This is a genomic window from Paenibacillus sp. SAF-068 (assembly GCF_051967555.1).
In the GTDB taxonomy this organism is placed as follows: Bacteria; Bacillota; Bacilli; order Paenibacillales; family Paenibacillaceae; genus Paenibacillus.
In genome coordinates, this window is sequence record NZ_JBQCJX010000001.1 from 115344 (window position 1) to 173014 (window position 57671).

Genomic DNA, 57671 nt, shown 5'->3' on the forward strand with positions numbered 1-57671 from the left:
CGGATCAACATGGAATGCCGAAGAGTGCGATGGAAATGAAGCGTTCACTTGAGGCGGAGAATGTACATCCATTGAATGGGAATACGGGTCGTCTAGAGACGGCTTATGCCAGAGATTTTGCTCAAAAGGTAGATAACAGTGTGGGCAACCTGACGTTGTATATCGAACAAGCAGCCGGTCTCGATATCCATGATTATCGCACATCGGAACAGTCACTGTTATATGGCCATCCGTTCCATCCATTTCCGAAGAACTCCAAAGGTTTCAGTGAGCAGGATGTTCAGAAGTACAGTCCGGAGCTACGCACATCGTTTCAACTCTGTTATATCGCGGTGAGACAGGACGTCTACGTGCAGGAATGGGTGGATGACGAGGCGGTAATGGATTTGCATGATCTTCTGCGGAGCCATGTGGAGCCAATGTTAAAAGAAAAAAGTGAAATGTATGGGCTGCTGCCCGTCCATCCATGGCAATACACGTACATATCACAGTTGACCGAGATACAGCACTATATTCGAGATGGAAAATTAATTCTGCTCGGCAGTGCGGGGCCAACCGTTTATCCAACATCTTCAGTCCGTACGGTGTATGTTCCCGCATGGAACTGCAATATCAAGTTGTCACTGAACATGCAGATTACCAACATGATTCGAACCAATAGTGCAGAGCAGATGCGCAGAACACTGGATGCCTCCGCATACGTCAGGCAACATGATTGCTTCGGTGCTGAACTGAATACTCATATTGCATATGAGACTGGTGTAGCGACCTGTGCTTTTGATGATGAAGAGTTGACGAGCCTGTTGACGATAGCTTATCGGCCCATTGAGTTTGATATCGAGAATACGTATGTTTTGTCCAGTTTGGTTGAGGCCCCCCTTCCAGGGATGCAGTCGCGACTGATGACGATGCTCGGTGGTGGACGTGACATCGCCGAGCGTTGGATGGATCGTTATCTGGCATGTTCACTGTTGCCGATTGTACGGGCGGCGGGTGAGAAAGGCATTCATTTTGAAGCTCATCTGCAGAATACCCTTGTGACCTTGAAGGATGGGTTGCCTGTGGATTTTATCGTCCGCGATCTGGAAGGGGTTAGTGTGGATGAGGAACTTATCCGTGAGAAGGATCGCGGTGCGTCGGATTTGTTATTTTATTCGCGAGAAAAAGCCTGGGCGCGGACATCGTACTATTTTATCGTCAATCATCTGGGGTCTCTGATTCATGTCCTGGCGCGTGATGTGAACGTTCCGGAGGCGCATTTCTGGAAGCGGGTGCGTGAGGTACTTGTGGAGGAACTGGGACGAACGGGCAATGAATATGTACAGCATCTGCTGACAACGGAAGCATTCCTGGCCAAGCAAAATCTGGTGAGTTGTCTAAGGGGTATCAGCCAGACTCCGGCTTATGTGCCGGTGAGTAATCCAATGAAACGAATAGGGAGTGAAGTGCGTGGGAGTCGTGGGATACAGGGCTGAAGCAGGCGGTAGGACAGAAGCAGTCTACGTGGATGTACAGGAACGGATCATGCGGCAGACGTTGGAGGCGATGTGGTTCGAAGGTATCTTGGACAGTGATGTACGTGGGAGTGAATGGCGAACCAGTGGCCTTACATCCTCAGGCGATTCTGTGGCGTACACGTGTGAAGCGGAGCGGAAGTTTTCATTTGGCCGGGTGAAGGTGAAGAAGGGTTCGATTCAAAGGGAAGGGGTTCGCTGCACCGATCTGGATCTGTTTTTGGAGGAGATCGTGCTGAATTCATTGAAGGGTGCGAATGTGACGGCTTTTATCCAGGAACTGCTCGAAACGATGGCCAAGGACAGTCAGTGCCGGACAATATTGCCCCCGAACATTCCAAGTGAAGATCGGCATTATGACGCGCTCGAAAGTCACATGACCGACGGTCATCTGTACCACCCGAGTTACAAGTCGAGACTGGGATTTTCTCTGAAAGACAATCTCGCTTACGGCCCTGAGTTTAACTCAGAAGTTGCATTAGTCTGGGTGGCTGTGAAAAAAGAATTCGCTCAGACCGCTGTATCCGCGGGCTATAGTTCTGAAGAATTGGTGGGGCAGCATCTCACCGTGGAGGACATGAAGCAATTTCATCAGATTCTGCAACAACAAGGTCGAAGGGACGTTGGTGAGACCGCCAACGCATATGCGGCGAGTGCAGATCAGCTTGGGAGCAGTGCCGAGGTTGGTGAAATAACAGCTGTTCAAGATAGCTTAATAGGCTCTAGCGTTGGCAGCAAAGGCAGCAAGGTGGATGGGGAATTAGCTTCTGGCCCTAATGAATCATATGTGTTCATTCCGGTTCATCCATGGCAGTGGGAGCATCAGTTGGAATCGGTATATGCCCGTCAATTGATGGATGGAGATATTGTGTATCTCGGTCCATCGTCTTCGCCCTATCGTGCGCAGCAGTCCATCCGTTCACTATCAAACCGGGTGAATTCGGAAGCACCCTACATTAAGCTGGCCCTCAGCATTACCAATACGTCAAGCACACGTATTCTGGCACAGCATACGACCCAGAACGCACCGCTAATCAGCGACTGGCTGGATGAACTGGTTCGTCAAGATGAGCTGTTGCAGCAGGTGCAGTTTGGCATTTTGAAAGAAATCATGGGACTGTCATTCCGTTATGAGCAGTTGCCTGCAACGCAATATGGACGGGCCTACGGCACATTTGGTGCGATCTGGCGGGAGAATGTATCGGTTCATCTGAAGCAAGGCGAGACGGCGTGGCCGCTGAATGCACTGATGTTGGTACAACCGGATGGCGTTTCATTTATTCAGGACGCTGTAGAACGACATGGTGTGGAAAAGTGGAGCGAGGCCCTGATTCGCACGGTTACACTGCCGATTATTCATCTGCTCTATGCACACGGGATTGCGCTGGAATCTCATGCTCAGAATATCATTTTGGTACTGGAAGACGATCTGCCGAAACGAATGTTGATTAAGGATCTGCATGATGGTGTTCGCTATGTACCGGATCAACTGTTACACCCGGAACAGGCACCGAAGCTGAACCCCGAGCCCGAAACTCATCGCAAGTTCAATCGGTATTCCTTCATCTATGCGGGAGATGTGTCGGAAGTTCGTGACTATACGTATGATGCGTTCTTTTTTATCTGCATGACAGATATTGCGTTGACTTTGGAGAAATTCGGGTTGTCGGAGGAAGCCTTCTGGCAGCTGTGTGCAGGTGTAACTGTGGATTATCAGCGTGAGCACCCGGAGTACGAGGAGCGGTTCGTTGCATTTGACCTTTTTGCCGAAGATGCACTGATCGAAGAGATGACCAAGCGCCGTCTGTATGGGGATGGAGAGTTATATTTCCGCAAGGCGATTAATCCGCTTAAAGTATCGAAGGATGCACTTGAATCCAAAGGATCGCTTGAATCAAAGGGTATCGTGGAATGAGAATCAACACGCTGAAGGAAAAAATCGCACGTAAAGAGCCAGTCTATGGTCTTTTTGTATCCATACCACACCCGGTGATCATCGAGATGATCGGGCATGCGGAATATGATTTTGTCATCATTGATCTGGAACATGCCGCAACATCGATGGAGTCGGTAGAAGAGTTGATCCGGGCGGCGGAACTGGCAGGGTTAACCCCGCTGGTTCGGATTTCGAAAGTGGAGCGAGCGGAGATTCTGAAAGTGCTGGATTGTGGGGCACAAGGCATCGTCATTCCACATGTGGAGCGACTGGAGCAGGTGGAGGAAGCAGTTCGTCATGCCTACTATCATCCGGTCGGCATGCGGAGCTTGAACAGCGGCCGTCCTGGTGTATTCGGGAAATATCCGCTCACGGGATACATTGGGGAAGCGAACGAACAAGTGATGATTGTCCCCATGATTGAAAGTGCAGAGGGCGTCCGGCAAAGTGCAGAGATTTTGTCTCATCCTCAGGTGAGTTTTGTATTGGAAGGGGCGGCGGATCTGTCGCAATCCCTCGGCGTGCCATGGCAGACCGAGCACCCGGATGTGAGACAGGCGCTGGATGAGTTGTACATTACTGCGAAGCAGTGTGAAGTACCTTATGCAACGGTCGCTAGAGGTGTAGAAGACATGACGCTTTGGGCTGAGCGGGGAGTACATATATACGTGCTGGGTGATGATCGAAATACGGCTTTTCGGGCATATATCCAAAAACGGAATGACTACAGGAATGCGGGTGGGCAGATATGAAACCAAGTGTATGGCAGGCGATCAATGAACTTCAACGAGGGATGGAAGACCCGGTATGTGCGTATGTCTATGATCTGGCTGGCATGCAGGAACAGGTACGTCAGATGTTGGGCAGCATGCCTGGAAACACACAGTTGTTCTATGCGATCAAGGCGAATCCTGATCCGCGAATCATTGAGGCGTTGCTTCCTTTTGTGAAGGGCTTTGAAGTGGCTTCCATTGGAGAGTTGCTCAAGGTAAGGGCTGTAAGTCGGGAGGTTCCGATTCTGTTCGGCGGTCCGGGGAAAAAGGAGAGCGAGCTGAAACTGGCAATTGAGCAAGGCGTGAGTTATATCCATGTGGAGAGTCTGCTGGAGCTGCGGCGCATCATTGCAATTGCGAAGGAGCGAGCGATGGATCAAGAGCAAGAGCATGTGCAGGAGAGCACGCAGAAGCAAGAATGGGAGCAGGCTTACGAGGGCAAGCACATGCGAGGGCAGGAGCAGGTACATGAGGACAAGCATGAGCATAACCATGAGCATTACGACGGTCAAGCTCAGGAGGTTCGCATTCTGCTCCGAATTAATCTGCGAAGCAGTACGTTACCCCGGACGAAGATTGTCATGGGCGGCGGACCAAGTCCTTTTGGAATCGACGAAGAGGCAGTGGAAGAAGCGATCGAACTTATTCGTGTGGAAGGCGCGGGTGTGGTTCGGTTGAGCGGGTTCCATTTTCACTCTTTGTCCAACAATATGGACGCCAGACTGCACGCCGAGATGATTGAGCTGTATTTGCAAAAGGTAGAGCAGTGGCAGCACCAGTATGATCTTCCTGTGGAAGTGGTGAATGCAGGAGGAGGATTCGGGGTGACGTATGATGGAAGTCCCGGATTCGATTGGTCGCTGTTTACTTCCCTGCTTGAACAAAGTGAAGCCAGACAACGCCTTGTCACAAGTGGAGGCGAGTTGTATTTTGAATCGGGCCGACTGCTTGTGGCAGACCATGGGTATTATGCCGCAGAGGTTACGGATCTCAAAACTTCTCATGATCAGCATTTTGCCGTGTTAAGAGGAGGTACGCACCACAATCGTTTACCTGCTTCATGGGGTCATAACCACCCGTTTCAGATTATGGCGACGGAGCGTTGGAAGCATTCATTTGCGAGGCCAGAGGTAAGGGATCATCGAGTCCATATCGTAGGGGAGTTATGCACACCCAAGGATCGCATGCATTCCGATGCGGCGATAACACTATTGCGCGTTGGAGACATCGTTTTGTTTGAAAAGTCTGGAGCTTATTGCTGGACCATCTCGCATCATGATTTTCTGGGGCATCCGCACCCGGCATTCCATTATCTAACGGAGGACAATGATCATGTCAACATTGATGAAGCGTTCCAGTCTGCAAGCCGCTGAACGCCGGATTATGGCGGATCTGATGAATTCATTCTTGTCGGAGCAATTGCTTCCACTGAAGAGTCATCCATTCATTGAATTTGCCACGGCACCTGCACCGTTCCGGCGAATGTATAAGGAATATGATAGCGTAGAGCATGATCAGAAGGGTGCTTCTCAGTTTAGATTGCATACGCAAGCCGTACTGTGTCTGGTTGAAGCAGGAGTAAGGCAGGGGATTCAGTGGGTTCAGGGTTCACCCATCTACGAGGAGAAGGCAGATGGAAGCTGGGTTCTTCTTGATTCTCCGGCAGAGGTTGCACGTGCGGTGTTACAGAAGGCTTTGTCGGATGAAGCCTATGCACAGCCCGGAGTGGCAGAATTCCGGTCTAGTCTGGATATTGCTGTCGAGCAGTTGGCTCTGGGCTGGGAACAAGTCCAGTATCTGTCCGCCAACGTTCCGGCATCTGCCTATGAGTGGTTTATCAAAGGTGAACGTGTTGCTGCATTGCGGGATCGTCCATTCCACCCATCGTCCAAAGCCAAGGTGGGATTCAATGCAGAGGATGTAACACAGTATGCAGCGGAATTCGGGAAGGCGATTGCGCTGTGCTGGGTCGCTATCCGTCTGGATGTCGTGCAGCAAGGGTGTGAAGATGGGTTGTCCATTTTGGACGTGTTAGACCATGTTCAGCGCGGGATGGTGGAAGCCGAGTTTGCCCGAAAAGGAATCACGTTAAACGAATACCTGCCGATGCCTGTTCATCCGTGGCAATTACAGCATGTGATACTGCCCCGTTTCAATGAAGAGATCGAAGCAGGCAGCATTATCGTATTGGATATAGAAGTGGGCGACGTACAGGCCACATCCTCTCTACGCTCGATGGCTCCATCAACCGAATCTGCCCTCATGCTCAAGCTACCCGTTAGTGTGCTGTCACTGGGGGCTGCTCGCTATCTTCCAGTAGTCAAATTGCTAAATGGTCTTGTGGGAGAACGGATGTTAAGACAGGCCGTTGCCTGTGACGAGACATTGAAGGACAAGGTGTATATGTGCGAAGAGCAGAACTGGTGGGGCTTCATGCAAGAATCCATGGGACTGTTCGATGATCATCCCCGGCATCTGGCTGCACAGATTCGTGTGTATCCTCCTGAATTGTTGGATGAATCCTACAAAGTCATCCCCATGGCAGCACTCGGTGTGAATCTGGATGGACATCATCTATTAACGGAGATTCTGGGAGATGACCTTAGCAGTACGGACGTGGTGGAATTCTATACGAGTATAGCTACGACGTTCTATGATATCGTGATGCGTCTGTTCAAGGTGGGTGTTGTACCTGAGATTCATGGTCAGAACTGCTGTCTGGTGTTACGGGATAATCAGGTAAAAGGTCTATTGTTCCGCGATCATGATTCCGTGCGTCTGCATCAGCCTTATCTGGACAAACATGGCATTGCAGACCCTGCCTATCATATTCGACCTGGCTACTCGAACAGTCTGTATAACGAGACGATCCAGAAGCTGATCTTTTATGTTCAGTCGCTCGGGACGCAGGTGAATCTGGCTGCGATCATGGAGGCACTTAGCGAGGTGTATCACATCCCGGAAACGAAGTTATGGGAGATCACGGAGCAGGCCTGGAAGGAAGCGCTGGCACAGGTGCAGCTTCCTGAATTCGACCGGGCCGCGCTCGCTCATGCGATATTCGAGAGCAAGGAGTGGCCCGTGAAGTTAGTTGTCCGTCCGCTGCTTGAAGCGGATGGGGTGCCTGGCGCGATGCCATCGGGCAAAGGCATAGGGTGGAACCCTTTTTACAAGGGATAGAGGTTGATTAGTTAGTATAGGAGTGTAGAGAGAAGCGTGGCGGGATAAGGGATAGATCTGGAACAGAGAGGGTGACCCGTTTGACGGGTTGCCTTTTTGGCTTGTTGTCATTGAGAGTTGAAATGCTGGAGGGGTAAAACGTTCATCAATCTGGCTAAAAAAACTTATGAAATGGGGGTACAGGAAAGAGACTGATGGTATAATCGGGTTATGTGTTATAGTCATAGTTGTGTAGTTCCGAAAAGGTTTTCGTAAAAATCGATAGTTATTGTTGTAACCGTAATCATAATTTACTTCAAGAAAGTGAGAATCTACGATGAATCAGAAGAGGCTTTTTAATGATGGATGGCAATTTGCAAAAAGTAAGCTGGATGTCACGGAATCTGCGGGACTGTTGTTCGAACCGGTTGAACTCCCCCACGATTGGCTGATCTACAACACGTTGGAACTGTACGAGGATAGCATTGGATGGTACCGCAAGACGTTCCATTATGAGAAGGATGAGCAGCAACTTGTGCTCTGTTTTGATGGCGTATACATGGATTCGTCCGTGTATGTGAATGGGCAGCTTGTTGGGGAGTGGAAGTATGGATATTCAGCTTTTGAGCATGAGATCACGAATGCACTGGTGGAAGGCGACAATGAGATTGTGGTCAAAGTGGTGCATCAGAGCCCGAACAGCAGATGGTATTCCGGGGCCGGAATCTATCGCAACGTGTGGCTGAAGACAAGAGACCGCAACCATATTGTGACGGATGGAACGTATGTATCTATCAAGCAGCAGCCGGATGGCTGGCAGGTGGAAGTGGATACGGAGCTGAGCCTGGAGCAGAATCAGCAGGCAGAGTTGGTGCATACGATCCGGTATGGAGGTCAGGTGGTGGCATCCAGCCAAGCGCATGTTACAGCTTCGGTGGGTGAGAATGCGGTGGTATCGGCAGATAGCCAACAGATCATTGTTGTGAATCCAAACCTGTGGAGCCCGGATGCACCACATCTGTATGAGCTGGTCACCGAACTGAAACTGATCTCGGAAGATCAGAGCGAGAAGATCATTGAGACGGTATCCCAACGTATTGGATTCAAGGACGTTAAGCTGGATCCGAGTGAAGGTTTCTATCTGAACGGGGTCCATACGAAGATGAATGGCGTGTGTGAACACCATGATCTCGGGGCATTGGGAGCGGCATTTAACCTGACGGCACTGCGCAGAAGATTCGTTTTGCTCAAAGAAATGGGCGTTAACGCCATCCGCACCGCGCATAATATGCCAGCCAAAGAGTTCATGGAACTTGCAGACGAGATGGGTATGCTCGTGGTATCTGAAGCCTTCGATATGTGGGAACGTGCCAAAACGCCATATGACTATGCGAGATTCTTCCCGGAGTGGGCGCATACGGACGTGAAGAGCTGGGTGAAACGAGACCGTAATCACGTCAGTCTGATCATGTGGAGTATCGGGAACGAAATCTATGATACCCATGCAGATGAGCGTGGACAGGAAGTAACCCGGATGCTGATGGATTATGTACTGGAATTTGATCCAAAAGGCAATGCGGGCGTGACCATCGGTTCGAACTACATGCCATGGGAAAATGCACAGAAATGTGCGGATATCGTGAAGCTGGCAGGCTACAACTACGCGGAAAAATATTATGATCAGCATCATGCAGAACATCCGGACTGGATTATCTATGGCAGTGAGACTTCATCAGTGGTGCAAAGTCGTGGCATCTATCACTTCCCGTTCGAACAGCCGATTCTGGCCGATGATGACGAGCAGTGCTCGGCGCTTGGGAACAGCACGACAAGCTGGGGCGCGAAGTCGGCTGAATATTGCATTTTGGCTGAGCGGGATCGTCCGTATTCACTGGGCCAATTCCTGTGGACCGGATTCGACTATATTGGGGAACCGACACCGTATCATACGAAGAATTCGTATTTTGGACAGCTGGACACGGCAACGTTCCCGAAAGACGCTTATTATATCTACCAGGCGGCATGGACGGATTATAAGAAAAATCCGATGGTTCACCTGTTCCCTTATTGGGATTTCAACCCGGGTCAGATCATTGATGTACGCGTGTGCAGCAATGCGCCGAAGATTGAACTGCAACTTAACGGTAAGACGATTGGCACCTACGATATCGATCACGCCCATGGAACACAGCTATCCGGCTGGTGGAAAGTCCCTTATGAAGAGGGTGAGCTGAAGGCGATCGCTTATGATGAGAACGGTGTTGTGATTGCAACCGATGTACAACGATCCTTTACGGATGCGAAGAAGATTCGTCTGCAGGCGGATCGGGAGCAGCTACAGGCGAGTGGTACTGATCTCATTTTCGTGGAAATTACGGTGGAAGACGAAGCGGGTAATCCGGTGCACAATGCCAACAACCGCGTCCAGGTTCAGGTGTCCGGCGCAGGGCGATTACTGGGTCTGGATAATGGAGACAGCACGGACTACGATCCATACAAAGGGCTCAGCAGAAGGTTGTTTAGCGGCAAACTGATGGCCATTATCGGGGCAACGGATGAGGCTGGAACGGTACGGATCGAAGTATCTTCGGAAGGGTTGGAAGGTGCCGCAGCTGAGTATGAAGTGCAGGTTGTGGGTGCGACGGATGTCGATAGTGATATAAAAGAAGTGCATTCCGTCTTCATGGTTAATGAAGAACGTCCGGTGCTGACGGGTAACGCTCAGGAGATTCCTTTGCGGAAAATCGAGATCATCAGCGAATCAGGACAGTTGCTTGATCCGGCCAACCCGGAGCTGGTCGTAACCGTCAAGCTGTATCCGGAGAACACGTCCTATCGGGACATTGAGTGGGCTGCTGTGAATGATGGTGGCATCGAATCCAACATTGCCAAGGTGGAAGTCCTTCCTGCGGGAACGGATGGCAATGGAGAGAATCAACATACGGTGAAAGTATCAGCGATTGGTGACGGGGCGTTCCGACTTCGCGCTACCAGTACAAATGGTACGGACAAAACAAAACTCATCTCCCAGTTGGAATTCAAAGCAGATGGTCTTGGCACTGCCTACAAAGATCCATATGGCTTCATCACAGGCGGATTATATGATTACACCAAAGGCGAGGTTGGCAACGGGAATGAACGCGGGGTAGCCACAAGTCGGGACGGGGAGACACATGTTGGCTTCCGCAATATCGACTTTGGACCCTATGGTTCCGATACGATCACCATTCCGATCTTTGCCTTGTCGAGTGAAGAGTACTTCATTCAGATTTGGGAAGGCATGCCGGATGAAGAAGGCAGCACGATGATTGCGGATGTGGTGTATGACAAGGAATCCAAGTGGAATGTGTACCAGGAAGAGACGTATAAGCTGTCCAAACGCTTGAGCGGGATTACGTCGATCTGCTTTGTATTGAAGCAGAAGATTCATATTAAAGGGTTCTCTTTTGAACGCCAGAGTCGTGCTTTTGAACAGAATGCGGCGGCATCCTGTGACCATCTCTATGGAGATACGTTCAACATTGAAGCTGATCGAGTAGAAGGCATCGGGAACAATGTGTCGCTGGAGTTTGAAAATATGGACTTTACGGCAGAAGGCACCTCGAAGCTCGTCATTCATGGCCATTCACCGATTGATATCAATACGATTCATATCCGCTTCGCAAGTGCGGACGGACAGAGCAACCAACTGGTTGAGTTCACACAATCCGAAGGATATGAAGAGCGGGTGTTTGAGCTTGAGCGGGTGACAGGTGTGCAGAAGGTAATCTTTATCTTCTTGCCGGGAAGTCAGTTTGACTTCGACTGGTTCCGGTTCGAGAAGTAGAGTAGCCGATTAATCCTCTTCAAGTAACCGATGTTCAATCAGAACATGGAGTTACTTGAGGGGGTTTTTTTTATAGTCATAACGAGTGAGCGAGAATGAAGAAGGCTGACACTCATGCTATTTTAGAGACAGAATATAAAGAGAGAACATAACCAATACAGTGTTTTTAACGTTGTACATATGAGGTGATCCAATGAGAAAGTGCATACTCACTCTATGTATATGGATTGGGTTGTTAACAGGTTGTAATCCAATTCATCAGCAGACCATTGATTCCGGAGGAGTCATGACTTCTTTTCCTGTCATTATCGAACCACATAACCCTGAACAAGCAGAGCAGAGCGGAGATGTGGTTGTACTCATGAACGGCATGCGAAACGGCGACAAGTGGAGGACATTCCTGAAGAACGTGAGTAAAGAGCAACCGAGTCAAGTCCGGGTAACCCAGTACACGATTGAAGGTGGGCCCGTGATCCACGAACTGGTATATGACGGCAAGGTGATTCAAATCACATATGATGATTCAAGAGATATGTATGGCTCAGGGCAGGGTGAAACTACGAATACGTGTAAAGGCATCGGTACGATCAAAAGTGAACAGGGGCGTACGTTCCATGTGTTAACCGATTGCGAAAAGGAAAATATCTTCTCTATTCCGAAGTAATCTTCGATTCTTTCCTCATATAAATAGGTTTATAGAAAGTAGATTGAATCGTCATACTATGGAAGGAGATCAATGAGGTGAATTACGTGTTATCGACATCCATCGCTTCAACAAACAATCAGGTACCAGCCCTCGCACAGGGACAAGCAGTAGTATTGCAGGATGATTGGATTCTTCGCATTATTGAGTCATTGATGTGGGTGCTGTTCGCCATGTTCATTCTGCAATGTCTAATCTGGATTCGGAATTACTTAAGCAAAGGTACATATTCGGACGAAGAAGTGGAGCAGGCGGACCCTCTGTTTCTGGCTTATTTACGTAGTAAGGGACGATTAAAGTTAAGGCATACTCAGGCGTCGCTGTTTCAGTTAACCCGTTCTCGGGTGTTATCCCTGCGCATCGTGCAAGCCAAAAAGAGATATCGGGACGACAAATATGGGCCAAATACCACACTGGAGTATCGAAGCGAGCAGCCTGATGCTGCGATAAATGCAGACGAACGCTTACTGTTGCAATGGATGCTGAAAGAGTATAGCTTCGGTCAACAGCGATTCAGGCTGGATGCGCTGGCAGGACCAAGCTCGCAGCAAAGTACACAGTCCGAAGAGATGCAGCATTATCGTCGTAAGGAAAAAGTAATAGGGCAGGGATTGGAGGCATGGAAGAATAGCGTTCTTGAGACACGGCAGGATTGGAACAGTCTGATCCGAACGCCGCTTCTGCTCCGACTGCTTGTGATGCTCGTATTTCCTGTTTTGTTTATCCTGACCTGCGCATTGTGCTTCACCAATGGGGCTGGGATTCAGGAGGGTATCGCTCTTGCTATTACGTTGGTGCTCTGGTTGGTGGCTGTAAAACGAATTCGAGTGCGCTGGCCTTATCAGCTGGCTAGTGTAGGGTTGCTGGTCACAATAACACTGTCCGCTACGGGGGAATCAGCCGAGAACAGTACGTTCATTGGCGTAATTATCTTGTCGCTGTTACTGCGTCTAATCTTGCCTGTTCGCGTAGTGGGTTCCTCAGCACGGGACTGGGCTATCTCCATGCGCCGCTGGCGTAGACGCTATAAGAAAGGAATTCCGGTAGATCGTCTGCATGAATCCGCGGAGAGCATGGAACGCATTCTACAGACGGCACTGGTGCTCGGGATTGGATCACGTTGTGCACGTAAGACCGATTGGAGTCCGCTCCAGAATCATGTCGATCCCGAAATCAGACGTTTGGTGCAACTGAAAGCGGAGCAAGTAGATAGTGTGCCTGTGTCTTCCACGCTTACACACGCACCATTATTAGCGCTAGCATTGCATCTACGTGGAGTATTTCGTCCCATGTTAGCTGCGGAGTATCCTTACGAGCGTCTGAATTATGTGACCGGAACGTTGGAGACGGGGTCATCCGGTAGCAGCACGGTATATAGCGGCAGCTCAGCAGGGCATGACAGCGGGCATTCACATCATCACCATCACGACAGTTCTGGTGGACACCATCATGGATCGGATCATGGAGATTCTGGGGATTCTGGTGGAGGTGACTCAGGTGGCGGTGGGGATTAATCAATATAATTGGAATAAGAAATCGTGCACGAACACGCAAAATATCCGGCTAATGAATGTTTCCCGCCTACTGCGTCTTTAATGAGAAAATGAATCCTCCGTTTGATTCCAATCAAACTCTTCACTTGTTAAAATTTAGGTATAACTACTACAGTCAGGTTGGCGGTGAGGATAGCATGCAACGTATTCAGGTACACCCCGATGTGTTGGACGAGAAAGCTCGATTGGTCCAGCAGAAGAAATTGGAACTCGATAGAATCGTTAGAGAGTTGGAGAAGTCGATTTACCTGTTGCAATCCGATTGGTCTGGTGTGACTGGGGAACGTTTCTTCTGGGATTTTATGCAGGTGAAAGAAGTGTTCCCGAACACAATCGGGCTGTTGGATAAAATCCAGAATGAGTTTACGTTTATCGCGAGGAACTTCAGAACAACGGATGGCTCAGGCGAGGTTGCGCTGTACATTCCCGAAGAACTACAGCGAAATTTCGCTGTAGGGCTGCTTGATAAATCCATAGGAGATACAATAACGGGAATGGGCCAGACGGCAGAAGCATTCTTCGCTAACCCATTCAGTACATTAGGCAGTGTGGCATATGCGATGACAGTGGGGAAAGTTGTAGACGTTGGGCGTGGTATTCAGTTCGCATGGGATACCGCCTGGGGCACGGGAACGGCGAGGTCTGACATAGAGCAATTTGTAGAAGACCAGAAGAAACAGATTGATGAGAGTGGAGCAGGATATTACGGTGGCGCGATGACAGGACAGGCCCTGGCGTATGTTTTGTTTGGCAAAGCCTTTCGTAAGATGGATGATAAGCATACAGATCTGGGTGGATCTGGTGGAGGTAAGAAGGAGCCTCAAAAGGGAATGGACAGTCCCAGAGATCTAATAAAGCCAAGTGGATCACCTAATCCAGAAGCCTTACCAAGTGGAGCGAGAACAAAAATTCCGAATAATGCGGATAAGGCGACTAAACAGTCTTTAGAACTAGAAAATGATGCTGCTGATCAATTGGCGAGAAGTGGATATCGGATTGAACAGAACCCTAAAGTTTTAGATAGTGATGGAATTGATTCCAAAAGAGATCCTGATTTTAGAATTGAAGGACGTATATTTGACTGTTATGCACCAACCGAAAATAAAGGTATTAGAGGTATTTGGAGTGAGGTTCAAGAAAAGGTTGTTATTAAACAACAAACCAAGAATGTGGTGATTAATTTAACAAAGTGGTCTGGAGATGATTCTGCGTTGCTTAAGCAATTTAAAGAATGGGAAATCCAAGGTTTAGAAGAAGTTATCGCAATCAAAAAGGACGGTAAGATCATATCGGTATTCCCTTAAAGTAGAGGAGACAAGTTTATGGAATATTCACTGAAGTTGAATGGAAAACAAGATGCGTTATGGTTGAAAAAATTAATTGAAAGCATGGATTTTGAAGTGAATTATATGAACCGAAAACAGAATTCAATGTCCATTGATGAGTTTGATCTAAAAGGTGGATTGAAAATAACTGCTTATAATAATAATTTTCCGGCTGATCATCCAGCAGCATCTTATGAAACGATGTTCCAAGAAGAGGATTTTATTTATCAACAAACGATTTCTTATGAATTGGAGAATAACCAGCAATATGAATTATGGTATAAAACAATGTATGAAATTTCTTTCGCTATATTAAAATCACTTAGAGTAGAGGGCGTATTCTATCACACTTCTGGAGAGGAGATATTTCTCTTTAAAAACGGAAAGTATACGTTCAACGGAACATACCTTGAACTGCTCCAGACGCATTATGGAGAACTCCTTGAGAATATCGAGTATTCGGTTTTTATGAAACCTCACAACTGAATTACAGATAAATAATGTTAAATGCACTTCTACCGGACCAAAAGTAGAAGTGCATTTTTATGAAATAAGGATACTAGCTACGATGACAAGATTGATTACTAAATGTTGAGGTGAAATAGAATGTTATTGGAAAATGCAGTATCCAAACTAAATAATATAAATTGGGCCTTAGTAGGTACTGTTATCTCTGAGGAGGATACTAAACTCGGATATGAATTTCTCAGAAGAATGGCTCAATTTTATAAAGCGGAGCAGCTGAAGCCTATGCCACCTGCATTTACAAATGTGGCGAAACTGCTAGGAGATCAAGAAGAGGAATTAGATATTTCAGCTTATTGTATTTCGGAGGCTGTTGAATATTTGAATCAAAACTCATATGTGAAAATAATATTTGAATATTACCTACAGTTGGCGAAGTACGCAGAAAATACTCCGAGCATCAGCCATTATCTAGACATATATGAACCGTTAATTATACTTTTTGAACGGGGGGCTCTTTTACCATCAAACCACTCTTTCTAGAAATTATACAAGTCTCACATTTTCCATTAAACAATTGGTATGAAAAATTTGTTGAGAAAGATCCGATTGATATTTAATAATCTGTAGATCATTAGGTTAATATTTCGCAAAATCGCATTCATAGAAAAGCACTTCTACCAAACAAAAAGTTGAGGTGCTTTTTCCTATGAAATCAAACAACTAATGAAATCTTCCACAGATTGGTCGATAATATAGAAGAAACAATTTTTAGCTCATCATATACATAGAGAACGATCCACAACCATCCTACACCCACACGAGGTACATTCATGAAACAAGGTATATATGAACAGCTTATCAACACGATCACCAGACAGGAGATTTCGGCGCTCGACCCGGATGTGTATAACATTGGGACCGAGAAGTTGGATGCAGAGGAAGCACGCAAACTGCTGTCCACGTATTTGGCGGCGGTGACGCGGCGAGCACTCAAGATTGTGCGGGAACAGACGGAAGATAAGACAGCAGTGTTGGCGCAGATTCGAACGTGTAATGAGATTATTGCTACCCTCAAAGGCACACTAGGGGAAGAAGAGTACAACGAATTGCAACTCGATGAGCAGGGGGAAGTGTTGACCCATGTGTATTCCAAGCTGAACAGCATTCGTGCGGTCCGGGATACCAAAATTGTTCGTCCAGATACGCCCATCGCCCAAAGCTCTTTATTCACAGGTGCGAAGTCCGAGCCGAGTATGTTATTGGAGTTGCAAAAGGAGATCGTGACCGCCGATCGGATCGATTGGCTGGTGTCATTTATCAAATTCAGCGGACTTCGCCTGCTGCTGGAACAGCTTCAACAATTCACGGCGGGCGGTGGGAAGCTGCGGATCATCACGACCACCTATATGGAAGCAACCGACCTCAAAGCTATTACTGAACTTAGCAAATTACCTAACACAGAGATCCAGATTTCGTATGATACCAAAGTGACACGACTGCACGCCAAAACGTACATTTTCCACCGTGATACTGGATTCACCACCGCTTATGTCGGCTCTTCCAACCTGTCCAACCCGGCGCTGACCAGTGGTATGGAGTGGAACCTCAAGGTGACGGAGAAGGATTCACTCGACGTGCTGCGCAAGATCGAAGCGACCTTTGAGAGTTACTGGAATGACCGTGAATTCACGCGGTATGTAGCTGAGGATGAAGGACATGAGGCACAGTTGAAGGCGGCTCTGAATAGTAAAAAAGATCAATCTAACCACTTTTACCTCGATATCCAGCCTTACGATTATCAAAAGGAAGTGCTGGAACAGCTAGACGCTGAGCGTACGCTGTATGGACGAACCCGCAACCTAATCGTCGCCGCCACAGGCGTTGGCAAAACGGTCATTTCAGCCTTCGATTACAAACGATTCCAGGCAAGCCATGCAGGAGCCAAGCTTCTTTTTGTCGCCCATCGGGAAGAAATCTTGAAGCAAAGCCGGGACACGTTCCGGTACATCCTGAAGGATATGAACTTTGGTGAGCTGCATGTCGGGAATCACCGAGCGGAGGCGCTGGATCACCTGTTTGTTAGCATTCAGAGCCTTAACGCGATGAAGCTGACGGAGATCACCAGCCCAGACTATTACGATTACATCATTGTGGATGAATTCCATCATGCGGCTGCACCTTCATACCAGAAGCTGTTGTCCCATTACGAACCGAAGATTTTGTTGGGACTCACCGCGACGCCTGAACGGATGGATGGAAAAGACATTATCGCCTACTTCGATCATACGATTGCCGCCGAGATCCGTCTAACCGATGCCATTGACCGGAAGCTGCTGAGTCCTTTTCAATATTTTGGCGTCACCGATACTGTCGATCTATCCCAGGTGAAGTGGTCGCGTAAAGGCTACGATCTGAACGAACTGGAGAAGCTCTATACCCATAACAAAATCCGTGCCAACCAGATCATCCAAAGTCTGAACAAATACGTAACCGATCTGGATGATGTGAAGGGGCTTGGGTTCTGCGTAGGGGTGGATCATGCGATGTATATGGCAAAAATATTTAACGAAGCCGGCATTCCATCCATAGCCCTGCATGGCGGGTCGAGCGTACAGGAACGTCATTCTGCGAAAGGGCAGCTGGTGAACGGGGAACTGCGCATGATCTTCGTCGTGGACTTGTACAATGAGGGCGTGGATATTCCGGAAGTGAACACCATTCTGTTCCTGCGTCCTACCGAGAGTCTGACCGTATTCCTGCAACAGTTGGGACGTGGACTACGGATGGCCGATGGCAAAGAGTGCCTGACCGTGCTCGACTTCATCGGGCAAGCGCATCAGGAATACAGGTTCCAGGATAAATTCCGCGCCCTGATCGGCGCTACCAAACATTCCATCTCGTACTACCTCGAGAATGGCTTTTCAAATCTACCTCGCGGCACGTTCATTCAATTGGAAAAACAAGCGAAGGAATACGTCATGCGCAACCTCAAGCAGATGAGTCGTAATCGCAGAGCGTTGATCCAGAAACTTCAAACGTTCCAGCAAGACACCGGACTGCCGCTGACCTTGGCTCATTTTGTAGAGCATCACGGGATGACACTAGTTGAATTGTATGGTGGACGTACGGGGAAAAGGTATTTCCGAGGCATGTTGGCCGAAGCCGGACTGACAGAGCCAATCGAGAGTGAGCAGGATGAGTACATCCGCAGATTGCCATCTGTGCTGACGATCAACTCCCGAAACTGGCTGACGTTCCTGATCGACTTTATTGAAAAAGGCAAAGAACCGACCAACGCTGATGAACAGCGCATGTTGATAATGTTCTATTACACCTTCCATCGGGCTGCGCCTGAGAAACTAGGATTGAGTAGCATCGAAGAGGGTGTGCAGCGTGTGCTGTCTTGTGAAGCATTCAAAGCTGAGCTTGTGGATATTTTCAAATATAATCTGGCTCATCTGCGATTTGTGGATAAAAGTAATTCGTTCCCGTACACTTGTCCACTGGATATCCACTGTATGTACTCCATGGACCAAGTGCTTGCCGCCTTCGGTTATTGGAATGCCCAGCAATCACCAGCCTTCCGTGAAGGGGTGAAGTATTTTGCCGATGAACAGACAGATATCTTCTTCATTACATTGAACAAATCGGACAAAGATTTCTCACCATCTACACTGTATGAGGACTATGCGATCAACGAGCGTCTGTTCCACTGGCAGACTCAGAGCCGGGTGTCGGAGCATACGGCTACGGCGCAGCGATATATTCATCACCGGGAGACGGGCAACCGAATAGCCCTGTTCGTGCGGGAGTATAAGGAGGAGCATGGCTATACGTCTCCATTTGTGTTTCTGGGCGAAGCGGATTATGTGAGTCATGAGGGGAACAAACCGATGAGCTTTGTGTGGCGATTGCGGGAAGAAATGCCCGCGAAGATGGTGGCGGTGGCGAATAAGTGTATTGTTTGAAAACTAGCGGTATTAGAATATGTATGGAGGCAAGGTCATGTGGGATAGAATTTTGGATGGACAATTTTTATCTAAATTAGGCGGATTGGGCGGGATTGTTGCTATTCTTAGCTTTATGTGGACTTTTTTTAAGAAAAATCAGGTAATAACTTCGTTAACTTCATCCAAGATCGAAAGGTTAATTTCATCAAAAGAAAAGAGGACTTTAATAAAAATATCCAATTACATCTTTTATGTTATGATAGGCTCTGTTTTTTCTGTTTTTCTGACAGTGTTATATTACAATCTTGGTGTTAATGAATATTTTACATTTTGTATTTCAATTATTGGAACAATTTTTTATTTTACTATCTTATATGTTAGCCTTACACAAAAAAGTATTTTCGATAAAAGGTTATCAAGGTCAAAGAATCTTACATTCACATTAATCGTACTTACGTTACAAACATTATGTTTTTTCTCCGTGCTCCCAAGTTTCTTAGCCAGTAATATAGCAGAAGGTAGTTTAGTGTTAACTATGGACAAACCAGAAGTGTTATTAATTAATTTAACACTGAGTTTAATTACGTTGTGTTTCTCAAGTTCCATGTTTGTACTATTAATAATAATGACATTCACACAACTCAGAGAAAAGTTTACTAGGTATGCTTATGAGTGTTTTTATGTTCTAGATCAGGAAGATCAGGAAATAAGATGGTTTATTTATCATCTCCTTGATAAGGATCATTTTTTACTTGGAAATTGTGAGTATATACATGATGCTACAATTTTCCGTACCGAAGAGCGTTCAAAATTACTCTCCGAGAAAATCCATTTACTGAAATTATTGAAAAATAAGGAGGGGGAAATAGAATACTATATATAGAAAAAAACTGATATATAGGTGATGGCAAATGTTCCATTAAAGCAGTGATGCATTAGCTTCTTGTAAATCATGTCACTTAAAAAGTAAAAACTTAAAATGTATTATAGATTTTGCGTATTGAAGAAACCCTATCATTCCAATAATGGAGAGATAGGGTTGTTGTTTTTTACATCAATATTCCTTTTATAACATTTTTGGCGGTTCGTACATGTTCTGAATTAGAGTCTCTTAGTAGTTGTACAATTTCCTTGATTTGCTTCTCATCTTCAGTTACTTCAAACTCTTCCTCTACATACGAAAATAATTGAATTAAGTTCACTTCCAGTGACTCAGCGATCTTAGCCAGATTCACCAAAGAAACATTCTTTTCTCCGCGTTCGATCTGTCCTATGTATGAAAAATGAAATCCACCTTTTTCTCCGAGGGATTCCTGTGAATACCCTCTTTCTTTCCGTAGTGCGCGAATTCTGGCTCCGACCAGCTTCAAAACTTCTCTGTTCTCGTTCACGGTATTCACCTCTCTATGTTCAAAAGTGTAGACAAGTTTCCTCAAGGTAAACACCAAACGAAGAATACAAATAATTTATTTAATTACTATAGGTATCATTTTATTGTATAATACTGGTATTAACTCTTTGGAGGGATGACAATGGCAAGAAATTGGTCCATAACCGAAGCACATTGTAATCACCAAGTAGATTTTACCCCACGTTTGCAAGACCATGATAACTTCATACCATCCAAGTCCAAACATACTCCGGCTTACCACATGCTACATACTACAATAATGGACTATCACCAACATGCTAAGTATCATCTCAAACTTGCCGTAATCATGCGTAATCACAATCAGTTTAAAGCCTGCCTGATTTTATGTGATTGGGCTTTAGCCTCTATGATTAAGGCGCTTTATATCCATAAGTATCATTTAGTTCATCCACCCAAGGAACTCACCATGAACGTAATCTTGCCTTTAGTGCATATGGACATTGAACCCGGATTGGATATCGCCTTGTTCATCGGTACGATGCAACATATGTCATCCCTAGCAGATTACCCACATGACCAGCCACTAGAACTGAACAACATCGAAAAGCTTCTTCAACGAACAGAAGAGATATTGGACGAGTTAGCCACTCGATTGGAGGATGATTCATCAGAGTAAGATGTTTTTTAATTGATCATTTGGGTTAAATGTTTGATTTATCTATGTTACGCTTACAAGATGACATCATCCAAATAAAGGATATATAATGCAGAGAATACAAAGGATGCTCTTTGCTTTGCGTCTGGAAAGTAGGTGTACATTTTGAAAAGAGTGATTGCTATCGCGTTTTTTATATTATCTATATTGGAATTGGTTACTTTAATCCTAATCGGCAAAAGCATGATGCATGGGTATATGGAACCGAGTACGTTTAAAGGGATAATTTCATTTCCACTAGGCTCTACGTACCTCTCGATCTGGATGTTCTTTTCACGGCAAGAGTTTACCGGAGGACGAGTCGCGGCACAGATCAGTTTTACAGCGGCATTGTTGACGACGTGCCCGTTGGTGTGTTTGTTGATCATTTTCTATTAAATAAAGAGATTAAGAAAATTTCCTTTGAATTAGGACATATGAAGTACGTTGTTGGAAATATTGTTATGGTGAGAAAGGAAAAATCAGGATGTTAGAAGGATGTATATACACCAAGCTTCTGCTAACATGGTAAAATCCTAATTTTAACGGCGGAGAATGATATGAGTACAATTAAAGTAACACCAGAGCGGCTGCTGCATGTATCCAGACAGATCGAGCAGGGTAGGCAGCAGTTGGAAGGATAATAACGTTAGAGTAGGCGTAATCAAGAACGATGGACAGATCGGAACGATTACTCCAGATAACTCAAGACAACCGTGAGGAGAGCAAACCATGGTAGACTACAGTGAAAAAGTGATCTCATTAGTAAAGAAGAGAAAAGATCTACACCCCGACGATCCTGCTATTCAAACGATATGGAATGAGATGGTAGACATTCTAAAAGAGAATGAAAAGAGTGCCATATCATTTCTAAATCAATGTGGAGAAAAAGATTTATATTGGCTGAGTGAGATATTTGAAGATCTATCTTCTGAATTTCAAAGTCGTGCATTTATAGATTGTCTTCTTCAATTACAAAAGAAGTATCCTGATCTGGATATGGAGCAGGATATAGAATATGCGATTCAATCCATTGAGGAATAATAAAAAAATAAGCCTATTTCAACTCCTATACGGAGTAGTCATGGGCTATTTTTCCGATCCCCTCAGTTGAAAGTATCCAAGCTCAAGAAGCTTAGGGCAGACGAAGATAATTTGTTTTGGATCATAGATATAGATGGTGACTTAACATAATTGGAGTGAGATGATGAGAGTTCAGCTTAAAGATACATTAGCATTACATACTAATTTATCATCTGATCAAAAATATATCGTATTTGAAATAGGGTCTGCTCCTTCAGGAGATACGTATTACAGGATTGAAAATGATGCTAATCGGCTTGTTCCTTATGATTCGTCACTATTTAATGTAGTTTCGGATAAGCTAAATGGTGACTGGACTATCTTAGATAAGCCTAATCATTCATCAGCCAGATTGCCAACAGAGATTGCTTACATGACATTTTGGGAAGAGTTTTACAATGATGAACCCAAGGCTCTACGGGCGTTTACTCAAGCTAAGGCTAGATTATATCTTGAAGAGTTAGAGGATACCGAAATCAAAGATATTCTGGAGAGTAACAACGAGGAAGCGATTTACTTTGTCTTAAATACGTTAATCAGGACGCGGTGTGACACGTTTACGAACGAAACGATCCAGTTTGCTAAAAAGAGACTGGAAGAAAATCGTTATCCAGAGGGAAATATATTATTGGCTACATTCCAATATTTGAGTTTGTTTCAAGAAGAACATATTAATGAATTCTTTGTATACTACTTGACCAACATCGAACTTGGAAATGATGAATTAACAGAGATTGTGAGTAATTACTTTGCATCATAACAGATATGGTGAGTGGATATGGGGTTCGGACTCTCAGGTGGGTGGCAATGGTGTCAAAAAGTATTTATATGAAGAACAAAGAAGAGGTGTTTGTACCGGAACTTATGGCGTATACCTTGGCCAAATTAGGTTCGTATGAATGGAATAGAACAGAGATGTATAATCCGAATCGGATATATGAGAAACCTGCGGGTTTTTATTTTAGATTCCATAACGCTGATCAGTTTTACGAGGAATTAAAGCATTGTATTCAGCACTTTAAGGGCAACCTTGAATGGACGATCTATGTAAGTCCTTTAACCAAAAATCAAAATTATGTCATTGAGCCAGCGGATGTGCATCATGCTAAACAAACTGAGGTATATCAGGTGAATTTGGAACTGGAGGAAGTGCTTCAAGATTCATATAAAGAAATCTGTGAACAAGCGATTCAAGATATCCCATTGTTATGTAACCATATTGAGCAATGGTTTGGGTTGGAACATAAGCAACTACATCCGCCTACAATACCGAATTAATGTGATATGAAGAATTACCTGATCTAAAAGGGGTTGTGCTGTGGAAAGTTTAGAAATCATTTTAATTGATTTTAACAAAAATAATCTGAATCAATTCATTAAGAATGAATTGAACATTCAGGTGGATCAGATCAAAAGTTCTCACTTTTATGATAACTATAGTGAAAACGATATTAAATTTCAGCAAATAAAGAGCTTCAAAGAGGTTCTTTCCCCTAAGGGAACGGGGAATATATTATTGTCTCAGCTTAACCTGGGTCATACCTTTGACGACGTGATGATTGTATTTTCATTTGATGAGGAATCTGGAGATATCGTTATGAATTTTCCTGAAAAGGAATTGTTCAGCGGAGAAAATCCAGAGACGATGTTAAAAGCTCAGAAATTAATAGAGTATATTCTTAATATTAAGAACAAGTATGCAATTGAGAAGGTTAGAATCGGTTATGAACCAGCTATGGATGATGATACTTGCTTGGTCGAGATTGATAAAGAAATGATGGATACAAATGTTATTGTCTCAAAACTGTTGGCTTAGATTCCCTCTGAACCAGAGTTTGATGCAGAACAATTAGACATTACGATTTATCGAACGCCCATTTCAACTCGAATACGAGTAGTCATGGGTTATTTTTATCTCCTCATTCCATCCCAACCACTTTACAAAATCAGCCCATCGCTCTCCATGGCAAATGGTATAATGGCAAAAAGGGAGATTCTGGCGCGAGGCTTGAAGGCTCTCACAGCAGAAAGGATGTTATACCACATGCCTACATACAACAAATTGGTGCGGGACAAGATTCCGCATATTATCACATCCAGTGGGAAGGAATGCCGCACACGCATTCTGGACCCGGAGGAATATAAGCAAGAACTAAGAACAAAGCTGCAAGAAGAATCGGAAGAATACATGAGTGCGGGAAGCGATCAGGAAGCGCTAGAAGAACTGGCCGACATGCTCGAAGTGATCCGGGCGCTGGCGGAGGTGCATGGAGCGAATGCTGCGCAACTGGATAAGCTTCGGGCAGACAAAGCCGAGGCGCGCGGTGGATTTCAGGAGAGAGTGTATCTGATCGATGTCGACGAAGCTTAACGTTAAACTCATTACAGATAACTTGGCAGACGAACTGATTGCCCGGATGCAGCATGCATCCGGGATTTATATTATGACGTCCTTTATTATGCAGTCCGGGGTGAAGCTACTGGCCCCGCATTTAAAACGGGCAGCAGAACGTGGAGCCGAGGTGCGAATGCTCGCGGGAGACTATCTGTATATCACGCAGCCGGAAGGACTTCGGGCGCTCTGTGAGGTCGATCCACGAATTGAAGCTCGGTTGTGGAGAAGTATGGGGACTTCTTTTCACCCGAAAGCGTATCTGTTCGATCATGACAATGGTGAAGGACTACTAATTGTCGGCTCTTCGAACTTTTCCTTCACGGCGCTGAAGACGGGATATGAATGGAATCTCGCAATGAATGCGGAGGCGGAGCCGTATACGTTCCAGATGGCTTTGGACAAGTTCATGCAGAGCTTCTACCACGAGACAACCCTGCCGGTTAACCCGGATTCGATTGAACTGTATGAGGAAGAGTACCGCAAATATCACCAGAAGAACCCAGAGATGATCCAGCGCATCACGGAGATGGAAGAAGCGGAATTTGGCACAGGTCTGCCAGAGGACAAAGAGGAAGAGACCGCCGAGCTGTCGCTGGTGCCGATTCAACCGCGCTTTGCACAGTTAGATGCCCTTGAAGCACTTCAAGGCACGATGGAGGAGCAGTACGACAAGGCGATGGTCGTCATGGCGACCGGTCTTGGCAAAACGGTTCTGGCGGGTTTCTTCGCGCAGCGGTTCCAGCGGGTGTTGTTTGTGGCGCATCGTGAAGAGATTCTGTTCCAGGCGAAGAAGTCTTTTCAACAGATCATGCCGGAGCGCAGTCATGGAATCTATAACGGAGAGTACAAGGATGGGGCTGCGGATTGTGTGTATGCTTCGATCTTTACGCTGAGTATGCAGAAGCACCGGGATGTGTTTGCCGTCGATGCATTTGATCTGATCGTGGTGGACGAATTCCATCATGCGGCGGCGAAGACGTATATGTTGGTGATTGAACATTTTCAGCCAAGGTTCCTGTTGGGCATCACGGCGACCCCGGATCGACTGGATGGCAAAGATGTGTATGCGCTCTGTGATGGGAATGTGGCGTACCAGATGCATTTTATTGAAGCGATCCGGCGAGGTTGGCTGGCGCCATTTCAATATTACGGAGTATTCGACGACACGGATTATTCGCAGATTCGCTGGATCGGGACAAAGTATGATGCAGACCAGCTCATGGCCGTTCAATTGCAAGAGGAGCATGTAGAGACGATCTATGCAGCCTGGGTCCGGCACAAACAGACGAGAACGATTGGCTTTTGCTCGTCGATCCGGCAGGCGGACTTTTTAGCTGCGTATTTCCGAAGTCAGGGCGTGAAGGTACTTAGTCTGCATTCGCGTACATCGGAGATGTCGCGGGAGGAAGCCATTCGGCAGCTTGATGCGGGTGAGCTGGAGGTTGTGCTGACGGTGGATCTGTTCAACGAAGGTACGGATATTCCACGTGTGGATACGCTATTGTTCGTGCGTCCAACCGAGTCGCTCACGGTGTTCACCCAGCAGGTGGGTCGTGGTCTTCGGCTGGCGGAGGGCAAATCGCATTGTGTCATTATCGACCTGATCGGAAACTACCGGAATGCGGATGTGAAGCTGAGCCTTCTGGATGTGCGCGGAGACGAGGAACGAAGCGGAAAAGTGATGGATTCGGCAGTGCCTGAGGTTCCGGCTAACTGTGGGATTCATCTGGAGACCCGGGTGATGAACCTACTTCAGGAGCTAAGCCGCAAACGGCTACCGCGCCGCGAGAAGCTGCATCAGGATTTTCTGGATGTGAAGCGAGAGCTGGGGCGTATTCCGACGTATCTGGAGCTGCACCTGATGGGGCGTTCGAAGAGTATCGGGTATCGGAGCGAATTCGGTTCCTATGTTGGATTTCTGTATTGGGCGGAGTTGCTGTCCCCGACCGAGGGAGAGATGTACGTTCGGCATGAGGCGTGGCTGCGCGATGTAGAGAAGACGATCATGAACAAAAGCTACAAGATGATCGTGTTACTGTACATGCTGGAGCGAGGCGAAGCCCACTGGATGGACCCGATCACGCCGGGGGAGATGGTAAGCTTTTTCCATACGTACCTCACGGAGAAGGAATACCGGAAACGGAAAGACTTTTCGGATAAGGACAAGCTAGCGCTCTGGGAATGGAACGAGAGGACGGCAACACGGATTGAGAAACTGATCATTGATATGCCGATGTCGATGTGGAGTGGGGCAAAGGGGAGTATGACGCGATTCGAGGACGGCGTGTTTTCGCTGAATGTGCAAGTGGAGGGTACGGAGGAACAGGCGCTGCTGTATCGCTGGACGAAGGAGATTTGTCTGTATCGGTTGCATGCGTATTTTGAACGGGGGAACCCTAGTTAAATGAAAAACCAGACTACACACCGTTGTATGGTATGTAGTCTGGTTTCTATTTTCCATTTCTTGTTTTCCATAACGTATAGATACACAGGGCAACAAGTAAAAACGTAGGGATAATAACGGGTTGAACTGAATTTCCTATCGGCATGGAGCTAGCAAGTGAAACCACGTAACTAATTAGTGCAATCCCAATGAATAATGCTGCATTGAAGATGAGAAAATGTTTTAAAGGTTTTTTCTGAAATTGATACATTACAAAAATGAATGCAATCACGAATAGAATGAGGAACGCAGATTCTGAGATGGTTGTCCATCTTCCGGTTTGGCTTATGGAATTAACATCATCTTGGGTTAAGATACCTTCAGATAGCCATTGTTGAGAGTGACTTAATCGGGTATTCTCTAAAAATAGATAGATACTGTAACTTACGAGCATTGGGACAGCGTATATAAGTAAAAAGAGTGTTGGTAGCTTTTCACTTTTTGTTTTCATGTATGATCACCTCTTTACTTAATAAACTGACATTTCTATCTAAGGCTGTAATACGGAAGGATATGCGTTCATAGTATCCGTATGAGTTCCAATCGAGATTGACTCCTAATGGAAGATCTCCTGAACTGGTACGAAAGGACGTTGCGAAATACGGCAGGGGAGACACTTACTGTGGAGTCTACTTTTGAAACCATACTAATACTAGGAAACGGGTCTCAATGTTCTTCCCCACCCTCCACATAAACCATTATAGCTTCATACAAAAACCTCAAAAAATCCTCATCACCAAACTGATCGAAATAACCCGCATAGCGACGATCCGTTGTGTAGGCTTCCGCAATACACCTCAGAATCTCAGCATCACAACTCATAAATTGCTCCAGACAACTCTTCCATTCACGCACTAACGCTTGCACCTCACCAGAAGCAGGAGACAGATCCTGATGCTTCGCCAATTCCCGAATTACCTGCTCCATGTTGATCGAGAACTGCTGGTAGGCTTTTTCTTGCTCTTCCGCAGACAGCTGACTCACGTTCGCTTCGAATTCCTGAAATTTCTCGGTTTGTCCATAGATGAACTTCGCCTCAGATTCATATTGCTCTTGAATGGACAGGATGGAAGAGTCATCAAACAGATGAAGGTGAGAGATATCTCTCCCATCCACATACTCGTCCAACTGGTCGATGATGGTTTCGAGCTTTTGTTTGCGTTGAACGAGTGTACTGCGATGCTCTCTTAGAATATCTTTCTGTTCTTTTTTGGAGAGTTGCATCATGGCTGCAATGTCTTTCAAGGAGAAATTCATTTCTTTGAACAACAGAATCATCTGCAGTTTCCCGAGTGCCTCTTGATCGTAATACCTATAGCCATTGTTCTCGACTTTGCTCGGTTTTAATAGATCTGTTTTATCGTAATAATGTAATGCGCGCTTGGTGATGCCAGTAATCTGAATGATATCTTTAACGCTGAAATAGGGTGTCTTCATTCCAAAAGTCCTTTGTTTCAGCAAGGATGACACTTGCCGGAGTAATGGTAGCTTCGGTGATCGGTGTACCTGTTTTGTTCAGATAGTATTGGATTAGATGATAACCGCAGGCATAACCAGCCGCATAGGGCATATCTACGGGCGTGAAATTTTGCAGTGTGGCAAGTTCATCGCCGTATAGATACGGATTAATCTGGTCAAAACCGGTGACATGCAACTGATCTTTCATCTTGGGTTTGATTACGTTGTTCAAAGTCTCCATATCCGTTTTGGCTACCCAAGGGCCTAGCAACTCTTCTCCATACAGGGATGTCGCAAAGCTCTCAGCCAGCCCCTCGCTAACAACCATCTCGCCAAGCGTAATCTGTGGGTTCCACTGAATATATTGATATCTCACGTTATGATTGCATTCATGGGCTAACACGGATTGCATACGAGGTAGAGTATATCTACTCGGGATCAGGTTCGCAATAATATAACCCGGGATTCCACCGTCTCCGCTGATACCTTCGTTCATGGTCAGTGAAGGACTATTCTTATCGCCCAATAAAATGGTATATAGATATTCGGAAACGGATAGCTCAATCCCGTGCTCTATAAAGGTGGATAGACTCGTATGAACAGCTTCATGACACTGTTGCCAAAATGCTTCAGACGAGATCGCAGCTAACGATTCGTTAATCTCAGGTGTGATATCTGTGGGAGCGATATTCAACAAATTATTCATCATGATCACGTCGAAGCCATTAGGCTCTTGAGAGCGAAACGGGATCTGTTGTATGTTCCATTTGTTCATAAAGGGACCCATCATACGCTCGCGGTATAACTCCAATTTCTCATCGGGTGCAGCCTGAATGATCTCCTCATAAATTAGATCTGAACGTAACGCGGTAATCTTCATTCCTGATCTCTCCTTCTATTCGCTTGAGATCATTATCAAGTATGACCTAACGTAACAGTCAAGCGTTGATGTTAGGCTGCTGGCTCTCTGCATGATTCTTCATCTTCATCGTGAATACCAGCGCAGACAGGATATAGATCAGGCTCAACAAGAGATAAGGGAGTTGCAGCGAGAAGACGCGATCGAACGCCGTTTCACTAACCCGCACCAATAATCCGCCGAGAAGCGTACCGATGGCACTAATGCCAAAGGATAGAAAGCGAAACACACTTCCGACCCGGCCAAGCATCTCATTAGGAACGGAACGTTGCAGGATGGAAGAACGGGTAACATTGTAGACAATAATGAAAAATGCAGCACAGAAGTACAGACTGCCTACCAAGTACGCATTAGTTGTAAGACCCACCACACCGTAGATGATTCCCATGCACAGAATGGAGGAGATAATTAATTGTTTTGTACTCCATTTCTTGCGCATATATGCAACAGCCTGGCTCCCCACAATGCTGCCGATCGTTGCGATGGAGATGAGGATACCGAATGCAAAAGCATCCAATCGAAGCACATCTCGTACAAAGAAAATCTGAGTAGCCAGAATGATCGAATACATCAGCGTAATGGTGACAGACAGAATGGCTAATCCGCGGAGAAAACGATCATGATAGACATATTGAATACCGGACCACATCTCGCGTTTCCAATTCTTCATCGGGCGAACTTGCTTCTTGGTCGTTTCGGTATCTCCTGGGTAGAAGTTTCCCTTCAAACTGATCAAAAAGAGCAGAGCAATAACAGCCGTTACCGCGTCTATGGCAAAAGGAAAAACAATATGCAGGGTTATGATGAATCCTCCCAGAGCAACGCCCAGAATATCACTTGTGATTAACTGTCCGGCAGTGAACTGTCCATTGGCTTTTTCCAACCTACTCTCATCTACCAGTTGAGGGATAACCGTCTGCACCGTACTGTCGAATACGACCCGGCTAAGCCCAATCCCGAACATGAACAGAGCCAGAATCGGAATGCTCACCCATCCTCCCCAGATACATAACGTCAGTGCAAGCAGAAGGATCATTCGTGTAAAGCCAGCCCCAATCAGCATATGTTTGCGTGAGTACCGGTCGATGAGAACACCCACGGGCAGACTGAAGAGAAGCCAGGGTAGACGAAGTGCCGTCATGGTGACAGAGGCATACAGCGTATCGCTTGTAAGTGTTGATATGAGCCAGGGAACCGCAGCGATCGTCAGTCCATCACCCAAAAAGGTAAGCGAAAATGCACCGAATAACTTGGTATAGTTCGACTTGATTTTCATTGTTCCCTCCACTTAATAAGATGTAAAGCATAGCTACAATAAGAATGGGAAATAATGTGTTTTCACTTAATAACAATTTAAGTTATTGCAAAATGGATTTCAATCCTATTTTTACAATAAATAACTTCACAAAACGCTTACAAACTTTCAATTCTACCCTACCTTTTCCGCTGCGAAGCTGAGATAATGGGAGAGGAATAAGGAATGAAACTGAGGCAATACCCATGTTCACCAACAGTCCAAAAATTAAAGCTGCATATTCATAGGAGGATTATTAATGACCACACAACCATTGAATCTGATCCAATCCACGGAGGGTCAAGCCTTGCTTGCCCAAATGTATGGACAATCACAAGTAGCGGAACAGACTGCACGTTACACGAAGTTGAACGCCACGTTCGAAGAGTACTTTGGCGCACAAGAAGGAAGCAAGCTGTTCAGCGCGTCAGGACGCAGTGAGATCGGCGGTAATCACACGGATCATAACCATGGTAAAGTGCTGGCGGGCAGCATTACGCTGGATACGATTGCAGTGGCAGTACCAACGGCGGAGTCGGTTATTACGTTTTACTCAGAAGGCTATGACAAGAAATATGTAATCGATCTCACGGACCTCACGCCCAATACGGAAGACGATGGTACGACAGCATTGATTCGCGGTATGGCTGCGGGATTCAAAGAATTTGGACATAAGATCGGCGGTTTCCAGGCGTACCTCTCAAGTAACGTGTTCTCGGCATCGGGTGTGAGTTCCTCGGCGTCATTCGAGATGTTGATCTGTACGATTTTGAATCACTTCTATAATGATGGAACACTGGATGTTGTGACCTTGGCCAAAATCGGTCAGTATGCGGAGAACCAATATTGGAACAAACCTTCCGGTCTGCTGGATCAGATGGCTTGTGCGTACGGCGGACTCATTGCCATTGATTTTGAAAATCCTGCACAGCCAGTTATCGAGCCAGTTCAGTGGGATTTCCAGCAGAATGGGTACTCATTGGTCATTGTGAATACAGGTGGCAACCACGCCGATCTGACGGAAGATTACGCGGCTGTGCCCAATGAGATGAGAGCGGTTGCTCAGGCGCTGGGCAGTGAGTATGTTCGGGAAATTACGGCAGACGCAATCTACGCCAATCTCAAGAAGGTTCGTGAAGCGGCTGGGGATCGTGCCGTGCTGCGTGCGCTTCATTTCCTGGAAGAAAACAATCGTGTCGATGGTGAGGTTCAGGCGTTGCGTGATGGACGCTTTGCTGATTTCCTGAAACTGATTACAGCATCCGGTAATTCGTCATGGAAGTGGCTGCAGAATGTATATCAAAGTGGTGCTGTGAAGGAACAGGAGATTGGCATCGCGCTGGCACTGACCGAGAATTATCTGCAAAACCTGGGTGACGGGGCTTGTCGTATTCATGGTGGTGGATTCGCAGGGGTTATTCTGACAATCCTTCCGAACGAAAAAGTGGAAGAGTATATGTCCTGGATGCACGACATGCTGGATACACCGATTATTGTTGTTAATGTGCGTGCACAGGGTGCGGTATGCCTGAATGCATTGATCGCCTAATGCTGGCTAAACAGTACTCGGATAAATAGTTATAGTTATAATTCAAGGAAGTCCGGGCGATGCCCGGGCTTTTTGGGTTATTCCATTTTTGAAAAATTTCAAACTTTGAAGGATGTAATGTGTTATTTAAGTATTGGTTGTATCTCAATAATGTTCTCATGGGAGGAAGGATCAGATGGCTACACCTACAGTGGCTGGGCCGGAAGAAGATCAATTATATGACGAGTTGCGGCGTGCGATCGAAGAATTCGAAGAGGGCGAGCAGAGACAAACTGTTCTGAATCGGATGATCAGACAGCTCAGATTCGCCAAGTGGCACAAAGATCGAATGCGCAAGGTCGATGCGTACTGTCAAAGAATAAAGCCGGCGACACTTTGGATTATCTTAGCCACAGGTGCGCTTGCGCCCGTCTTGTTATTTACGATGTTCATTTGGGTATCTCTATGGGTAGAGTAGCAGACAACTAGAGAGATAAGGAGAGATCAATTCCGTATGTTATTTATTTTGTTTTTGATTGCGCTCGTATTTGGTGTTTTGTTGATTTTTCGAATGGATGAGGATAGAAGGTTGAAAGCTGGAGCGCTGACCGTGGTCGTGTTCAGTATTTTGCTGTGTATGCTGCTCATATTCCAAATGGGTAGTTACGGAGGCGATTCTTTTAGCTATTTGGGGTTTTTCAACATGTCGTATGGAGCGGCCAATGTATGGATGCACATCTTTATTGTGACGACGCTCGCGGCGTTACTGACGTATCTGGGTGCGAGTGAGTAGCAGAGAAGTGAGGTTAGACAGTGAGGGGAGTTGGTCAAGATTACTCGTCACTGTCTAACCTTTGGCATGTAACGAATTGCAACGGGTCTGACAAAAGGGCCATGCTTTTTCGCAAGGATGAGTCATTAGGTAAACAGTATTGGTGTTGTTTAGCGTGAATCAGAAGTATTCCTGTTCAAAGATTGTAAGTTTTCCTGAATATACTGGTGGTAATCGCGGAAGCTGCTGATGTGATGCAAGGAATCGGAATTCTCGGATTGAATCTTAATCTTACCATCCTGAGGCAAATTCTTCATCTCGGCAATGACCGTTTTGGAACCTTGAATATCACGGGACATCTCCTGAATTTGTTGTAATAATGCGGGATGCCCTTCATGCTGGAGCATTTCGGCGAGCGGTCTCATCTCCTCCAGCTTTTGGCTCGACCGTTCAAGCGTGGTCATGACTTTGTCTCCATCTGTACTTGCACTAAGCGAAACCATCCGGTGGATATGATCTTTCTCCATACGCTCAAGCGCCTCCAGATGGGAAGCTTCCAGACGTTTGGGATCGCTCCAACTCTCCGAGCGAACGGTATCATTCTGTTGCTGGGAAGCATTATTCGCGGTACCATTGCCACAGCCCCATAACAGAGTTGAGCAGGTTAACACAGTTCCAACGGCGATGAACCTTTTTAAACTCATACTGTCACTCCTTCAATAATTTCCTGAAGGTAGTATGAGCAATAATATCCAAAATCATGCTTGTTCTCTTCATTTCTCTGCCATAATTAAGCATATCACTGGTTTATCTGGTCAAAACGGCCTAGATGGATTCAATATTATTTCGTTATTCAAACTGAAATTACAGACTTTCTGCTTATTTTTGCAGGCATCTGTTTTCGGGTGTACAGATATTGATTTATAATGAATGGATATAAATACAGGTAAATTGTTACAAATAAACTACGCCTAACAACTAAAAAAAAAGAGACCTGGACATTTGGTCCAAGTCATTCCTAATGAAACATAAAAATTGATGTATTACTTTGCAGTTTTTTCTCAGGAGGAAGGTACTTCCTTTTTCGGGTTTCGACTATCGATAAACCAGCCAGGTCCTTCTACACTGATAACTTCCTGTGAGTCGTAGTTATAGGAAACGGTGATACGTTCATCCTCATGTCCCGTTATATGACCGTATAGATATAGTCGTGAATGAATGGAAGGATCATCAATATCGTGACTCGTTACAATAAAGTCGGCATTATAGTATTTCTTTATGTACTCAACACTTATTGGTGTAGCTGTTTCTACAATATTTTGTTTATCTGAGGTAGACATACTTGAACATCCTCCTAATAAGAATAGAAAAATAAGTAAGGTCAGAGCTGCAGGTTTTATTCGCATAAGCGTTAATTCTCCTTTTATGGAAATAAACTCTAAGCACACTTTAATATAAATTAATGTAATAGACAAGGTGGGGTATCATGACATACATAAATGATAAGACCTATTGGACCATTGCTGATGAGGTATACAAACGAGATTTACCATCATCCGGATATAAAAATGAAAATCTTCCAGGTTGGACAATAGTTGAACCGAAGGGCGCCATGCTTCACGATACAAATGGTTCAGGATTTGATGCTACAGTGTTTTACAATGAGGATAATAATCAAGTTATTATTGGTTATCGGGGAACTGAACCCCCTGATCGTCCCAAATGGAGTGTAATAACAGATTGGGAGACTGATTTAAATGATGTTGTGGGTAACCGAACCAAGAATTTGGAGGAAACTCACAATTATATGGAGCAGTATAAGGAAGAGATTGCGTCGCTACCTCTGCATAAACAGATGCCTTTCATTGAAGCTGAATCTAGGTATCAGAATAATCAATTTATTCAGGCACTGAACCTCTTTGATAAAGTGAAGGAAGAGTACCCGGAAGCTGATATCTCAACGACTGGACACTCGTTGGGAGGTGCTCAGGCTGAATATGTCGCGATTCGTAATGGAGTATCGTCAGCGAGTTATAATCCGCCAAGTATTGTACATTTACTTCCTGATGATTTGCAAGAGAAGGTGCGGAACGGAGATTATCTGAAAACGAATGTGGCCTATGTCCATCCAGGGGATTCTGTGGGTTCTGGTGTGAAGAATGCTGAGCAGCATGTCGGTGCAACTTATTATATCAATTCGACTTTTGAAGATGCTAATCGCTATGAAACCATCCCCATGTTCTTACCGATACCTCGGGAGACGTGGTGGGAACAAAGATTGTTCGGTAACAAGTGGTCGTTTGAATTTATTCGTGTCCCATCTATATCCGGAGAACAGAGTGTACTATCTAAGTTTTTGGATTCCATGCTAGTCGGACAGAGAACACATAGTATGGATCATTTTACATTCGATGCGAAAGGGAACATAAGTAATACATTGTATACGATAGATGGTCAACGTGTGGACGGTCAGCCTAGAGTAGAGAATTATTCAGAGATGATGAAGGCAAGAGAAGAGTTTAAGGAAGCGATGAATACGTTTGTTGAGAAGCATGGTTCTGCTATGGGAGGTTTCGGCCAACTTGCTGCAACAGTACTAGGAATCAGCTCAGTCGCTATGAATAGACAGAACTCGGCGTACTATGTTGGCGACCAACATGGGAGCACTATTCAACTAACACCTGAGGAGCTTGGACATGCATCCAGACAGATGCGGGAAAGTCTGCATGGCTTTGCCAATGATGCGCGCTCTTCAATCCAGATGTTCCAAGCGCATATATCAACAAGTGAGAGCCAGTCCTTTACACCCATTGCCTATGATGCTACAGCAACGTTGGAGCGGATTAATCGGTGGTACCAAGAATCCATTACAGAGATCGCAGATTATATCGAACGGAAAAGACAGGATTTTGTTTTGGCAGATCGAGAATAGTTTAGCTGCAAGGAACTACAGGAGGTGTACATATGGGAAGAATATCTGTCTCTCTGTCGGATTTGAGAAGAGCGATCCAGCAGTGTGAACAGTTGCAGCAACGCTTGATTCAACAGGAACAGCAGATGCGAAACATATATGGAAGACTGCAAGATTGGAAGGGAGAGTCTGCAGTACAGTTGTCTACAAAAATGTCAGCGTTTCTTGAAGGAACTTCATCCAAATTGGCAGAGCTAGAAGCACACAAAGAACAATTAAAACAATATATAAGGAAGATGGAAGAGGCCGACCGCGAAGATCGACGCAAAGCTCGGAATCCTTATTAATTGTCCGTATTTTCCGAGATGGGAGGAATGATGTATATCTATAACAATTCGATCTGGCGCTGGACCATCAACCTTCTATATCCTGCCATTATCTTTGTCTTTCAGAGCTGGGGCCCGATATTGGATTCTTGGACAGGTCCCATTTTGTTCGTCGCGTTGTTCTGCTTTCTGTGGAGCAGTGTGAAAGATATGTTCCTCTCGACGGGACTGACATGGTTAATTGCCATCCCGTCATGGTGGTATTGGATTGAACTTCCGAAACCATCGTTCGGCGCAGAAAATTTTGCGGCACATCTATGGTTGATTGTACTGATGTACATTATCTTCGTGCTTATTCCTCAGACTTTGATCCTGACTACGCGGTTGCGGGTAATGGATTATTATAAGAAGTAAAAGCTAGTTGAGCGTAGGCCGGCCATTGCCGTTATTTTATGAATTGATTGTAGTAAAGAAGGTGTACAGAGAGATATGCGTATGACTCGTAATTGGAAAAGGAGAACGTTCGTGAGGTTCTTTGTATTGCTCGCTGGAATGTTGTTTTTGATACGCGCTTGTGGTCCGCAGGACATCGATACCATCTTAAGTGAAAAAGGTATTCTCCCAGAACAGGTGAAGCTAATTACAACTTTTGAACCGCGAACACAAGTGGTCTTATATCAAGATCTCACTACGAATAACGTGACTCCTGCTTTGATCCAGCAAAAAATGTGGTACTCCGAACTGACCAACATAGGCGGTGGTCTGCATGATAATCCATCCGAGCCGCTTTCTTCTCAGATATCAGGATACCAGAAGTCTAAAGGCAAAATGATCTATATTCTATACGGTTATCTCCACGATGCTGACATTACCCAGGTACATATTCGTTACGATCCAAATCCGGCATCTGCACAGGTGGAAGCGGCAATCGTTGAATTTTCTGATCAATCCAGCCGCAGGTTGTGGTATGCGGTAATCCAGCAGCCGATTCATGAGATGATATGGGATATCAAAGGATTGGACGACCAAGGTCACATCATCTACTCATCTCTCGATAGCGAGGCTTAGGAGGTAACATATGAATTACCTAAGAAGGATCAACAAGCGATACCTCATCTTCCTCATCTGGAACGTACTCATGATTGGCGCTGTACGCGGGCTAACCTTCCAGCATGAACCGGGTAGAGGGGTTTCTGGTAATGGCAACCTTGGCCTGCTGGTGTTAGCCCCATCTCTTCTGACCTTTCTGATTCTATGTATCTGGACAGTGTATCTATCCAAATGGTGGTTGTATGATCAGCGTCAGCAATGGGGAGGGAAGATGCATAACGCGGTACCCGTAATCGCTCTCCTAGTGTGTGTGTTGTCCGTCTTTCTGGAAATACACATCATCAATGATCTACGTATGCAACTCAATGGATATACGAATGATCCGAACTCGGCAGTGTATCGGTTTGGCTGGTTGAACCAGTATACGAACACCCTGTTTTACAATGTTCCGATCCTGCTGTTCGGCCTGTCTTTCTCAATAGGGATAGGTTGGGTTATGGAGAGGAAACTTCGCAGTCATAGGAGATCCACATAATCCAAATCCAAGCTGCATAACAATCATAATCATATACACAAAGACCCCTTATCCGTCGTACCAGACGGGCAAGGGGCCTTTCGCGTTTTTGCTACACTTTCCTTTTATATTTCCCTGTATAGGGGATGGTGAGGTGGATTTTCAGATCCTGAATTGAGTCTTCGGTAAGCATCATCTTGGTACCATTGTCGGATAACTTGCGCCAGAGCTTCGGATTTTTGCGATACAGCTTCTCTTGCAGACCATAGATGTCCACACCACGCTCAAGGCCATGGCGATAGGTCTGCATAATCTGCTCCCTCAACTTCACTTCACTGATCTGAATCATCTCTTCATAAGAGGTAGGCACCAGATATTCGTACAGGGCGGTTAGGTATTGGGCGTCTATATTGAACTTGACCTCTTCACCCTGAATGACAGGTTTGATTTTGATCTTGGGCAATCCTACACTAAGTGCCCCGTAGATCGTTCCATCCTTCTGGACAAGTAAGGGAGCCCTTCGCATATCCTTGATTAGCCAGTGATAACCGGGAAGCTGACTGCGTGGGAGGTATTCAAAGGCAACGCCTGTCTTTTCGAAAAAGGCTCCTTCGATCAGAAATAAATCCTTTTTCTTCTCGTTCTCGGCCCATTGGGAATTGTTCAATGCAATACTGGGCAGATACGTCGTGGTAGCCGGATCATTATGCGTTGCAATGAGCTTGAAGCTAAGCACGGGCGGATACAATGATTCTTCCATATAAGTCGGGAGCGGATTATGAAGAATGCTATCCAGCGGCGACATATTATAGATGGACGTCGCACTCAGAATTTTCTCCAGTGGCTCGCGTGTTCCGTACACCCAGGTCGTATAGCGGGATTCCGGAAAACGTCCCAGCATATCAAACACTTCTTTGATATGTTTGCTGGTGAGCACACCTTCGGCCATAACGATCGCGGTCACATGCCCCCAGGCCATGTGTAATTGGGCCGTACGAAACAGTTCGTTCAGCGCCAGGCTCATCGTTTTTCCTTCAGCATGACCGACCCATACAGGCGGCGTATCTGCACTTTTGGCAGAACTTTCACTTTTGGCGACACTTGCAAAATCCAGTGTTTGCACATACAGGTGATACATGCCCTCTTTATAATCAATGCCAAAGGCTTTGGCGTAGTCCACCTGTTGAATCTCAAAAGCACTCCAGCATCCACTGGTCATCACGCACATCATCAGGCTTAACAGACCCAGCAAACATCGCTGTAACAAGTGTTTCATCGTCCATTTCCTTTCTTGCGCGGTTCTTGAGTCTCCAGATAGACGGGTCTGCGTTTACCCAACCCTTTCGGCAATTTGAATAATGAAGCTATCGCCTGTTTGAAGTGAAGCGGCGTAAGCGGCGTGAGATATGGGATGCCAAAGGATTTGAGATCCGTCAGGTAGATGAGGAACAGAATCAACGACAGGATGAATCCATAGATGCCGAGAGATGCTCCCAGGACAAAACAAAGAAAGCGCAGGATCAGCACAGAGCTGGTCATAACCTGGTTCACAATGGTTGCTCCCGCTACAACAGTGACTGCGATGATGACAATCATGAGGGGAGAGACCATGCCCGCTCGAATGGCGGAATCTCCGATGATCAAACCGCCAACGACAGTCAGTGTCTGGCCGATGGCACTTGGCAAACGTACCCCCGCCTCTCGGAACAGCTCCATTAACAGCATAATGAGAAACATCTCGACTCCTGATTCCATGGGTAATCCCATACGACCCACCGATATTGTGGCGACCAGGGGAAAGGGAATCTGATCCATATGAAAAGATGTCAGTGCAATGTAGAAGCCAGGCAGAAACACCGTGATCATGAGACCCAGAAAGCGCAGCATCCGCCCTACGTTGACAGCTAAGAAGGGAAAGCTTGCATCCTCCGGTGATTTGAGCAAAAGAAACAGATTGACTGGCCCAATAATGGCGCTGGGATTACCGTCTACAATGAGGATAAAACGTCCGTTCAGGAGACATTCTGCAGCAAAGTCAGGCCTGCCCGTATAATGGGTGACGGGAAACAACGTAATCTTCGAAGGGGACAGCAATTCCTCCAGCTCATTGGCGGTCAGGATGCGTTCAGTCTTAATTTTGCGCAACCGATCCTGAACATCTTCGATCAGCTCCGGATTGGCGATGTTTTTGATATACATCAGGGCCACCTTGGTTGCAGAACGTGAGCCGATCAGTTCGATATTACAGGCCAGCTGGTTCGTGCGCAGACGTGTACGAATCAGGGCAACATTGACGGCAAGCGGTTCGATGAATCCATCTCTTGCCCCACGAATCGAAACTTCGGTGGTCGATTCCTCTGGTGTTCGAGTAGGCATATTGGATATATCAATACTCCACATGGTTTGCAGGGAAGGAATACAGATCAGCATATGACCTTCAAAAACACGGAGAGACATCAGTTCAGTTCCAAATGCCGGATCTTGCAGATCCATTCGGGTCCAATCCAGGCTGATGCACTTTTCAATGTCTGATGTACGGATAAAGTGTGTATTTTCATATGTTCGTTTGAGTTCCGGGAGAATAATATCGTAGATGGCTTCACTATCTACCATACCGCTGCAATAGGTCATAAGGAGTTGCATCGGAGGTTCTCCGAACATATGACTATTGATGATGACATCATCAGATCCGGCAAAAAAGGTATTCAAGTTGTGCTCGTTCATTCGGAACGGTTCAACTTCGCGGTTATTCTTGGGCTGGGCTGAGATCGGCATGTTCGGGAGCCTCCTTGTCCTTTTTGTGGATTAATGCGGCTATTGTTAATATCACGGTAACGACAGAGACATAGGTGAGCATGACCGGGAACTGAATATGGTCCACATAATAATCCACGTAATCAATGCGCCACCATTGCATCGCCATGAAGCTCATGATGACGGTGATGGTAAGAATGGCGATATATCGTTTCTTCGGCCTGCGGAAATTCAGCAGATCGACGATGAGATACAAAGATATGGCCACTCTTGCGAAAGAACCACTAAGCCACTGATAGATGGACAGAAAATCAACGTGTTGCAGCAATTTGCCGATATTTACAAGTTTCCATTGCTCATAGGGACTGTTCCGTTGTTTTGCTGCTTCTTCTGGGCCAAATTCCACAATGGCTCCAATGGTTGGACCGATTGCCATACTGAGCATGAAAATCCCAAGGATCAGAACATACCACCAACGAATTTTGCCTTTGACTTCATGTTGAAACAACATCAAAATCCAGATTTCCATAAGCCCGGCAAGGGAGTAGATCATGCCCCGCCACACGGGGCCCATGCCGTTCTCCATGATCGGGAACAATAGGCTGTAGTCCTTATATTTCATATTGGCGGACATTACAAAATAACCGAGCAGAACTACAAAAGGCAGTAGAAGACTGGAAGTCATCGCAATGGAGCGTATACCTTTAGCCGCTGCCCACGCAGCAACCAGTGCTCCGCCACCAGCCAGAACATAGGGAGGCGTGAATTGAAGATATGTGGATACGGTCCAGTTAGTTGTCTCGTACAACGTATGTGTGCCAAGTGTGAACAGCAGAATGGAAGCAGAGATCCGGAAGATCCAGGAAGGAACAGCACCGAATTCTCGTGTAATCCAATCTGTTAGCCGCTGTCCACGTACACGTCGAATGATGATATACATCATACACAGAAACAACATGAACAGTGGAGCGGCGGCTACGACAGACAACCAGCCGTCTCTGCCGCCAGCTTCGAGTATCGCTGGAACAGACAAGACATGGCAGACGAGCCCTGCACTTAATAAAAGGATGGAAAAGGACAACCAAATGGTAATTTGACCTTTTTCACGACTCATGGAAATCCTCCTTTCCAATGAAGGAAGTTTCCGTTAGGTTGTACAGCATACAGGAAGTTGATTCCTTTTTCAGATTTTTTCACAGAAAGCTGCAAACAAGATGGACGGACTAGCAAGAAAGCTATAACATACAGATATAGCAATGTCGAAGACAAGCACTGAGCGAAGCCTAGAGAAATAGGGAAAATAGGGAGGAAACCTACGATGACAAATACAACGAAGGCACCTGGAGAGACGAAAGTTGGCTTTATTGGTACAGGCGTGATGGGGAAAAGCATGGCTGGGCACATTCAGCAAGCGGGATATCCGCTGCATGTGTATACGCGAACTGCTGCCAAAGCGGAAGCGTTGGTGAAGGAAGGTGCCGTATGGCATGATACACCAGGCAAACTGGCTGCCGCGTGTGATGTCATCATCACAATGGTGGGGTATCCGAAGGATGTCGAGGAGATTTATCTCGGTGAGGATGGTCTCGTGGCCAATGCCAAACCGGGGTCATATCTGATTGATATGACAACATCCAGTCCGCTACTGGCTGCACGAATCTTTGAAGCTGCGGAAGCCAAAGGATTGCATGCACTGGACGCACCTGTGTCGGGTGGCGATATCGGAGCGCAGAATGCCAAGCTGTCCATTATGGTTGGTGGCCGTTCGGAGGCCTTTGAAGCGGTGCGTCCGCTGTTTGAGCAGATGGGCAGCAACATTGTGCTGCAAGGCAAGGCAGGAGCCGGGCAGCATACCAAAATGTGCAACCAGATTGCCATTGCCTCTGGCATGATGGGCGTATGCGAAGCACTCGCCTATGCCAAGACGTCTGGTCTGGACGCGGAGACCGTGCTGAAGAGTATTGCTACCGGTGCAGCCGGAAGCTGGTCGCTCAGCAATCTCGGTCCACGCATGATCGCAGGCGATTATGAGCCTGGATTCTATGTGAAACATTTTATCAAAGACATGGGTATTGCACTGGAGTCTGCAAAAGCGATGGGCATGAAAACGCCTGGGCTCGCTCTGGCCGAATCCCTGTATCAGGAAATAGCAAATAATGGTCTGGAAGAGAAAGGTACACAGGTGCTCTACACCTATTATCTTCAGGCTTAATTAATAACCAACAGCAGCGCATTCTTTTTCGATTCAGGAAAGGTTGCGCTGTTTTTTTCAATTTTGCGGCTTGTTTATGCGTCTAAAGTCACGGAATTGGTTAAATGTTCATATGTGATTTGCGTATTGGAGAGATTTTGGTCGCGAACCCTTTAATTTAACCCCTCTTTATCCGACATAAGTAATAGAAGTTTACATAATGAATGTGTCAAAGGATGTTATTTCTCCTGTAATGGTCACCCGTAACCCACACTATAATAGAACGGAGCTTGCCCATGTTCAAGAAAATCCTGTCTCTGTTCAAGACACAGCCAGAGCTTGCGAACCAGATTACAGCCTCCGCTTCAGCTTTACCATCGACGACAACCATTCCTCCGCGCATGGTACGCAGTAAGCGCAAGAAAAAAGCGGAAGGGGATTGGACACACCAGCCTGAGGAGCCTAGTACAGCAGATCAGCTGATGGGTCTCCCGAGTGAATATAAAGTGCTGAACGACTTACTCGTTACCAATCCGAAGTCACGCTCCGGTTATTCGCAGATTGATCATGTCGTCATCGGTCCACGGGCAATCTTCGTGATCGAAACCCGCAATCTGACGACAGGTGAGATCCGCGGCGGCAGAAGAGAAGCCAATTGGTCGGTCAGCAGCAGCCGGGTCAAAATGTACAATCCGCTCATGCAGCATCGTGCACATGTGGAAGCCATCCATGCACACCTCGGCGATTACAAAAGAGTGCGTCTCGTCTCCATGGTGACCTTCACCAACCGCTGCCGTATCAGTGTTGATCCGGCTGTAAGGTATGTGAATTCGGATGAACTCATCATCTACGACCATGAATTGGTGGAGACCATTCAGCGCAAGACGGAACGACTTGAGACTGAAGTTCCGGAGACCGTATTCCAAGAGAAGGATATTCAGGCGATTCACGCCTTGTTAGCATCGGTGAACTCGACCGATCCTCAGATTCGGTCAGAGCATATGGAGAAGGCTAAAGGCATTAAGTAGTCACGCTTCACGAACACTGTTGTCCCTATGGATGACAGTGTTTTTGTGTTGCGTTGATCGTTAAGACACGCATGGTAAAAGGCTTTAGACACAGGTATATCGTCGTATACACCCCATTTTTGACTTATGATACAATGTAGAACGTGTTCAGTTGTGAATCGATTATGTTATCTGAAAGGATATTTTTGTAAGTAAGTTGTTCAAAGTATGGAGTAGAGGTTAATGTTTCTCAGGAATATACATACGATAGGGGAAGATCATATGATGAAATGGAATGATACGATAAAGACGTTCACGGTCATGTTCAGTTTGGCAGCGATGCTGACAGCTTGTGGTGGCGGAGTGAAAGAGACATCATCATCGCCGGAATCTGCTTCCGGTACAGAAGCTGCTTCATCCGAAACCAATAGCTCGAATGCTGCTGTAACAGAAACCGCAGCAACTGGCTCGACTGCTGGTGAAGAAACAGGTTCAGCCGCCAAAGAATCCTCTTCAGCCGAAGAAGGCAAGATTGGAAAGGATTCCACATTGGAAGAGTTGAAGCAGGATTATGCGGATCAACTCGGTTATATCCGTATCCCGCTTAATGATCATCCAGTGCGCCGGGTCAGTGAGAATGATTCCAAAAACATTAATGTTGCCAATTATAGCGATGCTGTTGTGGACATGAATGCAGGGGTGCCGATTCACTCCGATTCGCAGCGGTTGATTGATGATGCTTTTCCTTATTTCACAACTGTACAAGCACCTGACGAATCTTATGTAACCTGGGAAGAAGCAACCAATCTGGAACGTGCCATGGTGAAAACGCTGTTTATCGCCCGTGAAGGTCTGTTGATTACGGATGATGCGATGAAAAATAAGGATTACAGCAGTACATCGTTCCAGGACTCTATGGATTTCTTCCGTGTGACAGCAAAATTTGAATCCATGGCACCTGTTGCTCAGCATCCACGTGACATCACGCTGAGTACGCTATACGACAAAGCCCGTACCTCGTGGGGCAAACTTGCTGAGATGGACCCGAAGCAGGATGAAGCGGCGTTTGCCGAGATGTATAAGACGGCGAGAGCAGATGCCAATAATGCGATGGGTTTGCTTAATGTTCTGTTATCTACCAATGAGGAAGAACGGATAGAGGAGATTTACGGGAAGGAATAGTCGTATTGGATAGAATCTGAATGAGTTGAACGAAATATATAGCTGAGGTCTTACATAGAACCCTGAATGCCGGAACGATCGGTGGTCAGGGTTCTAGTGTTGTAGGAAAGCGAAACCTTCCTATTTTTGCTGTCATCATGTTGATAAGTTATTGTCATGGGAAAAGTAGGGTAATAAGAATAGAAGCGGCATTGGAAAATACGCTATAATAACCATATGTGTACATAGAAATGATTACATATTGGACGAAGTGGAGAAAACAACATGTCTAATGGAGGCTCTGAGCTGGAACGTGCTATCGGTTTAGGGTGCTCCGAGCCGGAGGAATGCTTATGATCAAGCTGTTGTACTACTTGAAGAAGTATCGAGTTGCCGCGATTGCCGCCCTGGTCATGATGTTGATTGAGCTTGCGGTGGAGCTGGCTCAGCCTTATCTGATCTCCAAGATCATTGACAACGGGATTCAACAGGGAGATTTATCTGTCGTCTGGTTATGGGGTGGTGTACTGGTTGGCAGTGCTGTGGTGGCTTTTGCTGCCGGAATTGCCAGTTCATTCTTTGCGTCCCATGCAAGTCTGGGGTTTGGATACGATCTGCGGGAGAAGTTGTATGAGAAAGTGCAAACGTTCTCTTATGCCGTATTCAACCGGTTCGCGACATCGTCCCTGATCACCCGATTAACGGGGGATGTGACCCAGGTTCAGGATACGGTCTTCATGAGTCTGCGATTCATGACACGTGTGCCGCTGGTAGTTCTGGGTAGCATGATTATGGCAGTCATCGTGAATCCGAGGTTGGGTCTGCTGCTGGTTGTCATGGTTCCTGTACTGCTCGTCGTTGTGGTGTGGATGATTAAAAAGGCAGCGCTGCTGTTCCGCAATGTGCAGCGCAGACTGGATGCCGTCAATGGAGTCATCCAGGAGAATCTGACAGGCATTCGGCTGATCCGTGTCTTCGTACGGATGGGCCATGAGATTGAACGCTTTGCCGGATTCAGCGGCAAGCTGATGAAAGGCACAATCTCCGCGCTGCGCCTGACGGAGACCACGATGCCATTCATGCTGCTGATGATGAATGTCTGTATCATCGCCGTGCTCTGGTTCGGACGAGTGGACATCGCCGCTGGTAATGCAACCGTGGGTGAAGTGGTTGCCGTCATTAACTATCTGCTTCGCACAATTGGTGCCATGTCTGCATTGTCATGGATTCTGGTAACCTTCTCGAGAGCAAGCGCTTCAGCGCAGCGTCTGAATGAAGTGTTTAATACGGAGGATACGTCCGAGACGGAACAGAATAAGGCGGTGGCAACGTCTGCACCATCTGCTGGATCTGTGAAATCATCGCATTTCCCGCAATCCGTATACTCAGCGAAGAAACAGCGCGATGTACAGGGAGCGGTTGAATTCCGCAGTGTAGGCTTCAGTTATCCGAATAGTGAAATTACAGTACTGGATAACATCACATTCACTGCAAAAGCGGGGGAACGTATTGCCATTATGGGAGCCACAGGCTCAGGCAAGTCTTCACTGGTGCAGCTAATTCCACGGTTATACACGGAGGATCAAGGTAAGGTACGAATCGATGGTACGGATGCAACAGAACTGGATCTGTCCAAGCTGCGTGGTGCGATTGGTTATGTGCCTCAGGAGGTTGTCCTGTTTACCGGTTCCATACGGGAGAATATTGCCTGGGGTCAGGAAGATGCCAGCTTAGAAGAGATCGTGGAAGCGGCGAAGCGTGCCCAGATTCATGAGACTATTGAGAATTTGCCAAACGGTTATGATACCTTGCTGGGTCAACGGGGAGTTAATCTCTCCGGTGGACAGAAGCAGCGACTTTCCATTGCAAGAGCACTGGTGCGTAGGCCAAGAATTCTGATTCTGGACGATAGCACGAGCGCACTGGATGTGGCCACAGAAGGCAGACTGCTGGATGCACTGGAAGAGTTGTCGTGTACTACGTTTATCATCACCCAGAAGATCAGTTCGACGACATCGGCGGATCTGATTCTGCTGCTGGATGATGGACAACTTATTGGACAGGGAAAACATGAAGACCTGATGGAATCGTCAGAGCTGTATCGTCGAATCCATGAATCACAATACGGGGAGGGGGCACAGCATGTTCAAAGCATTCATTGAGCCTTTCCGTCAGCCACCGCCACCGATCGATCCGGAGACGTTGCGATCAGGCGGGGGGCGCAAACCCAAGGCACGGGCGAAGAACTGGTCCGGGACGCTAGGTCGCATCTGGACCTATCTGGCACGGCGTAAAGTCAAGCTGTCCATGGTACTGTTGATGGTATTTGCCAGCTCTGCACTTGCTTTGCTTGGCCCCTATATGGTGGGGGTGGCCGTGGATGATTTTATCGCGGGTGAAGCTGGCTCAAGCTGGACACGGTTTCTGATTGGATTAACCGCTGTGTACGTCTTGTTCTCTCTTACATCCTGGCTACAAAACATATGGATGATCGAGATTGCGCAGGAAACCGTGTTCCGCATGCGGTATGATCTGTTCTCCCATCTGCACAAGCTGCCGATTCCATTCTTCGGTAAACGTCAGCAAGGGGAGATTATGAGTCGGGTGACCAATGATATCGAGAATGTCAGCGGTACGCTGAACAGCTCGGCCATCCAGATTTTCTCAAGTGTATTAACGCTGCTCGGAACGTTTGGCGTTATGCTTTGGCTCAGTCCGCTACTGACTCTGCTTACCTTTATCGTTGTGCCTTTGATGGCGATAGGCATGCGTTGGATTACACGCAGAACGGGACCGCTCTTTAAGGAGCGGCAACGCAATCTCGGTGAACTTAATGGTTACATCGAGGAGACATTATCCGGACAGCGCATCATCAAGGCATTTTCGCAAGAGGAGCGGGTGATTCGCGGTTTTGAGGAACGGAATACCCGCATCCGGATTTCCGGTTTCTGGGCACAGACGATCTCCGGTTTTATCCCGAAACTGATGAATGGATTGAATAATCTAAGCTTTGCAATTGTGGCGGGCATCGGCGGTATTCTGGCGATTCAGGGTTCCGTTACGGTTGGGGTGATTATTATCTTTGTGGAATATGCCCGTCAGTTTACACGCCCGCTGAATGATCTGGCGAACCAGTGGAATACGTTATTGTCCGCGATTGCGGGTGCTGAGCGTGTATTCGAGGTGTTGGACGAAGATGAGGAAGCGAAGGATGAAGGGGCAGCGGTATCCCTGGACAAGGTGGAGGGAGCCGTTCGTTTTGACAAGGTATCCTTTGGATACGATGAAGGACGTAACATTTTGCATGACATCAGCTTTGAAGCTAAACCGGGTGAGATGATTGCCCTGGTAGGGCCGACTGGAGCGGGCAAAACGACATTGATCCAGCTGTTATCCCGGTTCTATGATCCGACAGGTGGCACGTTAACCGTAGATGGGCGCGATATGACCACCATTCGGCGTGAGAATCTGCGGTCCCATATGGCATTTGTGCTACAGGATTCATTTTTGTTTCAGGGCACGATTCGGGAAAATATTCGGTTTGGCCGTCTGGACGCAACGGATGAAGAGGTGGAAGCAGCCTCCCGGCTGGCGAATGCGCATTCCTTCATTGTGCGCATGAAAGACGGGTACGATAAAGTGCTCCAGGCCGACGGAAGTGGGATCAGTCAGGGGCAGAAACAATTACTCGCCATTGCCCGGGCAATCTTGGCAGATCCATCAATACTCGTACTGGACGAAGCGACGAGCAGTATTGATACCGTCACAGAGATCAAAATCCAGGAAGGGCTGCAACGTCTGATGCAAGGCCGCACCAGTTTTGTCATTGCACACAGGCTGAACACGATTCGTCAGGCCGATCGAATTCTGGTGCTGAAGGATGGGCATCTGCTGGAGCAAGGTTCGCATGATGCTCTGCTGGAACAAGGTGGTTTCTACAGTGAGTTGTATTACAGTCAATTGCGGAAGAAGGCGCAATAAAGCCCAATAAGGTGATGTGACGAAAGAATACAGGAGTCGGTCCTCAAGACGATCTCTTTGCGCTCAAATTCTGAAGATGACTTGAGCGATACCTTTTATTCTGGTGGGGGACGTTAACGTGGGCACGGCTCAATATTGGCAAAAGGATTGGAGACCCGTAGGGGCCCCAATCCTTTTTTTGATATGTGCGAGATGAATTGAGATCGTTCGGGGATGTCATATAGTCAACTTGATGCTGAGTTATTGTTGGGTGAAAACGAGTATAGGAATTAATCGTAGATCACATTTTTCCCTTCTTCACTTAATTTTTTTAGAGATGTGAGCATATGATTGATTTCTTCATCGGAGTGTCTTTCCCATGAAGCTAATTCAGCTACTATTTTTAGAGGTGATTTAGATCGATATGAGCGTGTTGGATTGCCGGGGAATCTTTTATCCGTTAAGTTAGGATCATTTTCAAAATCTCCCAATGGCTCTACAACGTAGATTCTTTCTTTGGCATTCGTTTTTGCTAATTCGGCACCCCACTTGGCAGCATTTAACGTTCCCGTAAAGTAAATATGGTTAGATTTTTTATCTTGGTAATTGGATAAGTACTGCGGTTCTAATAGATCTCCAATGTTCAGTTCTGCTTTTGTACCATGAAAAAAGGGTCCATGATCTAAAGTATTTTCTGGGCCATTCATACGGATACACCTCTTTTTTAGATTTGTATTTAGCAGTATAGTGTAGGAATCGCCAAAAAAACAGTCTATAAAAAACATGAAAAAAACGTTACAATATAAGTAGAGAGAAGGATATAGAGCGGAAAAAACCTATGTAGGCGGAATTAAAAGTTATGGTGTGGCACGGGAAAATGAACCATTTGTCTTAACGATATTTCAAAGTATGGGGCAGACTGCGCAGTAGCAGGCTGCTCTTTTTTTATAACATTCTGGACAACTTTCGATATTCTTGGGGGGCACAAATAAGACTCCCTAGTTTCCTTGGAATAACCAATAAGCATACAAGCAGCTTGCACGCTTACTTGTATGCTAACTCGTAAAACCTCCTAAAACCTCCGAAAATACCTGCCCGTGTCCACCGACATAAGCACCCCTTACGACCCAACAACCTTCCAGTTATCCGCCTGCTCCACTGTAAGCGGTTGATGTCTGCGGATGTAATCCTCTACCAGTGCGGCCATATCCGTGGCTCCTTCGTGTAGCACTTTTTTACCTGGATACATTGTATAATCCCCGCCGCCAGCAGCGCGGTAGCTATTCATGACTACAGAGTACATGCCATCCATGTCTACTGGTTTGCCCTCACGTTCCAATTTCACAACTCGACTACCTACAGGCTGGGAGATATCCAGCTCGTATTCAATGCCAGCCCACATATCGTAATTATAATGCTGAGGTTTGGGTTCCATATAAGCCGGATTGACTGCCACCTCGCCAGAAGCATTCACTTCAAAGTAACGTGCCGTTTGTTCCAATGCCTCCCGGATATCCTGGCCACTCAGTTCCAATACGGTTAGTGTATTAGGATAGATGAAGTTGGATAACACGTCCCGAACGGTGATATTTCGCCCGAACCCGCGAGCTTCTTCACTCAGTATGGCGGTATTGGAGAGCTGCGCTCCGGTCGCTTCCATCTGTACTTGATGTACAAAAGCAATGAATGGATGTGCCTTGAGTCGCAGGGACGTCGCGTTGGTGATCGATAAATCCCCAGCCACCTCCCCAATGGGTTGATCAAGCCAGGCTTGTGCCTCAGTTTCCAGCTCATCGGTAAGTTTCATGACGGTTGCATCAGGTTCAACCTCATGCTGTTCATCCAGAAGTAACAACCGAGCCTTCTTCTCTGTAATCTGCCACTTCCCACCCGATGATTGCTCCAACTGGACGGATACATGCCCCGCACCATTTCCACTGAATCCCGGTTGAATGACGGTTACGCCATGAATAGTAGCGATAAGCTGACGATGCTGATGTCCGGTAAGCAACACATCGATGCCTTCGATGTCCCGGCAGATGGCATAGCCTTGATTTTCTCCAGTTAACCGTTCGGCGGGCTCGCCTGTCACCAGATCACTCTCAAATCCGCCGTGATAACTCACAACCATTACATCTGGTTGTTCATGCTTACGTATATAGGCAACCCACGTACGAATGGTCTCCAAAGCATCAAGGAACTGTAAACCCTCGATATTTTTTGGATGCTCCCAGTGCGGGATGTAGTGCGTGGTTGCACCTAGGAGTGCAATTCGGACACCAGAGGAGAGTGTCTTGATTAGATAGGGAGGACCGAAAGCTGGCAGAACTGCACCTGTTGGAAGATCTGTCGAAGATTCTGTTCCATTGGCTCTTGTGTGCTGATCATTCACAATATTGGCCGACAGCCAAGGGAAGTTGGAAGCTTCAACTGCTTCGCGCAACAGTTTCTGACCATAGTTGAACTCATGATTACCCATCACCGCAGCATCATAGCCGAGTTCATTCAGTACGGTGATGAAGGGATGTCCTTCGTTGTTGACGACCTTTGAAGCGGCATAAGAGGCCAAAGGTGATCCTTGCAGTAAATCTCCGTTATCCACCAGCATCAGTTCAGGTGAACGTTCGCGTTCCTGACGAATCAGGGAGGCCAGAAGGGCAAGTCCTGCCGGGCGGTATGCATTGGTATTGTAATGGATGGGACGGATGGCCCCGTGCAGATCACTGGTGAACAGGATGTCGAGGTTTGCCGTACGGTTTATGGATGTCATTTTACAATCTCCTCTAATATATAAGTTCAGATATATGGAATTACCATAAAACGGAGAAGACAGAATAGGCTGAAGAACCGAAGCTCATGCTGCTATCTCCGATGTTCTTCCTATATCTTCAACCATAATGAGCCTATTCTAACAGATACAAGTCGCGCTGACAGCCTGACAGGAAACTTTACAAAACTCCAAATTTCGTTTCACATCGCGCAAATATTTGGCAATTATAGTAGACAAGTACTGAAAAATAGAAACTCTTTGGAGGGTGTTCGTTTGAAGAAGTCTGCTTTATTTTTACCATTGTTGATTTTGGTTCTGTTTCTGAGTGCTTGTGGGTCTAGTAGTACAACTGGTTCGGCTAACGGAGAGAATTCGAGTTCCAATGCATCCGGTACGGAGACGACAGAGACAGAGAAGCCTGTCGAAGGTTATGTGCCAACGGAACTGACGGTTCAATTTGTACCTTCCCAGAATGCAGACACGCTTGAAGCCAAGGCGAAACCGCTCGAGAAGTTGCTGGGTGACAAACTGGGCATTCCGGTAAAAGTCAGCGTATCCACGGACTACAACACAATTATTGAAGCAATGGCTTCCAACAAAGTAGACGTAGGATTCTTGCCTCCGACAGCTTATGTACTGGCGAAAGAAAAAGGCGCTGCACAGGTTATTTTGCAAGCACAACGTTTTGGTGTAAATGATGAGACAGGTGCTCCAACCGAAGAGTTGGCGGATTCCTATAAATCCATGTTTATTGTGAAAAAAGACTCACCGATTCAATCTATTGAAGATCTTAAAGGTAAGAAAGTCGCTTACCAAAACGTAACGTCTTCCGCAGGTTATGTATGGCCAGCAGGTCTGTTGCTCGACAGAGGGATTGATCCATTGAAAGATGTAACACCTGTAACGTTGAAAGGCCATGACCAAGGTGTTATCGCTGTATTGAACGGCGACGTTGATGCAGCAGCTATTTTCCAAGATGCCCGCAACACGGTAGCCAAAGACTATCCGACTGTATTTGAAGATACACGTGTACTGGCGTTCACTGAGCCTATTCCTAATGATACCATTGCCGTTCGTACAGACATGAATGCTGATTGGACTGCGAAGATCAAACAAGCCTTCATCGATATTGGTAAAGATACGGAAGGCCACCAGATCATCAAAGAAATCTATACGCATGAAGGTTATGTAGAGTCCGATGATAGCAAGTTTGAGATCGTTCGTCAGTATGGCGAAAAAGTGAAAGGTGAATAATGTGGATCCAAAAGTAGTTCAGGATCTGTTCACTTTGTAGTCGCTCTATTGGATGAGAACAGCTTAATCGTAGCAATGGACAGGCCAGTTCAGCGTGATCTACGCTGCGCTGGCTTGTGCCATTATAGCAAGGAACTAGATATGGTTGATCATTAAGAATGAAAGAAGGATTATTGCCATGATTGAGCTTCATAAAGTTACCAAAATTTACGCTAACGGCACCAAGGGCCTGGATAATATTAATCTAAAATTTGAGCAGGGTGAATTCATTGCTGTAGTGGGTCTGTCCGGTGCGGGTAAATCAACGCTCCTACGCTCCATTAACCGACTGCACGACATAAGTGAGGGCGAGATTCTGATTAACGGAAGTTCCATCACGAAGGCACAGGGCAAACGGCTACGTATGATCAGACGTGACATCGGCATGATTTTCCAGAGCTTCAATCTCGTGAAACGATCCAGTGTACTCCGTAATGTACTCGCTGGACGTGTTGGATACCATTCCACCATGCGTACCATCCTGGGTCGTTTTCCCAAAGAGGATATTGAACTTGCATTTACGGCGCTGGATCGTGTAAATATCTCGGAGAAAGCCTATTCCCGTGCAGATCAACTATCGGGTGGACAACAGCAACGTGTGGCTATTGCCCGTGTACTGGCACAGGAAGCGAAAATCATTCTGGCCGACGAACCGGTTGCGTCACTTGACCCGCTTACAACAAAGCAGGTCATGGATGACCTGAAACGCATCAATCAAGACCTTGGGATTACCACCATCGTCAATCTTCACTTTATTGATCTGGCGAGAGAGTATGCGACCCGTATTGTTGGACTGCGAGCAGGTGAGGTCGTATTCGACGGCCCGGTTGAAGAAGCAACAGATGAGCGTTTTGCTGAAATATATGGCAGACCGATTCTGGCTGACGAATTGCTGGACAAGCAGGCTGTGCACGAGCAGGGAGAAGTTGTGGTATGAAGGGGCAGTCCAACGTTCCACTTCAGAATGCAGGCGGAGTGGGGAAGGAACCTGGTTCCAGCCCGTCTCAGATTGTGAATCGCCCGAAACCGCCTGGGCGTACGAAACATCTACTTACGCTGATCATCGTTCTGCTTTTATTGTGGGCCAGTGCGAAACAGACCGATGCCGGCTTCACAGAGTTAATTCAGGGGTTCCCTGAAATGTGGAAATTGTTAAAGGATATGTTCCCACCCCGATGGAGTTACTTTGATAACATCGTTCAAGGCATGCTGGAGACGATCCGGATGGCCTTGATTGGTACGACCATTGGTGCCATTATTGCGATTCCGGTCTCGATTATCTGTGCCGGTAACCTGATGCCGAGTCGCTGGATCTACTATCCGGCACGTTTTCTGCTCAACCTGATTCGGACAGTACCGGATCTGCTACTTGCTGCTTTGTTCGTAGCCGTATTTGGTTTGGGGCCCATCCCCGGAATCTTGGCACTGGCTGTGTTCTCCGTAGGTCTAATCGCGAAGCTGACGTATGAGACGCTGGAAACGATTGATCAGGGGCCGCTGGAAGCGATGACGGCTGTCGGTATGAACCGAATTCAGCTCATTGTATATGGCGTGGTGCCACAACTCGCTGCCCAGTTCACATCCTATGTGCTGTATGCCTTCGAAATTAATATACGTGCTGCTGCCATTCTGGGATTGGTGGGAGCCGGAGGGATTGGGCTTTACTATGAGGCAACACTTGGATTCCTGGAGTATGACAAGACCAGCGTAATCATTCTGTTTACCCTCGTCATCGTTCTGATTATTGATTATGTAAGTACTAAGCTGCGGGAGAAATTGCTATGATGAAAAATGAAACAAGCCGCATCCGGCCAAAACCACGGAAAAACCCGCTACGCTGGGTCATTGTGTTGCTGTTAATTCTTGTGTATGCTTGGGCACTTGCCGGTGTACCGTTCACTGGTTTCAAGGAAACCGCCGCTCAGATTATGAAGGCCATTGTAGCCGGAATTTTCTCACCCGATTGGGATTTTGTATATCTGCCTGAGGGAGAAGACCTGCTGCGAGGTCTACTGGACACGTTGGCGATCTCCGTGCTGGGTACCGTGATCTCGGCAGTGCTCTGTATCCCGTTCGCATTCTGGTCAGCCCGCAATATGAGTGGGCATCGCTCCATCTCGGGTGCAGGTAAAATGGTACTTAGCTTCATCCGTACGTTCCCTGAGATTATCATGGCATTGATGTTCATCAAGGCAGTAGGTCCCGGATCGTTCGCAGGGGTACTCGCCCTTGGATTGCACTCCATTGGCATGTTAGGCAAATTGTACGCAGATGAAGTGGAAAATATCGACTACGGTCCATCTGAGGCGTTGCTTGCTTCTGGAGCTAATCGCATGCAGCAGTTGTGGTTCGCCATTCTGCCGCAGGTTATGCCTGGATTCCTCAACTATACGTTGTATCGTTTCGAGATTAATGTACGTTCCGCGACCATACTCGGCGTAATTGGAGCAGGGGGAATTGGTACGCCGCTAATCTTCGCGTTAAGTACTCGGAACTGGCCGCGAGTAGGTATTATCCTGTTGGGTATTATCGTGATGATTACGATCATTGACTTGATCTCGGGGTATATTCGTAAGAAGCTGGTGTAAGGGTTAATGTCGAGCTACGAGGCACATTAGATAAAGATTAGATGATAAAGAAGGAAGAGAGGGCTATTCGGTGCCGGAATATGGGCAGGGATAGTCTTTTTTCGTGTCTGCAGATAAACAACGGTGCGTTCTTGTTGCTCAGCTAACCGCTGAGGAATAAGAGGGTTCAAAGAATATGTATAAGAGTGATTGAATTATTTTCCAAATACATGTAAGATTAATAGGTTTCTATATAAAGGGAATTAAGGATATTAATCAATAGTTCTCGTAGATACCGATAAAAGATGTGAGCTTTAAAGGAAGGTGACCTATGGAAATATTTTATTTTATATGGATTGTGTTTATGGTATTGATATTGCTGTACAGAATGATTTTTCAGAAGTTTAAAAAACATAACAAAGAAAATATGGGGCTCAGTGCAATACTGATTATTTTCACGGGAAGCAGTTATACATTTACACACATAAATTTGATTATTATGATTAGTATCATCGCCGTGGCCGCTTATTGTGCTGTATGGAACGGCATTCTATTTGTTAGAAATGGATATGAGCCGGAACGTTTGAAATAAACCTAAAAAAACCGAAACCAGGTTGCCCTGTGAATCAGGCAATGTTGGTTTCGGTTTTTTTATTTGCTTGGTTTAAACGTTAGGCTTCGTTTCTGAGACCTAGCTAGCCAAAGGCAACGCTTTGGTTACTTGAACCGTAATGGTATCTGTGCTGGTCACGCCTGCGGCGTTGATCAGCTCAGCACGGTACGTATACGTTCCGTTGGCACGACCGGACAATTCCGTAACCGCACTTTGAGAAGCAGGTGTAGCGGCTTTCAATGCTTGTGTATCGATCAATACATCATTCTCATAGAGACGGTACTCGGTTGCGTTCGTACCCCACCAGAGGTTCATGGATACGTTGTAGTTGCCGTCACCATCCCAGTTGTTTTGGGACAATGTAGCTTTGCCAGGGGAGGCGTTCGTTACTTGTACGGTCAGCACGTCGCTGCGTGTTGTACCTTTGTCATTCGTCAGCTCGGCTACGTAGGTATAGGTGCCGTTGGCTTTACCTGTAATGGCCGTTTTAGCAAACTGTGAAGAAGGTGTAGCCGCAGTCAACTTCTGCGTATCGATCAGAACACCGTTCTCATACAGTTTGTATTCGGAACCATTTTCACCCCACCAGAGGTTCATGCTTACGTTATACGAACCTTCGAACAGGCCAGTCGTATATCCATTATCAGAAGAAAGCACCGGTTTCCCCGGTGCTCCTGCAGTTGGAGTGGAAGGCTGTTCGCCTCCACCTTGATCTTCAGCAGGTACAAAATCATTCAAGCTTCTAGGTTTCAATTGATATACATCTTTGAAAATAGCGGAAATGCCTGTGATACTGATCTTGTCACCAGCAACATAAGGGAAGGAAGTATCTGTCACACCTGTACGGGTATCGACACGAATATGTGTACTCGTTCCATCTGCTGCTACCGCGTCGAATTCAAATGATCCAACCGGTGTAGCGCTGATGATATTCTCAATCGTTACATCTTTCAGTTGAACCAGTTGACCCTGGTTCGCATCTGTGATGGCTGTAACTTCGATTGGAGCAGGTACGGAAGCCGTACCTGTTTTCTCAATCGCAATGATATCGGTAAGCTCGAATTCGCTGTTATAGATGGTTGTTGCTGCCGTTACCTTAACCTTGTCACCAGCATGGAAGCCGCTAGTGTGCTGGAACACGTAAATTCCGGCAGTTTCATCTTGAAGATAGAAGGCTTGTCCACCGAATGCACCCGGTTCAGTCGTTACAATACCTTCGATCGTTACGGTAGTACCAACAGCTTTGGTACGTGCTTCAGCAACAGTAATTGCTGCTGGGATCGGTCCTTCTTCTTCCGGAAGCTGTTCAGCTGGCACATTGCCAACGGTTACGGCATTGGTAATCAGGTTGCTGCCATTCAGACGCAGACGCAAGCTGGCAGCACCAGT

50 protein-coding genes (2 of these 50 cut by a window edge) are annotated in these 57671 nt (G+C 46.4%); 37 read left to right on the forward strand and 13 right to left on the reverse strand.

Going from position 1 to position 57671, the window contains the following annotated elements; all coding sequences use genetic code 11:
• The 13 genes from ACTHPG_RS00475 to ACTHPG_RS00535 all read left to right on the forward strand — a co-directional run.
• Window positions 1-1475 carry the 3' portion of an IucA/IucC family protein gene (locus ACTHPG_RS00475; RefSeq protein ID WP_440390058.1) on the forward strand. The gene continues 313 nt to the left of window position 1, outside the view, so 1475 of the gene's 1788 nt are visible here — the last part of the coding sequence; the start codon falls outside the window, past its left edge; the stop codon is at window positions 1473-1475.
• Window positions 1450-3429, forward strand: a complete 1980-nt coding sequence (locus ACTHPG_RS00480; protein ID WP_440387102.1) for an IucA/IucC family protein — start codon at window positions 1450-1452, stop codon at window positions 3427-3429. Before ACTHPG_RS00475 ends, ACTHPG_RS00480 begins: the two co-directional genes overlap by 26 nt.
• A complete protein-coding gene (locus ACTHPG_RS00485) occupies window positions 3426-4202 on the forward strand; it encodes an HpcH/HpaI aldolase family protein (RefSeq protein WP_440387103.1) in 777 nt (258 codons plus the stop codon). Before ACTHPG_RS00480 ends, ACTHPG_RS00485 begins: the two co-directional genes overlap by 4 nt.
• On the forward strand, window positions 4199-5596 hold the full coding sequence (locus tag ACTHPG_RS00490) for a type III PLP-dependent enzyme (protein WP_440387105.1): 1398 nt from the start codon (window positions 4199-4201) through the stop codon (window positions 5594-5596). Before ACTHPG_RS00485 ends, ACTHPG_RS00490 begins: the two co-directional genes overlap by 4 nt.
• On the forward strand, window positions 5556-7403 hold the full coding sequence (locus ACTHPG_RS00495; protein WP_440387107.1) for an IucA/IucC family protein: 1848 nt from the start codon (window positions 5556-5558) through the stop codon (window positions 7401-7403). The genes ACTHPG_RS00490 and ACTHPG_RS00495 overlap by 41 nt, the downstream gene beginning before the upstream one ends.
• A gap of 316 nt (window positions 7404-7719) precedes the next feature.
• Window positions 7720-11208, forward strand: coding sequence for a glycoside hydrolase family 2 TIM barrel-domain containing protein (locus ACTHPG_RS00500; RefSeq protein WP_440387108.1), 3489 nt, complete (start codon window positions 7720-7722; stop codon window positions 11206-11208).
• A gap of 193 nt (window positions 11209-11401) precedes the next feature.
• Complete coding sequence (locus tag ACTHPG_RS00505; RefSeq protein WP_440387109.1) at window positions 11402-11872, forward strand: DUF4362 domain-containing protein; 471 nt, start codon at window positions 11402-11404, stop codon at window positions 11870-11872.
• Window positions 11873-11949: 77 nt separating this feature from the next.
• Complete coding sequence (locus tag ACTHPG_RS00510; protein ID WP_440387111.1) at window positions 11950-13425, forward strand: hypothetical protein; 1476 nt, start codon at window positions 11950-11952, stop codon at window positions 13423-13425.
• 176 nt (window positions 13426-13601) lie between these two features.
• Complete coding sequence (locus ACTHPG_RS00515) at window positions 13602-14768, forward strand: WXG100 family type VII secretion target (protein WP_440387113.1); 1167 nt, start codon at window positions 13602-13604, stop codon at window positions 14766-14768.
• 18 nt (window positions 14769-14786) lie between these two features.
• Window positions 14787-15275, forward strand: a complete 489-nt coding sequence (locus ACTHPG_RS00520; RefSeq protein WP_440387114.1) for a hypothetical protein — start codon at window positions 14787-14789, stop codon at window positions 15273-15275.
• Window positions 15276-15395: 120 nt separating this feature from the next.
• Window positions 15396-15797: a hypothetical protein gene (locus ACTHPG_RS00525; protein ID WP_440387115.1), complete on the forward strand. Its 402-nt coding sequence runs from the start codon at window positions 15396-15398 to the stop codon at window positions 15795-15797.
• Window positions 15798-16087: 290 nt separating this feature from the next.
• The gene (locus ACTHPG_RS00530) at window positions 16088-19225 is read left to right on the forward strand and encodes a DUF3427 domain-containing protein (protein ID WP_440387117.1); all 3138 of its coding nucleotides are present in this window, start codon (window positions 16088-16090) and stop codon (window positions 19223-19225) included.
• A gap of 37 nt (window positions 19226-19262) precedes the next feature.
• Window positions 19263-20090 (forward strand): hypothetical protein, encoded by an 828-nt coding sequence (locus ACTHPG_RS00535; protein ID WP_440387118.1) that lies wholly within the window; start codon window positions 19263-19265, stop codon window positions 20088-20090.
• 166 nt (window positions 20091-20256) lie between these two features.
• Here the strand turns inward: ACTHPG_RS00535 and ACTHPG_RS00540 are convergent, their stop codons facing one another.
• Window positions 20257-20598, reverse strand: a complete 342-nt coding sequence (locus ACTHPG_RS00540) for a helix-turn-helix domain-containing protein (protein WP_440387119.1) — start codon at window positions 20596-20598, stop codon at window positions 20257-20259.
• Between the two features lie 141 nt (window positions 20599-20739).
• Here ACTHPG_RS00540 and ACTHPG_RS00545 point away from each other — a divergent pair, with 141 nt between their 5' ends.
• The 7 genes from ACTHPG_RS00545 to ACTHPG_RS00575 all read left to right on the forward strand — a co-directional run bounded on the left by ACTHPG_RS00545 (window position 20740) and on the right by ACTHPG_RS00575 (window position 27155).
• Window positions 20740-21255 carry a HEPN domain-containing protein gene (locus ACTHPG_RS00545; RefSeq protein WP_440387120.1) on the forward strand — a complete coding sequence of 172 codons (516 nt, stop codon included), beginning with the start codon at window positions 20740-20742 and terminating at the stop codon, window positions 21253-21255.
• 750 nt (window positions 21256-22005) lie between these two features.
• On the forward strand, window positions 22006-22317 hold the full coding sequence (locus ACTHPG_RS00550; protein WP_440387122.1) for a hypothetical protein: 312 nt from the start codon (window positions 22006-22008) through the stop codon (window positions 22315-22317).
• A gap of 160 nt (window positions 22318-22477) precedes the next feature.
• Window positions 22478-23116 carry a hypothetical protein gene (locus tag ACTHPG_RS00555; protein ID WP_440387123.1) on the forward strand — a complete coding sequence of 213 codons (639 nt, stop codon included), beginning with the start codon at window positions 22478-22480 and terminating at the stop codon, window positions 23114-23116.
• 47 nt (window positions 23117-23163) lie between these two features.
• Window positions 23164-23634, forward strand: a complete 471-nt coding sequence (locus ACTHPG_RS00560) for a hypothetical protein (protein ID WP_440387124.1) — start codon at window positions 23164-23166, stop codon at window positions 23632-23634.
• 40 nt (window positions 23635-23674) lie between these two features.
• On the forward strand, window positions 23675-24172 hold the full coding sequence (locus tag ACTHPG_RS00565; protein ID WP_440387126.1) for a hypothetical protein: 498 nt from the start codon (window positions 23675-23677) through the stop codon (window positions 24170-24172).
• A gap of 228 nt (window positions 24173-24400) precedes the next feature.
• Window positions 24401-24727, forward strand: a complete 327-nt coding sequence (locus ACTHPG_RS00570) for a nucleoside triphosphate pyrophosphohydrolase (RefSeq protein ID WP_105405575.1) — start codon at window positions 24401-24403, stop codon at window positions 24725-24727.
• Window positions 24711-27155, forward strand: coding sequence for a DEAD/DEAH box helicase family protein (locus ACTHPG_RS00575; protein ID WP_440387127.1), 2445 nt, complete (start codon window positions 24711-24713; stop codon window positions 27153-27155). Before ACTHPG_RS00570 ends, ACTHPG_RS00575 begins: the two co-directional genes overlap by 17 nt.
• Window positions 27156-27201: 46 nt before the next feature.
• On the opposite strand, the gene ACTHPG_RS00580 is transcribed toward ACTHPG_RS00575, so the two are convergent.
• The 4 genes from ACTHPG_RS00580 to ACTHPG_RS00595 all read right to left on the reverse strand — a co-directional run bounded on the left by ACTHPG_RS00580 (window position 27202) and on the right by ACTHPG_RS00595 (window position 30847).
• Window positions 27202-27645, reverse strand: coding sequence for a hypothetical protein (locus tag ACTHPG_RS00580; protein WP_440387128.1), 444 nt, complete (start codon window positions 27643-27645; stop codon window positions 27202-27204).
• 215 nt (window positions 27646-27860) lie between these two features.
• Window positions 27861-28631 carry a MerR family transcriptional regulator gene (locus ACTHPG_RS00585; protein WP_440387129.1) on the reverse strand — a complete coding sequence of 257 codons (771 nt, stop codon included), beginning with the start codon at window positions 28629-28631 and terminating at the stop codon, window positions 27861-27863.
• Window positions 28606-29532 carry a DUF2268 domain-containing protein gene (locus tag ACTHPG_RS00590; protein ID WP_440387130.1) on the reverse strand — a complete coding sequence of 309 codons (927 nt, stop codon included), beginning with the start codon at window positions 29530-29532 and terminating at the stop codon, window positions 28606-28608. The genes ACTHPG_RS00585 and ACTHPG_RS00590 overlap by 26 nt, the downstream gene beginning before the upstream one ends.
• A gap of 58 nt (window positions 29533-29590) precedes the next feature.
• Entirely contained in the window at window positions 29591-30847 is a 1257-nt protein-coding gene (locus ACTHPG_RS00595; protein WP_440387131.1) for an MFS transporter, read from the reverse strand.
• A 277-nt stretch (window positions 30848-31124) separates the two neighbouring features.
• Here ACTHPG_RS00595 and ACTHPG_RS00600 point away from each other — a divergent pair, with 277 nt between their 5' ends.
• From ACTHPG_RS00600 to ACTHPG_RS00610, 3 genes are all read left to right on the forward strand, one after another.
• Window positions 31125-32414, forward strand: a complete 1290-nt coding sequence (locus ACTHPG_RS00600) for a galactokinase (RefSeq protein WP_440387133.1) — start codon at window positions 31125-31127, stop codon at window positions 32412-32414.
• A gap of 175 nt (window positions 32415-32589) precedes the next feature.
• Window positions 32590-32871: a hypothetical protein gene (locus tag ACTHPG_RS00605; RefSeq protein ID WP_440387134.1), complete on the forward strand. Its 282-nt coding sequence runs from the start codon at window positions 32590-32592 to the stop codon at window positions 32869-32871.
• A 36-nt stretch (window positions 32872-32907) separates the two neighbouring features.
• The gene (locus ACTHPG_RS00610) at window positions 32908-33186 is read left to right on the forward strand and encodes a hypothetical protein (protein ID WP_440387136.1); all 279 of its coding nucleotides are present in this window, start codon (window positions 32908-32910) and stop codon (window positions 33184-33186) included.
• Window positions 33187-33335: 149 nt separating this feature from the next.
• On the opposite strand, the gene ACTHPG_RS00615 is transcribed toward ACTHPG_RS00610, so the two are convergent.
• Window positions 33336-33869 carry a hypothetical protein gene (locus tag ACTHPG_RS00615; protein ID WP_124117268.1) on the reverse strand — a complete coding sequence of 178 codons (534 nt, stop codon included), beginning with the start codon at window positions 33867-33869 and terminating at the stop codon, window positions 33336-33338.
• A 357-nt stretch (window positions 33870-34226) separates the two neighbouring features.
• Window positions 34227-34505 (reverse strand): hypothetical protein, encoded by a 279-nt coding sequence (locus ACTHPG_RS00620; RefSeq protein WP_240662205.1) that lies wholly within the window; start codon window positions 34503-34505, stop codon window positions 34227-34229.
• A gap of 146 nt (window positions 34506-34651) precedes the next feature.
• Between ACTHPG_RS00620 and ACTHPG_RS00625 the strand changes: the two genes are divergently transcribed.
• From ACTHPG_RS00625 to ACTHPG_RS00645, 5 genes are all read left to right on the forward strand, one after another.
• Window positions 34652-36097, forward strand: coding sequence for a lipase family protein (locus ACTHPG_RS00625; protein ID WP_124117266.1), 1446 nt, complete (start codon window positions 34652-34654; stop codon window positions 36095-36097).
• Window positions 36098-36129: 32 nt separating this feature from the next.
• Window positions 36130-36423 (forward strand): hypothetical protein, encoded by a 294-nt coding sequence (locus ACTHPG_RS00630; protein WP_124117265.1) that lies wholly within the window; start codon window positions 36130-36132, stop codon window positions 36421-36423.
• Between the two features lie 27 nt (window positions 36424-36450).
• Window positions 36451-36816, forward strand: a complete 366-nt coding sequence (locus ACTHPG_RS00635; protein WP_440387137.1) for a hypothetical protein — start codon at window positions 36451-36453, stop codon at window positions 36814-36816.
• Between the two features lie 111 nt (window positions 36817-36927).
• The gene (locus ACTHPG_RS00640) at window positions 36928-37470 is read left to right on the forward strand and encodes a hypothetical protein (RefSeq protein WP_440387138.1); all 543 of its coding nucleotides are present in this window, start codon (window positions 36928-36930) and stop codon (window positions 37468-37470) included.
• 10 nt (window positions 37471-37480) lie between these two features.
• Window positions 37481-37987 (forward strand): hypothetical protein, encoded by a 507-nt coding sequence (locus tag ACTHPG_RS00645; RefSeq protein ID WP_440387139.1) that lies wholly within the window; start codon window positions 37481-37483, stop codon window positions 37985-37987.
• 91 nt (window positions 37988-38078) lie between these two features.
• Here ACTHPG_RS00645 and ACTHPG_RS00650 read toward each other — a convergent pair whose 3' ends face one another.
• The 3 genes from ACTHPG_RS00650 to ACTHPG_RS00660 are packed head-to-tail and all read right to left on the reverse strand — an operon-like array spanning window position 38079 to window position 41834.
• Window positions 38079-39242: a Ger(x)C family spore germination protein gene (locus ACTHPG_RS00650; RefSeq protein ID WP_440387140.1), complete on the reverse strand. Its 1164-nt coding sequence runs from the start codon at window positions 39240-39242 to the stop codon at window positions 38079-38081.
• A complete protein-coding gene (locus ACTHPG_RS00655) occupies window positions 39239-40741 on the reverse strand; it encodes a spore germination protein (RefSeq protein ID WP_440387142.1) in 1503 nt (500 codons plus the stop codon). Before ACTHPG_RS00655 ends, ACTHPG_RS00650 begins: the two co-directional genes overlap by 4 nt.
• Window positions 40713-41834, reverse strand: a complete 1122-nt coding sequence (locus ACTHPG_RS00660; protein ID WP_440387143.1) for a GerAB/ArcD/ProY family transporter — start codon at window positions 41832-41834, stop codon at window positions 40713-40715. The genes ACTHPG_RS00655 and ACTHPG_RS00660 overlap by 29 nt, the downstream gene beginning before the upstream one ends.
• Before the next feature lie 204 nt (window positions 41835-42038).
• Between ACTHPG_RS00660 and ACTHPG_RS00665 the strand changes: the two genes are divergently transcribed.
• From ACTHPG_RS00665 to ACTHPG_RS00685, 5 genes are all read left to right on the forward strand, one after another.
• Window positions 42039-42932 (forward strand): NAD(P)-dependent oxidoreductase, encoded by an 894-nt coding sequence (locus ACTHPG_RS00665; RefSeq protein WP_440387144.1) that lies wholly within the window; start codon window positions 42039-42041, stop codon window positions 42930-42932.
• 275 nt (window positions 42933-43207) lie between these two features.
• Complete coding sequence (locus ACTHPG_RS00670) at window positions 43208-43939, forward strand: nuclease-related domain-containing protein (protein ID WP_440387145.1); 732 nt, start codon at window positions 43208-43210, stop codon at window positions 43937-43939.
• Between the two features lie 261 nt (window positions 43940-44200).
• Window positions 44201-45100 carry a hypothetical protein gene (locus ACTHPG_RS00675; RefSeq protein WP_440387146.1) on the forward strand — a complete coding sequence of 300 codons (900 nt, stop codon included), beginning with the start codon at window positions 44201-44203 and terminating at the stop codon, window positions 45098-45100.
• A 332-nt stretch (window positions 45101-45432) separates the two neighbouring features.
• The gene (locus ACTHPG_RS00680; protein ID WP_440387148.1) at window positions 45433-47241 is read left to right on the forward strand and encodes an ABC transporter ATP-binding protein; all 1809 of its coding nucleotides are present in this window, start codon (window positions 45433-45435) and stop codon (window positions 47239-47241) included.
• Window positions 47222-49060 (forward strand): ABC transporter ATP-binding protein, encoded by a 1839-nt coding sequence (locus tag ACTHPG_RS00685; RefSeq protein WP_133386576.1) that lies wholly within the window; start codon window positions 47222-47224, stop codon window positions 49058-49060. Before ACTHPG_RS00680 ends, ACTHPG_RS00685 begins: the two co-directional genes overlap by 20 nt.
• A 269-nt stretch (window positions 49061-49329) precedes the next feature.
• On the opposite strand, the gene arr is transcribed toward ACTHPG_RS00685, so the two are convergent.
• Together arr and ACTHPG_RS00695 are read right to left on the reverse strand one after the other, a co-directional pair.
• Window positions 49330-49746 (reverse strand): NAD(+)--rifampin ADP-ribosyltransferase, encoded by a 417-nt coding sequence (arr, locus tag ACTHPG_RS00690; RefSeq protein ID WP_440387150.1) that lies wholly within the window; start codon window positions 49744-49746, stop codon window positions 49330-49332.
• Window positions 49747-50159: 413 nt separating this feature from the next.
• A complete protein-coding gene (locus tag ACTHPG_RS00695; protein ID WP_440387152.1) occupies window positions 50160-51809 on the reverse strand; it encodes a bifunctional metallophosphatase/5'-nucleotidase in 1650 nt (549 codons plus the stop codon).
• A gap of 258 nt (window positions 51810-52067) precedes the next feature.
• Between ACTHPG_RS00695 and ACTHPG_RS00700 the strand changes: the two genes are divergently transcribed.
• The 4 genes from ACTHPG_RS00700 (at window position 52068) to phnE (ACTHPG_RS00715) (ending at window position 55690) form a co-directional block, all read left to right on the forward strand.
• Window positions 52068-53063, forward strand: coding sequence for a phosphate/phosphite/phosphonate ABC transporter substrate-binding protein (locus ACTHPG_RS00700; protein ID WP_440387153.1), 996 nt, complete (start codon window positions 52068-52070; stop codon window positions 53061-53063).
• Between the two features lie 178 nt (window positions 53064-53241).
• Entirely contained in the window at window positions 53242-54039 is a 798-nt protein-coding gene (phnC, locus tag ACTHPG_RS00705) for a phosphonate ABC transporter ATP-binding protein (protein WP_440387154.1), read from the forward strand.
• Window positions 54036-54887: a phosphonate ABC transporter, permease protein PhnE gene (phnE, locus tag ACTHPG_RS00710; protein WP_440387156.1), complete on the forward strand. Its 852-nt coding sequence runs from the start codon at window positions 54036-54038 to the stop codon at window positions 54885-54887. Before phnC ends, phnE (ACTHPG_RS00710) begins: the two co-directional genes overlap by 4 nt.
• Window positions 54884-55690, forward strand: coding sequence for a phosphonate ABC transporter, permease protein PhnE (gene phnE / locus ACTHPG_RS00715; protein WP_139331943.1), 807 nt, complete (start codon window positions 54884-54886; stop codon window positions 55688-55690). Before phnE (ACTHPG_RS00710) ends, phnE (ACTHPG_RS00715) begins: the two co-directional genes overlap by 4 nt.
• Before the next feature lie 670 nt (window positions 55691-56360).
• Here the strand turns inward: phnE (ACTHPG_RS00715) and ACTHPG_RS00720 are convergent.
• Window positions 56361-57671, reverse strand: partial view of a DUF5689 domain-containing protein gene (locus tag ACTHPG_RS00720; protein WP_440390059.1) — the final stretch only. 1476 nt of this gene lie beyond the right edge of the window; only the last 1311 of its 2787 coding nucleotides appear in the window; the start codon falls outside the window, past its right edge; its stop codon occupies window positions 56361-56363.

Coding starts and splice junctions, on each gene's coding strand:
- ACTHPG_RS00680 (WP_440387148.1), top strand. CDS start 45,433: ATGATCAAGCTGTTGTACTACTTGAAGAAGTATCGAGTTGCCGCGATT.
- ACTHPG_RS00600 (WP_440387133.1), top strand. CDS start 31,125: ATGACCACACAACCATTGAATCTGATCCAATCCACGGAGGGTCAAGCC.
- ACTHPG_RS00620 (WP_240662205.1), bottom strand. CDS start 34,505: ATGTCTACCTCAGATAAACAAAATATTGTAGAAACAGCTACACCAATA.
- ACTHPG_RS00585 (WP_440387129.1), bottom strand. CDS start 28,631: ATGAAGACACCCTATTTCAGCGTTAAAGATATCATTCAGATTACTGGC.
- ACTHPG_RS00590 (WP_440387130.1), bottom strand. CDS start 29,532: ATGAAGATTACCGCGTTACGTTCAGATCTAATTTATGAGGAGATCATT.
- ACTHPG_RS00685 (WP_133386576.1), top strand. CDS start 47,222: ATGTTCAAAGCATTCATTGAGCCTTTCCGTCAGCCACCGCCACCGATC.
- ACTHPG_RS00575 (WP_440387127.1), top strand. CDS start 24,711: ATGTCGACGAAGCTTAACGTTAAACTCATTACAGATAACTTGGCAGAC.
- ACTHPG_RS00560 (WP_440387124.1), top strand. CDS start 23,164: ATGGTGTCAAAAAGTATTTATATGAAGAACAAAGAAGAGGTGTTTGTA.
- ACTHPG_RS00670 (WP_440387145.1), top strand. CDS start 43,208: ATGTTCAAGAAAATCCTGTCTCTGTTCAAGACACAGCCAGAGCTTGCG.
- arr (WP_440387150.1), bottom strand. CDS start 49,746: ATGAATGGCCCAGAAAATACTTTAGATCATGGACCCTTTTTTCATGGT.
- ACTHPG_RS00615 (WP_124117268.1), bottom strand. CDS start 33,869: ATGAGTTTAAAAAGGTTCATCGCCGTTGGAACTGTGTTAACCTGCTCA.
- ACTHPG_RS00630 (WP_124117265.1), top strand. CDS start 36,130: ATGGGAAGAATATCTGTCTCTCTGTCGGATTTGAGAAGAGCGATCCAG.
- ACTHPG_RS00650 (WP_440387140.1), bottom strand. CDS start 39,242: ATGAAACACTTGTTACAGCGATGTTTGCTGGGTCTGTTAAGCCTGATG.
- ACTHPG_RS00550 (WP_440387122.1), top strand. CDS start 22,006: ATGGTAGACTACAGTGAAAAAGTGATCTCATTAGTAAAGAAGAGAAAA.
- ACTHPG_RS00665 (WP_440387144.1), top strand. CDS start 42,039: ATGACAAATACAACGAAGGCACCTGGAGAGACGAAAGTTGGCTTTATT.
- ACTHPG_RS00580 (WP_440387128.1), bottom strand. CDS start 27,645: ATGAAAACAAAAAGTGAAAAGCTACCAACACTCTTTTTACTTATATAC.
- ACTHPG_RS00490 (WP_440387105.1), top strand. CDS start 4,199: ATGAAACCAAGTGTATGGCAGGCGATCAATGAACTTCAACGAGGGATG.
- ACTHPG_RS00530 (WP_440387117.1), top strand. CDS start 16,088: ATGAAACAAGGTATATATGAACAGCTTATCAACACGATCACCAGACAG.
- ACTHPG_RS00595 (WP_440387131.1), bottom strand. CDS start 30,847: ATGAAAATCAAGTCGAACTATACCAAGTTATTCGGTGCATTTTCGCTT.
- ACTHPG_RS00485 (WP_440387103.1), top strand. CDS start 3,426: ATGAGAATCAACACGCTGAAGGAAAAAATCGCACGTAAAGAGCCAGTC.
- ACTHPG_RS00525 (WP_440387115.1), top strand. CDS start 15,396: ATGTTATTGGAAAATGCAGTATCCAAACTAAATAATATAAATTGGGCC.
- ACTHPG_RS00610 (WP_440387136.1), top strand. CDS start 32,908: ATGTTATTTATTTTGTTTTTGATTGCGCTCGTATTTGGTGTTTTGTTG.
- ACTHPG_RS00505 (WP_440387109.1), top strand. CDS start 11,402: ATGAGAAAGTGCATACTCACTCTATGTATATGGATTGGGTTGTTAACA.
- ACTHPG_RS00645 (WP_440387139.1), top strand. CDS start 37,481: ATGAATTACCTAAGAAGGATCAACAAGCGATACCTCATCTTCCTCATC.
- ACTHPG_RS00675 (WP_440387146.1), top strand. CDS start 44,201: ATGATGAAATGGAATGATACGATAAAGACGTTCACGGTCATGTTCAGT.
- ACTHPG_RS00635 (WP_440387137.1), top strand. CDS start 36,451: ATGATGTATATCTATAACAATTCGATCTGGCGCTGGACCATCAACCTT.
- ACTHPG_RS00520 (WP_440387114.1), top strand. CDS start 14,787: ATGGAATATTCACTGAAGTTGAATGGAAAACAAGATGCGTTATGGTTG.
- phnE (WP_440387156.1), top strand. CDS start 54,036: ATGAAGGGGCAGTCCAACGTTCCACTTCAGAATGCAGGCGGAGTGGGG.
- ACTHPG_RS00500 (WP_440387108.1), top strand. CDS start 7,720: ATGAATCAGAAGAGGCTTTTTAATGATGGATGGCAATTTGCAAAAAGT.
- ACTHPG_RS00555 (WP_440387123.1), top strand. CDS start 22,478: ATGATGAGAGTTCAGCTTAAAGATACATTAGCATTACATACTAATTTA.
- ACTHPG_RS00655 (WP_440387142.1), bottom strand. CDS start 40,741: ATGCCGATCTCAGCCCAGCCCAAGAATAACCGCGAAGTTGAACCGTTC.
- ACTHPG_RS00695 (WP_440387152.1), bottom strand. CDS start 51,809: ATGACATCCATAAACCGTACGGCAAACCTCGACATCCTGTTCACCAGT.
- phnE (WP_139331943.1), top strand. CDS start 54,884: ATGATGAAAAATGAAACAAGCCGCATCCGGCCAAAACCACGGAAAAAC.
- ACTHPG_RS00570 (WP_105405575.1), top strand. CDS start 24,401: ATGCCTACATACAACAAATTGGTGCGGGACAAGATTCCGCATATTATC.
- phnC (WP_440387154.1), top strand. CDS start 53,242: ATGATTGAGCTTCATAAAGTTACCAAAATTTACGCTAACGGCACCAAG.
- ACTHPG_RS00535 (WP_440387118.1), top strand. CDS start 19,263: ATGTGGGATAGAATTTTGGATGGACAATTTTTATCTAAATTAGGCGGA.
- ACTHPG_RS00605 (WP_440387134.1), top strand. CDS start 32,590: ATGGCTACACCTACAGTGGCTGGGCCGGAAGAAGATCAATTATATGAC.
- ACTHPG_RS00495 (WP_440387107.1), top strand. CDS start 5,556: ATGTCAACATTGATGAAGCGTTCCAGTCTGCAAGCCGCTGAACGCCGG.
- ACTHPG_RS00660 (WP_440387143.1), bottom strand. CDS start 41,834: ATGAGTCGTGAAAAAGGTCAAATTACCATTTGGTTGTCCTTTTCCATC.
- ACTHPG_RS00545 (WP_440387120.1), top strand. CDS start 20,740: ATGGCAAGAAATTGGTCCATAACCGAAGCACATTGTAATCACCAAGTA.
- ACTHPG_RS00515 (WP_440387113.1), top strand. CDS start 13,602: ATGCAACGTATTCAGGTACACCCCGATGTGTTGGACGAGAAAGCTCGA.
- ACTHPG_RS00625 (WP_124117266.1), top strand. CDS start 34,652: ATGACATACATAAATGATAAGACCTATTGGACCATTGCTGATGAGGTA.